Genomic DNA, 50,623 nt, shown 5'->3' with positions numbered 1-50,623 from the left:
CTTTTATCTTTTATCTTTTATCTTTTATCTTTTATCTTTTATCTTTTATCTTTTAATAATTACACTGATAAAGCACAGGTATTATGGCAAAAAAAAGCCAGCGGAAGCGGTCATTTTACAGAAGTTACACTACATCTTGCGGTAATAATTCATAAAAGAAAAAACAGAACAGCTTCATTATAAAATCAACAATTTTTTTTTCATTGCCAATTCTGTTAATTTTCCGGTAAAACATATCCCCACCACGTTATTTATATAGTACCACGTTTCAAAATAAACTCCCAAAACAATCATTAATATTAGGTTTTAACAATAATAACTCCAAAAAACTCTATAAAAAGAGAATTATTTAATGAAAAATCAATAAAAATAACATTTTACTAATAATAAAAACATAATAATTTTAAAATATTTATCAATTTTATTTAAAATGTAAAGTTTTTTTCCTATTTTTATATAAACAAAACAGACCATGATGAAACCAAGATTGACCATTTTTGATGAACCCATGCTATATACAGAGGGATTATCAAGACTACTTTCACAAAGTAATATTTTTAGCACTATAGACATTTGTAATTCTTTAGAAAACCTCTCCAAAAATTTAAAAGAAACGCCCCCGGAAATGCTTGTTATGAGTTCCAATATGCTTATGCTTTCGGAAATCTGCAAGTTGGTGGAAAGTATTATTTCAGAGCATAAAAATACCAGGATCACTATCATTGGAAGTTCATATGATGTAATTGACATCCGAAAACTCTTCAACAAAGGGATTAAAGCTTATCTCGATAAAAATTGTACCTACGATGAATTTCTTAAATCCATCAATGTTTTGCTTCTTAATGAGATCTACATCTGTGATCATGCAAAGGAAAGAATGATCAATTTTATCAGTAATGAACAGGGCAAACACAACCCACACATCAAAGAACCTCTCACCCGTCGCGAAATGGAAATTCTTAAACTCATCTGTGACGGATGCAGCAGTAAAGATATATCAGAAAAATTATTTATCAGTATCAATACGGTAGAAACACACCGAAAAAGAATTCTTTTGAAACTCAATGCGAAAAACTCAGTCGGAATTGTAAAATATGCAATAGAAAATCATATCATCGACTGAAAGACTTCCATGAATTACTCGAAAAATTCCAGGCTTTACAAAGTCTGGAATTTTTTTTACTCCTGATTTTAATTTCAATAATTCTTCAGGGAAATTTTTATTGTTACATGCAATCAAAGTCTATAAAGTAAAAAGTGAGGCAGAGAAATAAGAGACTTAACAATGAAAAAAGTATTTTATTCATTCTAAATTTATCTCTAATGGGTACAGATCATCTCTCTCACCTCACTTTACAACTAAAACCTTGGACTTTAAACGTTATATATTATTCATAATCCGGCATTTCTCCATTACTGAACAGTGTTGCCCTTGTAAGATCAGTCATCGTACTATTGAGGTCAATTACCATTATATTTCTTTGCGAAATATTATCGTTGGAGGTATTCATAAAGATAATCTGAGCATTGTTCGGGGAGAATCTTGGATCGAGATCATTAGTTCCCATTACTTTTTCGCTTTCTGCAGAAATATCACTCACAACATCTGTAACAAGGTTATAGATAAAGATATGTGAATCCAGCTGACGGTAATTTCCGCTTCCATCCAAATATCCGGAAACATCACGGGTAAAGAGAAGAAGCTGTCCGTCAACCGAGAAGTTCAAACCTCCGCTGGCCCCTGCTGTACCAGACAATACGGTTTTAAGAACGGCACCATTGACATCGATCACATAAATTGTAGTGTTATACCCGTTATAATCATTGGTTTTCAATGCTATTTTACTACCGTCGTAGCTCCAGTCGCATTCCGAGATCATACTTCCATCCGGAGTTGTATACACTAAGCTCAGACCGCTTCCATCTTTATTAATCCTGTAAAGCTTATTAAAGTTGGAATAAATAAGTTCCTTACCATTTGTACTCCACGCAAAGTCCATTTCATAATTATTGAAACCTGCAACAGCAACAGTTGTTACTTTAAAAGGATTGGAACCATCCGGATTGGCAGTATAAAGATGGGTACTTCCCCCTTCTGTACGAAGGAATGCAATGAGGCCGGCATTATTATTTTTGCGTGGCCGCCAGCTGTTGTAGGAAGAATTGGTAAACTGGAACTTATTTCCCTGGTCATCACTGGAAATGATCACAAAGTTTCCATTTTGTTTCTGAACATAATGATACCGGTTGGCAGGAACCGTATTGGTGGTGAATTTACTGATAGAGCTTAAAACTGGCTGGTGAATGCCGTCCGAAACAGACACCTGCCAGAAGTAACTTACACCAAACTTCAGATTTGATAGCGTATAATGGTTTGCTGTCAAATCATTAACCTGAATCACATTAGTGTCAAGATTATTTTTAATTGTCAAACTGTATTTTAAGACATCCGCTGTATCGGGATCTGTTGCGCTCCAGGTTAATTCGACACTCAAGGGTTGATTTACTGCGTTATCTATCGGACTTAGCATTTGTGGTGTAGCGGGAGGAGAATTCAATGATGTATCATCATCCATCTCAAAAACTACCGTTACTACCTGATTTTGAGTTTGTATATTGACTGACTGAAAGCTTGTAATATATCCTGAAAGTTCTGCTTTTACAGAATAATTCCCCACTGGCATGGCAGGGATTTCAAATGAACCGTCTGTACCACTGAAAACAGTTTGTGTCGTAGGATTGGTGAAAATTTTCACGTTAGGAATCGGCACATTACTGCCTCTTTTCACGACTTTTCCTTTTAACATTCCTGTTTGAGCCTGTTCCACAAGGTCTTCATTGCATGAAAACAGACAAAAAGCAAAGATGAATATGCTGAATATTTTAATTATAGTTTTCATAGTTCGTGTTTTTATTTGTTTCCGAAGTAAAAGTTGATTCCTATTCCAAAGCGCAAAGCCTGATCTTTTCTTTTCCCATTAACAAGGCCTTCCCAGTCGTCTTTGAAGCCAAGATCATATTGGGCAGAGGCTCTCAGCGAAAAATTCTTACTGATCATATATTCCAGCCCGCCACCGAACTGTGCTTTATATTGAGATTTATATTTTGAATACATCGCTCCTGCTCCACCGTATACAAATGGGCTGAATCTGTATTTCGGAAAAAGGATATATTCCAGATTCACTTCAGGACCAAAGTAGTTTCTTTTTACAATATTTGAATTTTCAAGCGTAAAATAGCTTGCATTCAATTCCATATTCAGATAAGGAGTCAGGAAATATTTAAATCCTATTTTTCCACCAACATTCATCTTAGGACCTACATAGTCATCTTTAACTTTCTGTCCTTCCACATTCGCAAATACAGATACTTTCTGTCTGTAATCCTGTGGAAATCTGCCTCCAACAACTCTGTCATTATTTTGCTCCTGCTCTCTGTTATATTCGTTGATTAAACTTTGATATCCTCCATTGTCATCTATTGCTTTCCCCCATATTTTATCTCTGATCCCTTCAACAATCAGAGCTTTTACAGCCTTTTCTATGGCTTCTGTCACGGCGAGCTGAACAGGTTCATTTTGAGTAAGACCCACCTCAGCTTCCAATAGTCTTTCCGTATCAATATATCTGAAAAAGCTTCCGTTAACACTGGTTGAAAGGATGGTTTTAGAAGTATAAACCGTTTTAAGAATTTCTCCGTTAAGGGTAGAGACAGCGCGGAGATAGATAGTAATTCTGTCCTGGCGGTACTGTGTGGAAGCTCCGATTCCGAAATACCTTGCTCCAAGTCCTCCGGTCAGAATATTGCTGTCGTATGAGATAACACCACCTTCTAGAAGAATCCCGGCGTATAAAAGAGGAGGAAGTGATTGATTGTTTTTGTCTGCATCCTTAATATATTCCTGTCTTGTGGAACGGATGATCTGTCTTTCATTGAGAAGATTAGCGATGTTTTCTCTTTCAATAGGAATAAACCAGCGGCTGTCTTCTAATGCTTTGATGAGAATGGTAGTCGTTCCCTGAGGGACTGCCGTACTCCAGTTGTTTCCATTTTCGGAAGGTTTATACTGGCCGGTCTGGTCTCTGAATTTGTAGACTCCTATTACAATCTTCTCTTTGGGAAGTGGAAGATTTTTTAATTCTGCGGTGGAAGATGTAACTTCTCCCATCGTTGGCTTTTCGGGATCCGAAGGTAAACCAAATATTGAACTACAGGCCTGCAAAATGCATAGCAGGAAGGTGCAGAAAAAGATTCTGGTATAAGTGTAGGTTGTCATGGTAAGTTTATTTTTAGTGATTTCCTATTTCGGAATTACGATCTCGGACTGATCGCCATTGCTGGTATCCAAAATATTGATTAAAAGTCCCTGATTAGTATTGGTAATTTGCAGATAGAGAGATCCGAAAAGGTAATTTCCGGGTTGTATGTTTCCATCACCAAACTGTTCATCAAACAGTTTTCTTGAAAGCTCACTGAGGATTTGTCTGTTAAGACTCTGGGTAAAACCATCAAGGGAATTCACACGATCCAGCAAATTGCTGTAATCATTTTTTTCATCAAACGGGTTCTGTGCATTAGCAGAGCTTAAAAGCCACTGGTAATTAAATGTATCTCCTCCGAAAGCAGGATTTACCGGCTTATAGACGAGCTGCTGAGCTTTTCCGTAGAAAACACCCGCAATACATGTCAAAATAATGATAAAGGTTTTCATGGCGGACATTTTTAATAGATAAATTCATTTTTTATAAGATTTTTTTTGGCATTAAATTCTTTGATATATTTTAAGCTATAACCTAGCTGTTCTTTTAAATAATCCTCTGCCGGATTGGTCATAAAACTGTAAATAATTTTATCTTCCATCTGAATCGTAATCTGACCGCTTGTTCCACGGAGAGGAAGTTCTGAAATAGTAATTACGCTACTGCTTTTATCGGGAAGCTGACTGTACTGCATGTAAAACATATCATAAAAGTCTTTTCCTACTTTGGTTTTCGTCTCATCAATAGTAAGTCCTCTGAGTTCATAAGCAGCGTCTTCTTCTATCTTAGCTGTTTTTTTCTTAAAAAGATCACTGTTCAGTTCCAGACTGTCTTTGGCAATCAGCTTTTGCGTTTCTTCATCCCTGATGTAAAGGAAAGCTTTGAGAGCATCTTTTGATTCGAGATTCACATTGATTTCCGATAATACCTTTACTTCATTGGGGTTGACAGAAAATTTACCATTCTGCTGATTATTGGAGAGATTTCCGCCATTCCCTTTTTTAATAGAAACCAAAAGGTAATTCAGTTCTTTGTACACCGCGGTGTTATTGATTACTACAGCTTTCAACCTGACCTGGTTTTCAAGGAGACTACTCTCTATCCTGGCGTTTACTTTCTTATCTTCCTGCCCATAAACCCATACAGACAGGAAGGTAAAAAATGTACCCAGGCTGAGGGAATATAAAGTTTTCATCATTTGTGTTTTAATAATTTCTCATGAAAACTGTTTTATTATCTCCTTTTACATTAATCTGAATTCCATCCGAAATACTGTTGCTTCCTGTAACATCAATAATATTATTATTTCCTTGTGCAGTAATGGCAGCTTTTGCTTCTTTATCTGTGAATGAATTGATAAAATATAAGGTATTAAAATCTCCAAGCTGTTTTACTACAATATTTGTTCGGGCGTTAAGGGAAAGTTCAGCATTGTTATAGTCTCCTATCTGAATAATATCGGATCCATACGAACTCTGATCTGTCTGCTGTCTGGCTATAAGATTAAAGATTGTATTACTGTTTACCTTATCCCAGTCTATTTCCTGTGCATGTAGTGGCAACAATGTAAAAAGAGCCAAAACACTCCATCTCAAGTTAAACATAGCCTGTTTATTAAAGTTTCATGAATAACAAATCTGTAAAAACTGAAGGTAAAAAAGGAGAAACACTGTAGTTTCTCCTTTACAATTTCTAAGATTTACAGTATTTTGTTATAGGACTTAATTCGACTGATTCACAATCATTGAGTTTCCATTACCCATCTGAGTTCCTATATGAACCTGGCCAACACCACTCTGAGCTACCCAGGTAAAGTTACCATTACCCATCTGAAGATCAATAGCTGTGTTGGAATCTCCTATCTGGAACTGATAAAGCTGGTTGGCATTACCTACCTGAAATCCTGAAGAACTGTTATCATCTCCTACCTGAACTGAGGCTGCAATATTACCTGTACCAACTTGTACATGAGTAGCACTGTTATCATTACCATCCTGATACTGAACAAGAACGTTATTAGCACCTAGCTGAAGAGCGCCAGCATCATTTCTTCTTCCCAACTGAATTTGATAGGCATCATTACCAACACCTACCTGAATAGCAGAAGCATCATTTCTTCTTCCATCCTGATATTGAAAAACAGAGTTACCTAATCCAATCTGTACTGAAGAAGCATCATTTCTTCTTCCGGTCTGAGTTTGTTCTGTAGAGTTAAGTACTCCTAACTGCCATGTTGAAGCAGAGTTTCTGTTTCCCGTCTGCATCACTTCATTTGAGTTCCCAATACCCACTTGATCCACATCTATAGAGTTTCTGTTTCCGATACTTTGTGCATTATTGACATTTAAAATTCCTATCTGGTCGATATCTGCAGTATTACGATTCCCTGTTTGTGTTAGAGAATTCATGTTCAAAAGACCAGTTTGGTCTACTGTAGCAACATTTAAGTTTCCTGTCTGAGTAGTCACATCAATATTGAATTGTGCGAATCCGAAACTCATTGCGAATAGTGTAAGTACACCTGTAAGTAAATTTTTCATCTTAGTAAAAATTAATTGGTTAATAGTAAGGCAAAGGTAGCTTCCCCATCAAAATGAAAAACCACCATCAAGGTGTAAATTTTGAAAATCACGGTTTCCAGTTGGACATGTCATTATTTACCGTTACAGAAAAACAACATCACAAAACGTTGATTTACAGCAAAATCCATTAATAGTGAATATTAAATTTTCGTTCATTATGATCTTTTCTAAGTAAACCGAATCTTTTTATCTATTCAAAACATCACAAATCAGGGTTTTAAGCTTTTTCTTATAAACTTCAGTCAAATTTATTTTATTAACCTAAAATCAATTTTGAATTAAAAATTAAAAGTTACAATTCTTTGTATTTCATCATCAATGATATCGCATTGGGATTAAGAGGCAAAAATTTTCGGTTACAGTACAGTGTTTCTCATAGGTTAATTAATGTTAAGGCATTTAATTCTTCAAGATATATTGCTAAATTTGAGCTATGGAAAATTTTGGAAAAGATTTATTGAGACAAATAAAAAGCGTGGAACTTCCCGGTGAACACGCCCATGGAGTATTCTCACCTCCCTACCGTCCCGTTTTTACTTATGATGAAGTATTGTCAAAGAATCCCAAATTTGCAGCTGTTAATATTGTTTTATATCTGAAGGATAACGAATGGTATTTTCCATTGATTCAAAGAACGATTAATGAACACGACAGACACAGCGGGCAGATATCCCTGCCTGGAGGAAAGCGTGAGGAATTGGACAGAGATTTTGCTGAAACAGCCGTTCGGGAAACCTCTGAAGAAATCGGAATAGATAAACATTATGTAAGGATCATCAGAGAAATGTCTCCTATCTATATTCCGCCGAGCAATTTTTATGTATATCCCTATATCTCTTATACTAAAAAAAATCCGGCCTTTGTTCTTCAGCAGACGGAAGCTGTGGAAACCATTGAATTTCCTATCACTTCCTTTTTAAACCTGTCAGACACCCCGGAAATTATGGCTCTGCCAAGTGCTGGCGGACATGAAGTTCCGGTTATTAATTTCAACGGATACATCATCTGGGGTGCTACAGCGATGATATTAAGTGAATTCAGTCAGTTGCTGAAAAAAATGTAACTTTGCACTACCGTGTTTAATTGAGAGATGGCGAAGAAAAATATTTTCACCGATGCATTCGGAACACCTTATTTTTTGAAAAGGTTTATTATTTTTATTTTAGGAGTTGTATCATACAGAAGATTCAACGGCTTTAATAAGTTAAAAATAACCGGTACAGAACACCTTGTGGATCTTCCGGACTCTAACGTACTTTTTGTATCCAACCATCAGACCTATTTTGCAGATGTAGCGGCCATGTATCATGCCTTCTGTGCTGTAAATAACGGATATTTAAATACGATAAAAAACCCGATCTATCTACTGAATCCAAAGATTGATTTTTACTATGTAGCAGCTGAGGAAACCATGAACAAAGGTATTCTTCCTAAAATTTTCAAAATTGCAGGTGCTGTAACGGTAAAAAGAACCTGGAGAGCTGAAGGGAAAAATGTCAACAGAATGGTTGACATGAGTGAGGTAGATAATATTATGAAAGCATTGGACAATGGCTGGGTAGCTACTTTCCCTCAAGGAACTACATCAGCTTTTGCACAGGGACGAAGAGGAACTGCCAAATTGGTGAAAAACCAGCGTCCTATTGTAATTCCAATCAAAATAAACGGATTCAGAAGAGCTTTTGATAAAAAAGGACTCCGCGTAAAGGTAACCGGTGTAAAACCTACGATGGAATTCAAAGCTCCTTTGGATATTGATTATGATAATGAAAAAGCACCGGAAATTTTATTGAAAATTATGACAGCCATTGAGCAGACAGAAGATTTCAATCTATTACACAGTTATGATGAAGAACTTAAAGCTAAAAAATTAGAAAAGGACTCAAATAATTAAAGTAAATTGAAAATTATGAACAGAATACTTGGAATTTTATTTGCAATCATAGTATTAGTTTCATGCAACAGCCAAAAAGTATATTCGGATTTCGATATCAGCTATTCGAAAAGTGGAGGCTTTGCTCCGGTATATGAAAATCTGCTTATAAAAGGGAATAATGTACACTATTCTTTTGAAGGACAGGGAAAGAAATATAAGCAGGATTTTAAAATTTCCGATGAAGATTTAAAGAAAATCGATCAGGTTCTTTCTCAGAATAATTTCAGAAAAATACAGGAAGACCGTAAAAAATTGTACGACAATATTTCAACGTCCATCAATGTAAAGAAAGGTCCTAATGAAGGCAGTAAATCGGATGCGAGTATGATTATTCCGAATTACCAGACCAACTGGAACAATATTGTTGAAGCTTTCCAGCAAATCATTAATACTAATGTTAAAAAACAGTAAATACAATTGAAAACCCACTTCATTGCCATTGGCGGAAGCGCCATGCATAATCTTGCAATCGCATTAAAAGACAAAGGATATCAGGTGACAGGTTCTGATGACGCTATTTTTGAGCCTTCAAAGTCCCGATTGGAAAAGAAAGGAATTCTGCCAAAGGAAATGGGCTGGTTCCCGGAAAAGATTACTCCGGATATTGATGCTGTCATCCTTGGGATGCATGCACATCAGGATAATCCTGAGCTGGCAAGAGCTAAAGAACTGGGTCTGAAAATATATTCTTATCCTGAATTCCTGTACGAACAGTCTAAAAACAAGACAAGAGTTGTTATTGCAGGATCACATGGTAAAACAACCATTACTTCAATGATTCTTCACGTACTGAATTTCCATCAGAAAGAGGTGGACTTCATGGTAGGCGCACAGCTTGAAGGTTTCGACTGTATGGTAAAACTGACTCAGGATAATGATTTTATGGTATTGGAAGGTGATGAATACCTTTCTTCTCCTATTGATCTTCGTTCGAAATTCTTACTGTATCAGCCTAATATCGCTTTAATGAGCGGTATTGCATGGGATCATATCAATGTATTCAAAACATTTGATGATTATATTGATCAGTTCAGGAAGTTTGTGGCAAGCATTACACCTGGCGGAGTTCTCGTATACAACGAGGAGGATGCTGAAGTAGTGAAAGTAGTGGAAAATGCAGAGAACTATTTCAGAAAGATTCCTTATAAAACTCCTGAGTACGAAATTAATAATGGTAAGGTTTATTTAAAAACAGAAATGGGTGATGTTCCTCTTTCTGTTTTTGGAGCACACAACCTGCTGAACCTTGAAGGTGCAAGACATATCTGCCAGCAGCTTGGTATTATGGATGAAGATTTCTATGAGGCGATCATGAGCTTCAAAGGAGCATCCAAGCGTCTTGAAAAAGTAGAAAGAGAAGATAAAGGAACGCTTTACAAAGATTTTGCCCACGCACCAAGTAAGGTAAAGGCAGCTGTAAAAGCCTTTGCAGAACAGTTTAAAAATGATAAAAAATACGGATTCCTGGAACTTCACACCTATTCCAGCTTAAATCCTGCTTTCCTTGAACAATATGATCACGCCATGGATGGTTTGGAAGAAGCCATTGTTTTCTACTCTGAAGATGCGTTGAAGATCAAGAGAATGGAACCTATATCTCCTGAGTTTATCAAAGAAAAATTCAGAAATGAAAATCTAAGGGTTTTCACGAATGCTGAAGATCTTCATGCCTACTGGAATACATTAGATAAAACGGATGGTGTTTATTTAATGATGAGTTCCGGGAATTTCGGCGGCCTTGATTTAACAAAATAAATAAAAAGCTTCAGATTGTATTTCTGAAGCTTTTTTACTAAGTTTTGTAATTTCCGCCCCATTAAAAACATCAGAATTTATCTTTCAGATTCTTTGATCAGGTTTTTCAGAATTTCTTCTGTGGAAAGTTCACTGTATTGATGGATAGACTGTCCTATCCAGATTCCTACGAATTCCGGATTTTGCAAAGATTTTGCTACTTTACGCAAGGCATTGGTCAGTTTATTCTGATAAGGATAGGGTAAAATATATTCTGAATTTTCAACCGTTTCTATAAACTGATTTTTCACTCCTCTGGCATACCTTCCTGAGAAACTCTTCGTTAAAACAATTTCATCTTCTCTTACCTTTTTTAATCTTTCTTTTTCAAAAGGCAAAAGAGCACTTTCCTGAGAAGTTAATAGAAGATTTCCAACCTGAAAACCTTGCGCACCTAAATCTTTCACAGCCTTTAATGTTCTTGCTCCGTAAATTCCTCCTGCATAGATCAAAGGAACATTTACCTGATCATAAATCTGTGACAGTAAAGATAAACCTCCGATCTGCGGAATAGGGTCTGCTTCAAAACTTCCTCTGTGTCCGCCAGCCTCTATTCCCTGAACACAGATCATATCAATACCGGATTTTTCAAGCAGTAAAGCCTCCTTCACAGAAGTACAGGTACCAATAAGAGTAACTCCGCTTTCTTTTAACTTCCGGATACTCTTATCATCCAGATTTCCGAATGTAAAGCTTAGAATTTTACAATGTTCTTCAATGACAGCATCTACCTGTTCATGGTAGCCGTTGAAACTGAGTGTTTCAAGATCCGGAAGATCCACTTCTATAGCATTTTCTCTTGCCAGTTTTTCTATAAACTGCTTGGTTTTACTATATTTTTCTTTTAAATCATCTGTGACTTCAGGGATGTGATGAACAAATATATTGGCAGCAAAAGGTTTATCCGTAAGCTTTTTCATTTCCCTGATCAATTCAACTGACTGATCTGCAGAAAGGTCAGCCAGTGCCAGTGATCCGAGACAGCCTGCTTTTGCAGCTGCAACAGCCATCCGGGCAGTACTCACTCCAAACATCGGAGCCTGAATGACAGGATATTCTATACCTAGTTTTCTACTGATTGTATCTGGCCAGAACATAAAAAATCATTTTAATTAAAAAGGTACAAAAAATAGGAATACTTCATTTTCAACAGGATATGATATTCCTCATCTGAATGAAAATACAATTCCCACAGTTCTCACCGAAAGCACAGATTTTATTCCATGAAATTGTGAGAGCTGCGGGAATATGCTTATCTTATATTCTTTATTAAATATCCGCTACTGAATTTAACATTTTTTGCTCCCATTCCGGATCTTTAGGATCAAAGAACAGTCTTTTTCCTGTATCTAAAGAACGGACAGTATTCATTTCATCTTCTGTCAGTTCAAAATCAAATACATTAAAATTTTCTTCAATTCTTGAAGGTGTTACAGATTTTGGAATTACAACAAATCCTTCCTGCAAATGCCATCTCAGAATAACCTGTGCTACTGTTTTTTCATATTTTTCTGCAATAGCTTTCAGATCAGGATTGCTTAAAAGATTCGCGTTCCCTTTCCCTAGCGGACTCCAGGGTTGTGTCACAATATTATTTTCTCTGTCATATACCTGCAGTTTTTTCTGCTGGAATACAGGATGCAGTTCAATCTGATTAATCACCGGTAAAACAGCTGAATTGGCTTTTAGTTCTTCCAGTTTCTCAACAGTAAAATTACATACCCCAATAGCTTTGATCTTTCCTTCATGATATAGCTCTTCCAAAGCTTTCCATGTTCCCAGAAAATCGCCATAGGGCCAGTGGATAAGATATAGATCAAGATAATCCATCTGCAATCTTTCCAATGTTCTCTGAAAAGCACTTTTCGCCTTTTCGTATCCATGATCCTGAACCCATACTTTGGATGTAATGAACAGTTCATCTCTGTTAATGCCACTATTTCTCACAGCTGTACCTACTGCAGTTTCATTTTGATAAATAGCAGCAGTATCAATCATTCTATATCCTGTCTGAATAGCTTTGATGACTGCATTTTCACATTCCTTCAGATCTTCCATCTGCCATACTCCAAATCCTAAAGCCGGAATATCCACTCCGTTATTTAATGTTACCACAGGCTGTCCTGTATAGGTTTTCTTTTGCATAAATCTTTATTTTAATTATTAATATAAAGTGATAAACAAATTTGCGATAAAAAATTGAAAATTTTGCTTACCAATTTTACTGTTCCTGTTAAAAAATTGTTGTTCATAAGGTTTTTAAGATGATGTTTAAACTACCCCATCTTTTTGCTTCACAAAAATCCACCCCTTTAGAGAAGAAATGAGTGGTCAATAAAACCTACCATTCACAGTTCCAACTTCTAACTTCTAACTTCTAACTTCTAACTTCCAGCACCCATCTTCCATCTTCCATCTTCCATCTTCCATCTTCCATCTTCCATCCTCAAATCTTCACTCCTGCTAGCATCCCATCGCTATTTTCTCTATTTTTGCTCAAAATTAAAAAATCATGTCACAACATATCAGATTGGCTGCAGCAGAGGATTATCCAAGAATTATGGAAATATGGGAGTCAGCAGTAAAGGCAACACACGATTTCCTTGCTGAAGAAGATTTCAATTATTTTAAAGAAGTTATCCCGAGAGACTATCTTCCTCATCTGGAAGTGTATGTAATTACTGAAAACAGTGAATCGAAAGGTTTTGCATCGGTATCGGAAGGCAACCTGGAAATGCTTTTTATTCATAATGACATGCGTGGAAAAGGTTATGGAAAAACGCTTTATCAGTTTATGAAAGAGAAAACCGGCCTGACCAAAGTAGACGTGAACGAACAAAATCCACAGGCCATCGGGTTTTATGAAAAAATGGGTTTCAAAAAAATCGGAAGATCAGAGAAAGATGGTTCAGGAAAGGATTATCCACTTATTCATATGAGTCTGTAATGGAAGATTTTACTTTCAATCTATTCAATTCCGATTCGGAAATTCCTTATCATCTCTTGCTGCTGGCGGATGAAACCAAAGAGGCTATTGATCGGTATATTTTCAATTCTGATATCTATCTTTTGCATGACGGCACTGAAGACATTGCGGTAATGGCATTGTACAAGAACAATGATACAGAGCTTGAAATTAAAAATATCGCAGTCATTGAAAGCTATAGAAGCAAAGGGATAGGAAGCATCCTGATGGATAAGGCAAAAGAAATTGCCAAAGAAAATCATTATAAAACCCTGACTGTCGGAACATCGGATACCGGATTCCAACAGATCAGATTTTATGAGAAAAACGGATTCATCCAACGTGGAATCCTTAAAGATTTTTTTATTGAAAATTATCCGGATCCAATCTATGAAAACGGTTTACAGATGAAAGACATGGTGATACTAACCCATCACCTTACGGAATAAGCCTTTAATATGTTCTATTTCCGTTTGGTAATTGGTTTTCTTACGGCATCCGAAATACAGGGTGTTTTCCAGCTTCTTTTTCCCTTCCCAGATCAGTTGAACTTCACCGCTTTCGATATCTTTCCTGCACAGAAAATCAGGAACAACGGCTAATCCTGTTCCCCCTTTCAGACAACGGATGATTGAGTTCATGTTGGGAACAATATAATTAGGACGGAAATTAGGCTTATGACCAAAATTCAATATCCAGAACTGGAAAAGATGTTCCATATCTCCGGTAGTTCCATACCATTTTTCGTTTTTCAGCCATTCTTCAATCTGCTCAGCATCTTTTATTTTTAAAACTTTACTGAAAGCCGCTTTATCCACTTCTTTTCCTCCTACCAGAATGATCTGCTCTGAAGAGAATGCTTCATGTTCAATATTGGGCGAAGACCCTTTTTTCGGTGTAATGATAAGATCCAGAATTCCTTTATCCAGCTGATCCAGCATTTCAGGATATTCTCCAAAACTGATAATGAGATTAAAAGGCAGGGAAGAAACGTATTGCTCCAAAGTAGTCTGAAAAGTTTCAAAACACATCCCCACACTGATGGTTGGAGTGTGTTTCTCTGTAGATTTCTGGAAATTCTTCTCTACATCTTCCAGTTTGTTAATAGGCTCTGCAACAGCGTTAAACAAAACTTTTCCGCGCTCTGTAGGAATCATTTTTCTACCGGTTCTGTCGAAAAGTTTGTAACCTACATAAGCTTCCAGTGAGCTTAAATGCAGGCTTACTCCCGGCTGTGATATGAATAAAGCATCCGCAGCACCTGTCAATGTCCCGGTTTTATAGATCGCTTTAAAAGTACGATACCATTCTAAATTAACCATGACTTCATTATTAATATTATAATACAAAATTATAAAATAATTATAATATTAATACATTTTCATTCTTCAGAAATAATGCATAATAATCCGGAATACCGCTTTCCCTTATCTGGAGGGCTGTTTCATCAATCGGATAAGGTAACTGTACAATTTCCGGGGTTATTTTTTTTTCATCCAACGTCAGTATTAAATAGGAAGCCAGTCTGTTTTCTTCTTTAGAACGTCCTACAGAGCCACAATTGACAGCCCAGGTATTGTTTTCAAACTGTTTTTTAAATGATAAATGAGTGTGTCCCATCACCATAAGATCAGCATCTGCCCTTTCCAGCATAGAGGTAAAAACCTCATCATTCTCAGATTCGTACAAATAGGTATCATTACTTTCAAGACTGGAATGGACCAATTGAATATTCCAATGTTTTTTACCTGTTTTGTAATTTAATTTTAAATGAAAAGGAAGTTCGGAAAGAAACTTTTTATTCTCTTCTGTAATATATTGTTTAGAATGCTCTATCGCAATGAATCTGGCATTGGTTTCTTCTTCTGAATGCTTGTTCAAAGGGACAACAGGGATGTCAAAGGCAATTCTTTCATCATGGTTTCCCATCAGACAGGGAATATTCATACCTCTGATTTTTTCTATCACTTCATTTCCCCAGGGTGCAAAATCTACCAGATCCCCCAGGCAGAATTTCTGATTGATTCCCCTCTGTTCAATATCCTTTAACACAACCTCCAAAGCAGGAAGATTTCCATGCACATCACTAAAAACGGCTATCTGCATCATTGTCCTTCAATTTGTCAGACAAATTTACCTGTCAGAAAATAGTTCCGGTTCAGGGATGATATGATTTTTTACCATGAAAAGGGAAAAAGTTAAAAGCCAATCGTCAATTTTTGCTTCGCAAAGTCAATTCTCAATGATTACCCCACAGATTACGAAACTTTCTATAAATGGATTGTTCGAAACATCAAATCGTACCCTAAACCCGCAACAAATTCACAAGCAAGGCGCATTAAACATTGACCATCCATTACCATCTTTCAACTTTAACCTTCAAATCCAAAACATTTAATTTCATAAACTATAATTTAAATAATACTTTACTATAATTTATATTATTTTTATTATACCCATATCCATTATAACTTTGCAGAGTAAAATTTAAACAATCATAAAAAAATGAAAAAAGTACTAATCATCAACGGAGGACAGAATTTCGGACATTCCGGAGGAAAATATAATCAAACTATTACAGACAATACATTAGCCGTTCTTAAAGAATTTGATAACGTAGAAGTAAAGATAACCAATGTAAGTGAAAACTACGACAAAAATGAAGAAGTGGAAAAATTTGTATGGGCAGATTACATTATTTACCACACTCCTATCTGGTGGTTTCAGCTTCCTAACGGATTGAAAAAATATATAGACGAAGTTTTCACAGCAGGCCATGCGAAAGGAATTTATATGAGCGACGGAAGAAATGCTGAGAATCCTGAAATCAACTACGGGACAGGAGGAATGCTTGGCGGAAGAAAATATATGCTGACTACCAGCTGGAACGCTCCTGCAACAGCCTTTACTCTTCCCGGAGAATTTTTCAATGAAAAAAGTGTGGACGAAGGCCCGTTATTTGGTTTTCACAGAATGAATGCCTTTGTATCATTAGAAAAAATGGAAAGCTTTCACTTTCATGATGTAGAGAAAAACGCTAATATAGAGCGTGATATGAAATTATACAGAGACCATGTAAGAAATGTATTTGAAAAAGAATTAAAAACCGAGTTAGTATCATGAAAATTCACCTTACCGCAATAGTTAAATCCAAAGAAGAGCATCAGGCTGAAGTATTGGAAGTTCTTCAGAATATGGTAAAAGAGACAAGAAAAGAAGAAGCATGTGAACTTTACAGCCTGCATCAGGGAATTGAAGACAAAAACCAGTTTGTTTTCTACGAAATCTGGAAAAGCGAAGAAGGATTGGCTCAGCATAATCAGCAGCACTACATCCAGGTTTTCGGAGCTTTGGTGGATGAAAAGCTTCAGGAAAAACCACAGATTTATATCACCAATCTTATTTAATAATGAAAAAGTTAGCATTTTTAATGCTTGCGGTCTTTACACTAGGATTCGCTCAGGCACAAACCAAAAAATCAAAGAATATGAAAAAGAAAATATTATTCGTTGTTACCAGCCATGATAAAAAAGGCAGTACCGGTGAAGACACAGGATATTATCTGGGGGAAGTTTCTCATCCCTGGGAAGTTCTTCACAAAGCAGGATACGAAATTGATTTTGTAAGCCCGAAAGGCGGAACTCCTCCGGTAGACGGCTTTGATCTGAAAGATCCCGTAAATAAGGAATTCTGGGAAAATAAAGAATACAAAAACAAGATTGATCATTCTATGAACCCATCTCAGATTAATCCAAAAGAATATTCAACGATATTTTATGCAGGAGGACACGGTGCGATGTGGGATTTTGCAGACAATAAGGAACTGGCAGATATAGCTTCCAGGATTTATGAAAACGGAGGAATTGTAGCCGGTGTATGCCATGGCCCTGCAGGTTTGGTGAATATCAAACTGAATAACGGGAAATATCTTGTAGATGGAAAGAAAATCAATGCTTTTACCAATGAAGAGGAATCTGAAGTAAAACTAACCAATGTTGTTCCTTTCTTACTGGAAGATAAGCTGAAAGAAAGAGGAGCAAAGTTTGAAAAATCAGGACTTTGGCAGAATCATGTGGTAACAGATCAAAGAGTGATTACAGGACAGAATCCACAGTCTGCAAAAAGCGTTGGAGAAGCTATTCTGAAAGAATTAAAGAAATAACAGATACTTTTTAACCACAAAAAGCACAAAAGTTTTAAATACTTAAGTTTTTTCAGAACCAGGCCTTATGCGTAATAAGTACACCTAAGTTTTGTGAAAATCTTTGATTTTCATCTTGTGAACTTTTCTGCGGTATCATTTTAAACTTACTTAAGTGAACTCAAGTGTTTTAAAATGAAACCTTTTGTAACTTTTGTGGTTTGGTAAAGTTTAAACAACTTTTATATCTGAGAAACGAAGAGACAATGTAATTCCGGTTTAAAAAATAAAAATCAACCTTAGAATTTATTTTAGAATTAATACCCGAATTGTGTTACACTGTCACTTTGCATTTTGCATCAAAAACGGCCTTTCAAAAAATTTGAAAGGCCGTTTTTGAAAATAAAGTAAACATCCGTAGATGATGCAGTCTTCATCAACTTCCATCACCCATCTTCACTGCTTTCCAATTACTTTGCAATCGGAAGATGTGTACTTACTGCAATTCTGTTCCAGGCATTGATGGTAATGATCGCCATGATGATCTGAGCAATTTGGTTATCATCAAAGAATGACTTTGCTTTCTGATACGTTTCTTCAGTTAATCCTTTATCACTGATCAGCGTAATTTCTTCTGTCATCGCTAATAGTACCTGCTCTTCTTCAGTGAAAAATTCTTTAGCTTCTGTCCATCCGTTCAGAATAAAGATTCTTTGAGGATTTTCTCCGTATTTGATGGCATCTTTAGTGTGCATATCAAGGCAGAACGCACATTTATTGATCTGTGAAGCTCTGATTTTAATCAGCTCCTTCTGAATGTGTGTTAAAGAAATCGTTTGTAAATACCCTTCCAATCCCAGCATGGCTTTATAGGCTGCTGAATCTACTGTTGCAATATTTAATCTTGCGCTCATAATATTATATTTTTTTGGTTAATTGATCTATACTTAAAGAATAATGTTGCTGTACCGCCAGTAAAAGTGCGGCAGCACTTCCTACCCATACGGAATAGTTCAGTGGGGCTTTGGGTCCTGATGCAATGGTCATAGATATGGCAAAAATCAACAGCAGGATACTGCTTCCATAGGCCGCAATTTTTGTTTTAAATCCAAAAATCAGCATCAAAGGAAAAAGGATTTCTAAGAAAGTAGCTGCATACGCTGAAACCGTACTTAAGGCTTCTGGAAGGAAAAAAGTAAGCTGTCTTGTATATTCTTTAAAACGCTCCATGTTTCCCCATGATGAATTTTCTTTGCTCCACCAGCCGAATCGGTCTGCCACTGCAGAAAGCATGGTAACGGCAAGAGCCAGTCTTAAAAAAAGTTGTGGAAATTTATTTTTTTGATCTGTCATTGCATTAGCTTTTAATCACATGACAAATTTCCGGCTTCTGATCCGTAAAAAACTTAAACTGGTTTAAGATCGTAGCTTCGCTTTAATTTCACTTAAATATTCCGGTGTAAATCCAAGAAAAGAAGCAACCAGATACTGAGGAATTCTTTGAATAAACCAGGGATACAACGTACTGAAATGTATGTAAAGCTCTTCTCTTGAAAATTCCGAAAGATAGCGGAGTTTTCTTTCGGAAGCAGCATAAGCTCTCTGATAAATAATTCTGAAATAACGTTCCATCACAGGATGCTTTTCAAACAATAAATCCTGATTCTTAAAGTCAATCACCAAAATAGTAGAATGCTCCACCGACTGAATATTAAAATCCGTCTTGAGCTGTCTTTCATAAGCAAATGTATCTGTGATCCACCAGTTTTCGATAGCAAACTGGGTAGTATTTTCTACTCCTTTTTCATTGATAAAAAACTTTCTCAGGCATCCTTTCAATACAAAATACATTGTCCGGCAGATCTCTCCTTCCAGCACCAGATTTTGTTTCTTTTTCACATCCATTACCTCAAAAAATGATACAATAGAAGTATATTCCTCGTCCGTTACCGTAATAAATTTGTTTAAATGTGCCTTGAAATTTTCCATTGTAATATTTAGTAATCAAACTTAACTTTATTTTTTTAGTTTTACAATGAGAAAAATATTGAATCATGGAAATCGTTGCTAAAATTCTGATCGCTATTGTTGCACTGGAACATCTTTATATTCTTTGGATGGAAATGTTTGCATGGGAAACTAAAGGAAAGGAAGTTTTTAAAGCAGCCCTGCCTGCAGAAATGTTTAAACCTACCAAAGGACTTGCTGCCAATCAGGGACTTTACAATGGCTTTTTGGCAGCCGGATTAATCTGGTCATTTTTGATTAAAGATCCGCAATGGCAGACCAATGTGGCTTTATTCTTTTTAGGATGTGTTACGGTTGCAGGAATTTACGGTGCTCTATCAGCTACTAAAAAAATATTTTTCGTTCAGGCTTTACCTGCTATCCTTGCAATTATTGCTGTTTTACTGAAATAAATTACCGGATCATTCCGGCAATATCAATCTTCTCTTACCTTTAATGATAAGAGAAAAATTGCCGTGAATTCCAATCTGAAAATACCATTGAAAATCAATATGTTACATCAGCGAAAATCCATTTAATATAAAATTCGTAAATTTGCATCGCCATAAAAAATTGATATACAGTTTTTTGATGCTGGCCTGCATTTTGATGAAATGTAGAAATTCAAGTTGTTCAGTACACATATCTGTAATTACCTCATCTGTAATTTAATTGTAGAATCTATGTAAAAGATAAGCTTCTTTTTACATAATGCACTCTTTTTCTAGAGTATAATCTATTGACATATTTAAAATAAACATAAGTCCATCAGGTCTTTATGGTATTATTTTTTTGTTAAAGCTTTTTATCACTAAAAGCTCAGCAAATTATTTTATCCTATTGTCATCAACAGAACAACGAAAGCTAAAAGTATATAATGAATTGATGTACAATTTTTTATATCAAATTATTAATTGAAAAATTCTGAATATGGAAAAAAATGAAAACACTAGAAAAGTAAAACTTAAAGTGGAAGACCTGACTATTATTTTTGGTAAAAACAAAGAAAAAGCACAGGAACTTCTGGATAAAGGTTTTTCCAAAAAGGAAATTCTTGAAAAAACGGGCTGCACCATAGGAATCAACAAAGCCAGCTTTGAAATTTATGAAGGAGAATTCTTTGTCATTATGGGGTTGTCAGGAAGTGGGAAATCTACTTTATTACGATGTCTTAACAGGCTGAATGAACCCACTTCAGGAAAGGTATTCATCAATGACGATGACATTACCAGTAAAAACAACAAGGAACTGCTGGAAGTAAGAAGAACGGAAATGAGTATGGTATTTCAGAAATTTGGATTACTTCCTCATCATACTATTTTAGATAATGCGGGCTTCGGGCTGGAAATAAGAGGGGAAGACAAAGCTTCCCGTGATCAAAAAGCTCAGAAAGCGCTGGACATTGTAGGATTAAGTGGTTTTGAAAATCAGTATCCTTCCCAGCTTTCCGGAGGAATGCAGCAAAGAGTAGGATTGGCAAGAGCGTTGGCTAACGATCCTGAAGTCTTGCTGATGGACGAAGCTTTCTCCGCGCTGGATCCCTTGATAAAATCTGAAATGCAGGATCAAATGCTTGAACTGCAGAATACATTACAAAAAACCATTGTTTTTATTACCCACGATTTGGACGAAGCCATTAAAATCGGAGACCGTATCGTCATCATGAAAGATGGAGTCATAGAGCAAATAGGAACGGCCGAAGATATTTTAACCAATCCTGCCAGCGACTATGTAAAAGCATTCGTGGAGAAAGTAGACCGTAAAACGATTATCACCGCAAGATCTTTAATGTTCGACAAAGCTACGGTAGTTCGTTTCAGAAAAGATGGTCCTGAAGGTGCTTTAAGAAAGATGAGAGCTACAGGCCTGGAAAATTTGCCTGTCGTAGATTTTCAGAATAAATTTCTCGGTTTTGTAACCCTTAATGATGTGGTCCGCATTGCCAAAAAGAAAGAACCTACGGTAGAATCAATTATCAACAGTAATGTTCCTTCAGTGTATCCCGAAGTGACGGTAGAAGAAATGTTACCACTGATCTCTGAAAACAAATCTTCCATAGCCGTGGTAGATGAAAACAACAAATTCTTAGGCCTTATCACCCAATTATCGCTCATCATAGAAGCCACCAAGTTTAACGAAGAAGAGATCATAGAATTAAAAGAAATCGCAAACAATCAATAAGATGAATAAAACTATAGATATAGGCCAATATGTAGAAACTGCAATCAATTGGCTCACAGAAAACGGAAAGCCTGTATTTGATGTCATAAAACATCTGGGAAATTCCTCCATTATGGGGATTGAATGGGTTTTAACAAACACACCTTTTTATGTAATCATTCTCTTTTTTACCCTTTTGGCATTATGGAAAGCCGGAAAAGGCATCGCTGTGGTAACGGCTGCCGGACTGAGTTTAATATTTCTCATGGGACTATGGAAAGAAACTATGGAAACGCTGGCACTTATTTTTGTTTCCACCATTACTGCTCTTATTCTTTCTATCCCTTTGGGAATTTTAGCTGCGAAAAGCAAAATAGCCGACAAAATCATTCGCCCTTTATTGGACCTGATGCAGACCATGCCCGCATTTGTCTACCTGATTCCGGCTGTACTGTTTTTCAGTATCGGTAAAGTACCGGGAGCTTTTGCAACGATTATTTTCGCCATGCCGCCCGCGGTTCGGTTAACGACTTTGGGAATTGAAGCCGTTCCGAAAGATATTGTAGAAGCGGCCAGAGCTTTTGGAGCAACCAACCGTCAGATTCTGTTTAAAGTTGAACTTCCTTTAGCGATGAAAACGATTTTAACGGGAATCAATCAAACCATATTGTTATCCTTATCCATGGTGGTTATTGCAGGAATGATTGCTGCAGGCGGTTTGGGAGAGAAAGTACTGGAAGGAATTAATAATCTGGATATCGGATTAGGATTTGAAAGTGGTTTATCCGTAGTGATTTTAGCCATTATCCTGGACCGTATTACCCAGGGATTTGTAAAGAAAAAACAATAAGATGAAACAATTAAAATATCTGCTTTTACCCGTTTTAATGTTATTTTTTACAGCATTAAATTCGTGTGAAAACATAAAAAACTCTAAATATATCACCATCGGAATGGTAGATGGCTGGGCAGAAGATGTTGCCATGACGCATGTTGCTAAAGCCATTCTTGACAAACAAGGTTATCATGTTATTATTCAAAAAGCTTCTACGGATATGATCCTGGCTTCGATGAATAATGAAGATACAGACCTTTTCATGGGAGTCTGGCTTCCTTACACCCACGCTAAAAAACTGGCTAAATTTCCGGGATTGACTCACCTTGGAACCAATTATGACAACGGCCGCATAGGATTGGTTGTGCCGGAATATGTTACTATTAAATCCATTGAAGAACTCAATCAGCATAAGGATCAGTTCAGTCACAGAATTATTGGAATTGAAAAAGGAGCCGGATTAACCACCGGAACGGATAAAGCCATTATTGATTATAAACTGGATTATCAACAGATCAACTCCTCTACCATTGCCATGATCACTGAATTACAGAATGCCATACAGCGCAAACAATGGATTGTGGTAACAGGATGGCAGCCCCACTGGATGTTTGGCAAAATGAAGCTTAAGTTTCTTGACGATCCCAAAAAGATATTTGGTGAAGCAGAGCAGATTAAAACCTATTCCAGAAAAAGCTTTGCTAAAGATCATCCGGAGCTGGCAAAATTCTTTTCCAAAGTTCATTTTGATGATGAAAACATGTCTGATCTTTTAATGAAAATGGAACAGAGTAAAAATAAAGAAACCACTGCCAAAGAATGGGTAGAAGATCACTCTGAATTGATACAGTCATGGTTAGATAAAAATTAATAAACAATTTGGTAGTATTTAAAATCCTCAACTCTAAACGGGTCTGAGGATTTTTTATCCAAAATTTCCGTTACAGGTAATATAGATCTTTCATATTCTGTGAGAAGATATGTTATATTGACAAGTTGGTACCTTCGTACTTTCCAACAAAAATCTCTCACCTCACAAAGCCGAAATTTCCAACAGCTTCTGCTTCATTTTCTCAGGCGTCATCTGCCCTTCCTGATAATACACCAGATTCTGATGCTTATCCAGAAATACCCATAAAGGATAAACAGGCTGATTTTTATTCTTAGACAAAGCCAGCGCCAACTCATGAATTCCGGAATTTCCGTTCTGCAGATATTCAAACTCCTGATTCTGAAAATGAATTTTCTCCTTCGTCTTTTCTGCCTCGAAATTGACAAAATAAAAACGATCATTGATCATATCAACCACCTCTTTATCTTTACTCAAACGATAGGACTCAATCTTGCAGACCGCACACCAATCGGTATACAGATGGATCACAACCGGCTTCGGATTTTCTTTCTGCTGAATCTCAAGATCAGAAAAAGTGCCTGTCTTCATCTGAGACAGATAAAAACAGGGCACTAACATTAAAAATAAAGCTATTTTTTTCATTTCAAAGTATATTTTACACCCAGAAAGCCTCTGATCCCCTGCATTGGTGCATAGCCGTATGCTGTATCAAAAGTATAATGATTAGGATTGTTGACAGGATCATCAACATGTTTATCAAATGGGTCAAACGGTCTCATCAAAGGATCTTCAGGTCTGAAATTGAATAGGTTTTTTATTCCGCAATACACTTCAAATCCGGATTTGAAACTCTTGGATACCTGAATATTAGCCAGAGAATAAAAGGGTGAATATTCAGGGCGATAGTCATTCACAAGAACAGGAAGTCGCATTGGTCCGTAAAACTGTCCTGTAAAGTCGATGGTCAGGTTATTCGCAAACTTATACGTCAGGTTGTACGTACCGCTCCATTTTGGGGCATGCAGCTGCTGTGTTTTTTGATTTTCGTTATCAAATTTCTGATAAACATCAAGATATGTTACTCCCAGATTAACACTCAAAGGAAACTGAAAACTAAAATCCACATTCAATGAAGCTCCTCTTGAAATTCCATATCCGTGGAGATTATCATAAATAATTTTATTAGGATCAGAATCAAAATCCCCTACAATTTTATTACTGAAATAAGTATAAAATGCGGAAGCATCAAGATTTACCATTCGGCTGCCTACAGGAATTTTCCAGATATAATTCAGGTTTCCATTGACAGATCTTTCCGGTTTCAAATCTGATTTTACCACAACTTCCCTTGACCCCGTCAAAGCTGCATGATCTTCCGTAAATAAATTAACTACTCTAAAACCTGTTCCAAAGTTGAAACGTAAAGTGTGATACGGATTGGGATTAAATTTCCATGCAAACCTAGGTGAATGTACAGAATGATGTACTTTATCATAATCATATCTGTACCCAAGTAACAACGTATTTTTATCATTGATTTCCCACTGATCCTGGATAAAAGCTCCCCAAATTGGAGATTTCATCGGTGCATTCGTGATACCGTCTGCTGCTAAAGTTCCTGGTGTATTGTCATCGTAAAAAGTTCTTTTAAAAGTAAGTCCGGCAGTGATATCATGTTTCCCGAAACTTCTGTCCCAATACGTCTGTACAAAAGCTACCTTTTGTGTAGCATTGAATGGGTTTGATCCATAAAATGAATTCTGATCGTGATAGTTGTAAGAAAACTGAGTCACAATATGCTCCTTCATAGGCCATTCATACAAACCGAAAACCTCTGCCCTGTTGGTATAAATACTTTCTCCATATACTTCATCGCTTCCACGGAAAGATTTATTCCATTGCATTTCTCCCCCAAAACGGTCTTCATACAGATACCTCATCGCAAAACTTGCCTGTCTGTTTTCCTTTCTTTTAAAATTCCATTTGTTGAAAACCGAAATTCTGCTTTGTAAAGTAGCATCGGTGAAATTATCTTTATTCTGATCTATTCTTTCCTGAAAACTGAAATAATTCAAACTTAATAATGAAGCCGCTTTTTTTCCAACATTGAATTTAGTGGAAAGATCCAGATTATTTTCACTCCACGTACTCGTCATCATATCAACACTCAATTGAGGAGCGGTTAATGCATTTTTAGTGATAATATTAATCACTCCTCCCATTGCTTCAGAACCATAGATAGAAGATGCAGGACCTTTTACCACCTCTATTCTATCCACCAGGCTATTGGGGATTCCGCTCAAACCATATACAGTGGAAAGTGAGCTTACAATCGGCATTCCGTCAATCAAAATCATCGTGTAAGGCCCTTCCAGTCCATTGATATGGATATCTCCCGTATTACAAACAGAACAGTTCAGCTGAGGCTTTACCCCATTCACCATCGCGATGGCTTCAAAAATACTGGGAGTAGGGTTTTTCTGGAAAAACTTCTGACTGTAAATCTCAACTGCCACAGGACTTTTCGATCTGCTCATAGGTTTGATGGTACCGGTAACCACCACATCTTCGATGGTACTGGTCTTAAATTCCCTCTTCATAACTTTTGCAGAATCCACACTTTTAGTCTGCTGTACACTCAAACTGTCAGTCTCCTGCGCAAAACAGTAGGTTGATAAAAAAGTCACAGAAAATAATATTCGCTTCATGAAATTAAAATTGTTAGGCAAATCTAACAATTATTTTTCAAATACAAAACTTCATTTAAAAATATAGATGGATTGAATTCATGAAAAATGATTAAATTTGAGAAACTACATATGAAAGTAAAATGAGATATCATCTAGCGGGAAATATCCCACCAAAAAGACATACAATCTTTAAGTCTCCTGAAGATCAATTTTACTATGAACAGCTTTTCGGTACAGAAGGCTTCCATGGTATTTCTTCTCTGTTATATCATATCCACCGCCCTACACAGATTAAATCTATCGGTGAGCCGAAAGATGTCACTCCAAAAATTGCTGTGGAAAAAAATGTGGCTCCAAGAATGTTTAAAGGAATGAATGTAACTCCTGAAGACGATTTTATGGACAGCCGAAAAATCCTTTTGATGAACAACGACCTGAAAATGGGATTGGCAAAGCCCAAAAAATCGATGGATTATTTCTACAAAAATGCCGAATGTGATGAACTTTTGTATGTTCACCAGGGAACCGGAATATTGAAAACATTTGTTGGAGATCTTGAATTCGTGACCGGAGATTATCTTATTATTCCAAGAGGAACCATCTATCAGGTAGAGCTGAAGTCTGATGATACCGTCTTTTTTATATTGGAAAGCCACTCACCTATTTATACTCCGAAAAGATACAGAAACGAATTCGGACAGCTTTTAGAACATTCTCCATTCTGTGAGAGAGATATGATTGCCCCTACTTTCAAAGAACCTGTAGATGAAAAAGGAGAATTCCTGATTAAAGTAAAAAAAGAAAACCAGATTACAGACTTTATCTACGCAACGCATCCGTTTGATGTGGTGGGCTGGGACGGATATTTTTATCCTTATAAATTCAATATTAAAAACTTCGAACCGATTACCGGAAGAATTCACCAACCGCCACCGGTTCACCAGAATTTTGAGGGACACAATTTCGTAGTATGCTCATTCTGCGCAAGAATGTACGATTATCATCCACAGGCAATTCCTGCTCCTTACAATCACTCCAATATTGATTCTGATGAGGTATTATTCTACACAGAAGGTGATTTCATGAGCCGTAACCACATTGATTTGATGGACTTTACCCTTCACCCGGGAGGAATTGTGCACGGACCTCATCCTGGCGCTATGGAAAGAAGTATCGGAAAAAAATTCACAGAAGAATATGCGGTAATGGTAGATCCATTCCGTCCTTTAAAAATTACTGAAGAAGCTTTAAAAGTAGAAGATCCTTCCTATAAAACTTCATGGTTAGAATAAAACAGTAAAAATTATCAAAAAGTATTACTGAATACATACAAAAGACGCTTTAAAACCTTTATTTAAAGCGTCTTTTTTTGTAAATTTGTGAGGTATGGTTACCATATTAACCATCATTATTTTTCATGACGTATCCTAAGTAATGGTGGTTTAAAACAAAATCAATATTACATGTTAGAAAGAATCAGATTAGAAAGCTTACGCGAAAAAGTTACTACAGCTGAAAACGCTGTAAAAATCATTAAAGATGGTATGACCATCGGGTCCAGCGGATTTACAAAAGCCGGTGACAGCAAAGCCATTTTGCCGGCACTGGCAGAAAGAGGAAAAACTGAAGACCTAAAAGTCACTTTAATGACAGGAGCTTCACTAGGCCACGGTACCGACGGAAAACTGGCAGAAGCCAACGTCCTGAAAAAAAGAATGCCTTTCCAGGTAGATCCTGTTTTAAGAAATAAAATCAACAATGGTGAAATTCTCTTCATCGACCAGCATTTAAGCGAAAGTGCCGAGCTTCTTCACACTAAAAATCTTCAGAGCATTGACGTAGCCATTATTGAAGCTGCTTATATTGAAAGAGACGGAAGTATTGTTCCTACCACTTCTGTGGGAAACTCCGTGACTTTTGCGGCGTTGGCTAAAAAAGTGATCATTGAAATCAATACCGAAGTTCCTGAAGAAGTCTACGGAATCCACGATATTTACCAGGCAGAGGATTATCCTTACAGAAATGTGATCCCAATTGTTGCTCCCTGGAACAAAATCGGGAGAAAAAGCATTCCTGTAGATCCTGAAAAAATTGAAGCCATTGTATTTACCAACCGTAAAGACAGCCCGGCAGATATTGCAGAACCGGACGAAAAAACAACAGCCATCGCCAAACATCTTCTTGCTTTTTTTGAAAATGAAGTTCTTTTGGGACGCCTTACAGACCGGTTACTTCCTCTTCAGGCAGGGATCGGTAAAGTAGCCAACGCTGTTCTGACAGGATTTAAAGACAGTAATTTTTATGATCTCACCATGTTTTCAGAAGTGCTGCAGGACAGTACATTTGATCTGATAGATTCCGGTAAGCTAAGCTTTGCATCAGCATCTTCCATTACCGTTTCCCAGGAATGCTACGAAAGAGTGTTGGGGAATCTTTCAAAGTATAAAGACAAGTTTGTTTTAAGACCTCAGAATATTTCCAATACTCCGGGATTGATCAGAAGATTGGGTGTGATAGCCATCAATACAGCCATTGAATTTGATATCTATGGAAACGTAAACTCTACTCATATCGGTGGAACAAAAATCATGAACGGAATCGGAGGTTCCGGAGACTTTGCAAGAAATGCTTATTTAAGTATTTTCGTTACCCAAGCTGCTTCAAAAGGCAACAATATCTCCCACGTTCTTCCCATGGTTTCTCATACTGACCATACAGAACACGATGTAGATATTCTGGTAACGGATGTAGGATTGGCAGATTTAAGAGGATTGGCGCCAAGAGAAAGAGCACAGAAAATCATAGACAATTGTGTTCACCCGGATTATAAAGAAGAATTACAATCTTACTTCGACAGAGCCTGTGAAAAAGGAGGTCATACTCCTCATTTATTACAGGAAGCTTTCAGCTGGCATCTTCGATTTGCAGAAACCGGAAGCATGAAGCAGAAAAAAGCTGTTGAAATTACCAATTAATCTGGTTTAAGCAAAGTTTAAAAATAATTGACCGTCATTTACTTTATTCAAGTTTAATGGCGGTTTTATGGAGAAAGTAACAATTAATTTTTAAATGTATTATATATCAGAATTATTTTTTAAATTTAAAATATTTTAAAAGCGTAATCCGAAAAGCTATACGAGTAGGAAAATTAAATAAACTAAATTACTATGAAAAATCTTAAAAAAATGAAGAGAAACGAGCTAAAAAATGTAAAAGGAGGAGATAATCCGACACGTATCGCTTGCGTTCAACTTATGAATCAATTTGTAGAAGCGTTTCCTGAAGATTTTTGCTATAATCCGGAAAATTCAACTCACACCGTATGCGTATGTAAAAGACTTTATGGCCTATAAAATATGATGATAAAAGTAAAATCATCGAGATAAGAAATTACTTCATCAAAACTCCGGAAAGCGATAAACGTTATTTGTATAAATAAAAAATTTCGCAGGAATTTCACAATAATACAATAAACAAAAAGGACTGAATGCGATGGCATTCAGTCCTTTTTCCTGTTAGATCATCAGGTTAATTCATATGACAAAAGTCTTTACAATATCCTTAAAAAATTTATATGAATATAAAATTATAAAGATTATCTTTGAAAGAAGAGAGGTATTTTTATGAGCTATAAAAATATTCTTAGTACCCTTTAAAAAGACAATATATGAATAATTACATCAGCGCAGAAGAAGCAATATATACGGTAAAAAGCGGAAACCGTGTCTTTTTTCACGGCAGTGCGTGTACCCCGAATTATCTGATTGATGAGTTGGCAAGACAGTCCGGCCGGTTGCAAAATGTGGAAATGGTTTCCATTACCCAGCAGGGAAATGTGGAAATTGCAAAACCACAATACAAAGACAGCTTTTTCATCAATTCTTTATTTGTTTCTACTCCTGTGCGTGATGCTGTGAATTCTGACCGCGGAGACTTTGTTCCCGTTTTCCTAAGTGAGATTCCTATTTTATTCAGAAAGAATATCCTTCCTCTGGATGTAGCAATTGTCACTGTTTCTCCACCAGACAAACATGGTTTCTGTACTTTGGGAACTTCTGTAGATATTGCAAGGGCCGCAGTAGATACAGCCAAAATCATTGTTGCCATCGTTAATCCGAGAATGCCGAGAACCCACGGAGATGGAATGATCCACATCAGCAGAATTCATAAACTGGTTTGGCATGAAGAAGAACTTCCAACCATAGATTATGGTTCCAAAGTAGGTCCTGAAGAAATGCTTGTAGGAAAAAATGTAGCTGAACTTATTGAAGACAGATCAACCCTTCAGATGGGTATAGGAACCATTCCTGATGCAGTTTTGAAATGCCTTACCAACCATAAAGATCTGGGAATTCATACAGAAATGCTGAGTGACGGTGTTATTGACCTGATTCAGGATGATGTGATCAACAATAAATACAAAGGCTACAACGATAACAAAACCATTACAAGTTTCTGTTTCGGAACCCGAAAACTCTATGATTATGTGGATGATAATACCGTATTTGCTTTCCGTGATGTAAGTGAAGTTAATTTCCCCATCAACATTATGAGAAACAAAAAAATGGTAGCCATTAACTCTGCCATTGAAATTGACCTTACAGGACAGGTATGTGCAGATTCTATCGGAACGATGCAGTACAGCGGAATTGGAGGCCAAATGGACTTTATGCGTGGTGCTGCTTTAAGTGATGACGGAAAACCTATCATAGCCATTACCGCAAGAACAAAAAAAGGAATTTCCAGAATTGTTCCTTTCCTTAAACAAGGCGCAGGTGTAGTCACTACAAGAGGTCATATTCACTATGTTGTTACTGAGTATGGAACGGCTTATCTCTATGGGAAAAACCTTCGCCAGAGAGCACAGGAACTTATCAGCATCGCCCATCCTGATGATAGAGAAATGTTGGAAAGAGCTGCTTTTGAAAGATTTAAACACTGATAATCAAACCATAAAATTTTAAAAACTGTTTTGGATCTGAAAATCTAAAACAAATTTTGAATTTAATATCATCAAATCATACGAAAATATTAATATCTTGGCAGTATATTTGATAAAACTCATCCAAAAACAAGGAAATTGAAAACTATATATAATTCGATACGAGAAGAAATTGTGAAACATTCCAAGGTCAGGAATTCTGTTTTAGGGAATGTGAATGAGTGGAAGAGAAGCCATTATATTATTCTTTCCGAAATTATCAAAGACGAACTCTCCGAAGCTGAAGAACTGAAAGGAGGAAAAAAATTTGAAATCGGAAATACCATTTCCCATGTTACCCTTCAGCGATTTTTTGAAAACGATTACAAGGATAAAACTCACAGTGATCTGAGGTTTTTGAAAACACTTGATAAAATCTGTATCTTCTTAGGATATAAGGATCTGAACGACTATATCCTTAGTGTAAGATACAAGAAACGAGATAATGAGGAAAGCGACGACCAATCTTATCTTACACAGATGGTGTATGATTATTGTGCCGCCGCTTTTGAATTTTATAAGCTGTTTCCAACTCACAATACCGAACTTTTAAAAGGTCTGGTATTTGATGATTCTCCTTTTCTAGAAAGAGCGTCACAATTCAGTAAAGAACTGTGTGACAAGGACTTCCATCTGGTAACAAAAAACAACAGATCCAACTATGAGGTATTTGATATCCATGTGGTTACTGATGAACCTGACAAAAAAATTCTGGAATCTCAGGAGTTCTGGAATCTACTGTTTAAAGTGGGAGAAACCGGAGAAGAACATTTCGTGAATCAACTGAGTACCCAGATCTATTTTATCCGAAAAGTAAATGGTATCTGGAAAATATGGGATAATTATAATCCCGATGCAGGAATGTTGAATAAAAGAATTGAAACAATCTAACATAAGAAAGCCGTAGAGAGTATCTACGGCTTTCATGTTTCGAAATATTTTTTTTCACTTGTCTTTTGTATAACAAATGTAGGTAGAGGATTTTAAACTTAAGAAACTTAACTATACTTAAGTAAACTCTTCTTTAACTTTATGTTAAATATATTCAATGAATCCACGGGAATATTTTCGCAATGTCTAAGTTTTTTGTAATTTGCATACCAATAAAATAAAAGTAAAAGAGAAAATATGTCAACACTTACATTTGCCGAGAAAATAGCTCAAGCAGAAAATTTCTTACCGATTAACGGTACAGATTATATTGAGTTTTATGTAGGAAATGCAAAACAGGCTGCCCATTATTACAAAACCGCTTTCGGTTTTCAGTCTGTAGCTTATGCGGGTCCTGAAACAGGAGTAAGAGACCGTGCATCTTATGTGCTTCAACAGGGAAAAATCAGATTGGTATTAACAACAGGACTTAAATCTGACTCTCCTATCAGCGAGCATGTAAAAAAACATGGTGACGGAGTAAAAATTTTGGCACTTTGGGTAGATGACGCTTATGCAGCTTTCGAAGAAACAACTAAAAGAGGGGGAAAACCCTATTTAGAGCCTGTTACGTTAACTGATGAGCATGGTGAGGTAAGAATGTCCGGTATCTACACGTACGGAGAAACCGTTCATATGTTTGTTGAAAGAAAAAATTATAACGGAGCTTTCATGCCTGGGTATGAAAATTGGGAAAGTGATTATAAGCCTGAAGAAGCAGGTTTATTATACGTAGACCACTGTGTAGGAAATGTTGACTGGAACAGAATGATCCCAACCGTAGAATGGTATGAAAAAGTAATGGGATTTGTAAATATCCTTTCTTTTGACGATAAGCAGATCAATACAGAATATTCTGCATTGATGTCTAAAGTAATGTCAAACGGAAACGGATACGCAAAATTCCCGATCAACGAACCTGCGGAGGGTAAAAAGAAATCTCAGGTAGAAGAATACCTTGATTTCTATGAAGGAGAAGGTGTACAGCACATCGCTGTAGCTACAAAAGACATTATCCACACCGTAACTGAACTGAAAAAGCGTGGTGTAGAGTTCCTTTCTGCTCCACCGGAAGCATATTACGACATGGTTCCTGAAAGAGTAGGTCATATTGATGAAGATCTTAAAAAACTTCAGGAGTTAGGTATACTTATTGATCATGATGAAGAAGGGTATTTATTACAGATCTTTACGAAGCCTGTAGAAGACCGTCCTACTCTATTCTTTGAAATTATTGAAAGACACGGTGCACAGAGTTTTGGTGCCGGAAACTTCAAAGCATTGTTCGAAGCATTAGAAAGAGAGCAGGAAAGAAGAGGTAATCTTTAATTTTACATTAAAAATATAAGTTTTGTCAGGATACCGTATTCTGGCAAAACTTTTTTATAAAACACAGTATATGAGAAAACTTTTAATCGGGATTTTCCTCCTGGGAACCTTAGGGCTTAAAGCTCAATATGGAACTTTGAATGAAATCCTCAACCGGCTTGAACAAAGAAAAGGCATCAATCAGCATCTTGAAAATGTAAATATTGATAACAAAAAGTTTGTTTTCATTAAGGATGAAGCCGATCATACGGAACGGGACTTTATTATTATCAAAGGGAATAATGCCACTTATGTAGAAGTTTTCGATGATAAAGCAACAGGAGAAAGCAGTTCTAACGTTTTCAGCGGTGATGTCATCAGAAAAAAAAATATTATTTCTTTAAGAGCAGATATGCTTGAAAATAAAAAAATCCCAATGCCTGTCACGAAAACTTTATTGCTGACACAACAGGACAATATTCTGTACCTTATCGATGTCAATACCAGAGACAGGTGGATCGATGAAGCATCTTACTCAAAAAAGGCAAAATAAATGTTCCGGGGAATTCTCCGGATGATACTTAATCTAACTAAAATTTAAACTTATGAAATCATTTGTAGACTATTCCTCAAATTCGGATTTTTCTATACACAATATTCCTTTCGGAGTCGCAGTTTTTAACAAAGAATATATCGGATGCTGTACAAGAATCGGAGATCAGGTCATTGATCTTGCTACCTTGTACGATCTTGGTTATTTTGAAGATATTGAAGGATTAGACGACAATGTTTTTGAAGCGTATACCATTAATGAATTTATTGAACTGGGTAAACCGGTTACCAATGCGGTCCGTACCAGAATCCAAACCTTATTACAGGAAGGTTCTATTTTATCAAAAGATCAGAAAACGATTGAAGAAGCTTTCTATGATCTGGATAAGGTAAAAATGATGATGCCTGTTCACATCCCGAATTACACCGATTTCTACAGCAGCATCGAACATGCTACCAACGTAGGCAAAATGTTTCGTGATCCGGCCAATGCTTTATTGCCCAACTGGAAACACTTACCGGTAGGTTACCATGGAAGAGCATCCTCTATCGTAGTTTCCGGAACGGAGATCAACCGCCCGAAAGGTCAGACGAAACCCGCAGATGCAGAAAAACCAGTTTTCGGACCATGTAAACAACTGGATTTCGAACTGGAAATGGCTTTCATCATCAATAAAAATACAGAGATGGGAGAAAGCATCTCTACCAAAGATGCAGAAGATGCTATCTTCGGAATGGTGGTTTTCAATGACTGGTCTGCAAGAGATATCCAGGCATGGGAATATGTTCCGCTAGGCCCATTCCTTGCGAAAAATTTCGGTTCTTCTATTTCTCCATGGGTGGTTACGCTTGAAGCTTTGGAACCATTCAGAACCGCTTCTCCAAATCAGGATCCTGAAGTTTTAGAGTATTTAAAATTTGAAGGTGATAAAAACTACGATATCAACCTTGAAGTATATATCCAGCCTGAAAACGGAGATCAAAACCTGATCTGCGAAAGCAACTACAAACATATGTACTGGAATATGGCCCAGCAACTGGCACACCACACCGTAAACGGATGTAATGTGGAAGTTGGTGACCTATATGCCAGCGGAACCATTTCCGGAAGTGATCCAAAGTCTTTCGGTTCTATGCTTGAGCTGACTTGGAGAGGACAAAATCCTTTATCATTAAGCAACGGTGAAGAGAGAAAATTCATTGAAGACAATGATACGGTTACCATGAAGGCATGGGCTGAAAAAGATGGGATAAGAGTAGGTTTCGGGGAAGTTTCCGGTAAAATTATTCCGACTCTTTAATATAAAATTAATCATTAAATGCTTCGGCTTCACTCAGCATGGCATCGCTAGAAATATACTGCTAAACAGTTAATATTAGAAGTGTCATGCTGAGCGGAGTCGAAGCATCTTTTAATATCATTTGAATACTTAAGTTGAATTAAGTGTTAAAAAGAAAAACATGAAAACAGTAATCCCCTCCGAGATAACCTCCGTACAATTACAGACCATTATGCAGACAGCCGTTTCACCACGACCGATTGCACTTGCTTCTACTGTAGATAAAGACGGTAATAATAACTTGTCTCCGTTCAGTTTTTTTAATATGTTCAGTACGGTTCCTCCGATTCTGATCTTCTCACCATCAAGAAGAGTTCGTGACAATACCACCAAACATACGCTGGAAAATGTTCTTGAAGTACCTGAAGTAGTCATTGGAACAGTGAATTTTCCAATTGTACAACAGATTTCTTTAGCGTCTACAGAATATGAAGACGGAGTGAATGAGTTTATCAAATCCGGTCTTACCATGAAAGAGGCAGATCTTGTACAGCCTAAGCTGATTGAAGAATGCCCTGTTAACTTCGAATGTAAAGTTTTAGAGGTAAAATCATTGGGTGATCAGGGTGGCGCAGGAAATCTTGTGATCTGTGAAGTTCAGAAAATTCATATCCGAGAAGAATATCTGAATGAAGACGGAAATCTGGATCAGAAAAAACTGGATATGGTAGCCCGTCTGGGCAGCAACTGGTATTCCAGAAGCAACGAAAACAGTCTTTTTGAAGTACCAAAACCCTTGGTAACAAAAGGAATCGGTTTCGATCTGCTGCCAGATTCTATCAAATACAGCAAAGTATTTACAGGAAATGACCTTGGAATGCTTGCCAATACAGAACTGTTGCCTGAAGGTGACTTTCATGCCGATGAAAACATTCATCTTGACGCACAGAAATTACTTCTGGAAAGCAAAGTGGAAGAAGCGTGGGCTTTGCTCACGATACAATAAAAAACCGGCCTGAAATTTCAGGCCGGTTTTTTATTGCAGGCTAGAAAAAGCAGGAAGTATATAAAGTATTATGAATAACTTTTATCCAAATTAATAACCTTTGGCAGATAGCTCCATTTTGATTTCAATAGATACTGAACACTCATATGATCTTCCAGCCTCAAGCTTCTAACTTCCTTTCTTACTTTGCTTTCAATGATTCTGAGACCGTAATTTTCCCTTTTTCAGCAAATTCTGTTACCTTGCCGTTTTTATCTATAGAAACGTTCAGATCATCATTTTTAGCATCGTAATAAATGCTTGTCGTATATCCGGGACAGTCATGCTGCTTACATCCTGTCAGCTTATAAATTCCATTCTCTGAAGAGACAGGGCTTTCCACATTGAAATTCTTTACCATCTCATCATACTGAGCACCTGTAAGTTTTTTAAGTCTTTCTGAAATACCCTTATCTTCAAAGAATTTAATATCATGAGGATATTTACCTACATTTTTGGTGATAATATTTTCCGTAGCTGGAGCAGAAGGAGATGCCGCAATTGCTGTTGAATCTGTTTTGGGGGGTGTTACGGAATCCTTAGGCATTACTGTAGCCAAAGTATCACTGTTTACAGAAGATTCTGTTTTTGTTTCTTTTTTACATGAAACAACACATAGTGAAAGCGCAAATGCGCCTGCAATAATTTTTTTCATAATTATACTGTATGGTGGTTAATTCTAATAACGCAGTTTTAAGCGTTTTATTTCAATTTTTCTTTTATAAAATCAATACATTTTTCAGTGACAGTATGCAGGTCTTTAGGTAGATCATTTTCTGTCCACGGTTCTTTTGCCCCAAAAGTATGGTTGGCATTTTCAATCAGAAACAGCTCAGAATTGGGATGGAGAATATGAAGATGCTCAGCCTGTTTTACTTCTACCGCTTCATCTTCTGTTCCATGAATAATCAACATATGAGCTTTAGCCATTTCTGCAGCCCGCTCCACATCAAAACGGTGAATATCTTTTTCATAGTCCTCATAGAACTGATAATAATAAGGCATTTCCTGTTTTGTACGGCCGTTCAGCGCATAATACACTCCATTATTCTTCCAGTTATCAAAAGCTTCTCCTTTGGGAAAACGATCTAATGTATCCACACTGGCCAAAGTAATCAATCCGTTGATCCTTTCGTCTTCGAATGTTTTAATGATAGAAATTCCTCCTCCCCTGCTGTGGCCGATCAAAATAATTTTTCCATCATCCACATGAGGGTCTTTACTGAAATGATCAATCACTACGCCAAGATCAGAAAGTTCTCTAGAATAATTATTATTTCCAAAAGCTTCAAGGTCTCCAAAGTTAAATGGATCATCTGTAGTTGTTCCGTTATGTGAAAAATTAAACTTGACAAAGAAAAAACCTGCTTCAGCAAACTTTTCTGCCATCAGGTTCCACGAACCCCAGTCTTTATACCCTTTATAGCCGTGAACAAATATGACCAGGGGAAGTTTTTTTTGACTGTCTTTATAAAAAGCATCAGCAAGAAAACCTTTTGTTTCTTTATTTTCTAAGTATATATTCTTTTCTATAATCAAATTCATAAAATAAATGGGTTTTATTTAATATTATTTATATTTATGGAATTAATTCAAACTGAAATTTATGAAAAAAACTCTACTTTCTTTATTTTTAATTACTTTTTCTTTGATCCTGAGCCAGACAACCAAAAGGGTCTTTTTTATTGGAAACAGTTATACGTACGTCAATAATTTACCCGGGCTCATTCAAAGCATTGCCGCATCTGATGGCGATGTATTCGAGCATCATAGTCAGACTCCGGGAGGTGCTACACTACAGGATCACTCCAATAACCCGAATGTCATTTCAGACATCAATCAGGGAAACTGGGATTATGTGGTATTGCAGGAACAAAGCCAGCTTCCTTCGTTTCCAGATTCACAGGTTCAAAACCAGGTGTATCCTTATGCCCTTCAGCTTTCTAATGTAATTAAAACAGCCAATCCTTGTGGAAATGTTATTTTCTATATGACCTGGGGCCGTAAAAACGGTGATGCAGCCAATTGTCCGGGGCTTCCTACTGTTTGTACCTATCAGGGAATGGATACTCAAATTTATAACCGCTATATGGAAATGGCACTGAGTAATGAAGGAATTGTCTCTCCGGTAGGCAAAGTCTGGAGAACAATCAGAGAGCAAAACCCAGCCATTGAATTGTATGATCAGGATGAATCTCATCCCAGTTATATAGGTTCTATGGCGGCAGCCTATACATTCTATACGATTATATTCAAAAAAGATCCTACCCAGATTCCTTTTAACGGAAATCTTACTTCTGCACAGGCTCAATTCATTAAAGATATTGTGAAAACAGAGGTCTATAACCAGCCTGGTAAATGGTATGTAACCAACAATGATGTTCACAGCAGATTTACTTATCAGCTTACCGGAGCAGGCACCGTTCAGTTTACGAATGCAACCCAGAATGCAGCTGCTTATTTGTGGGATTTTGGTGATGGAACGACTTCTACGCTGGAAAATCCAACACATACCTATAATGCGGGTGGAAGTTATCATGTTAAACTGACGACCAATGCCTGTGGAGTAACTACTACCAAAACAAAAATGGTGGTTGTAAACACGTTACATACAGCAGAAACAACTATAGAAAACGGACTTCAAATGTATCCAAATCCTGTTCAAAACCTTGTTAACATTGTTCCTAAAAAGCAATTTGAAGTAATTTCACTTGCAGAAGCTTCAGGAAAAATCATTCCTTATCATTTGAATAAGACAGAAAATGGCTACAGTATTTCATTTCAGCATTTGGCCAGCGGTATTTATTTCCTGCAATATAAAACAGGCGAAAAGGAATTCACTAAAAAAATTATTAAAAAATAAGCTTATTTTTGCTGTATGCAGAATTTAAGAACTGTAACCGTGATGCGTTACATTCTGCCACTGAGAGAAGGAGGATCTCTTCCGGCTCTGGCAGAAGCTGATGATGATTTCAAATATGTATTAAAATTCCGTGGTGCAGGCCATGGGGTAAAAATGCTGATCTCTGAACTTTTAGGCGGTAAAATTACCGAAGCTTTGGGACTTAAAATTCCTGAACTTGTTTTCGTTAATCTTGATGCCGATTTCGGAAGAACGGAAGCCGATGAGGAAATACAGGATCTTCTGAAGTTTTCTGAAGGGCTGAATCTTGGGCTGCATTATCTTTCCGGATCTATCACCTATGACCCGGGAGTAAGTGTGGATCCGCTTCTGGCTTCTAAAATTGTATGGCTGGATGCATTCATTACCAACATCGACCGTACTTTTAAAAATACCAATATGCTGATGTGGCATAAAGAACTCTGGATCATCGATAATGGTGCTTCGTTCTACTTCCACCACTCATGGCAGAATTTTGATACAGCGGCCAAAACACCTTTCAAATATGTGAAAGACCACGTGCTTCTTCCTAAGGCAAAAATGCTTGATGAAGCTGATCAATTTGCCCATGAAATTTTGAATGACACGCTTTTCAGAGACATTGTCAATATGATTCCTGAAGACTGGTTACACTGGAATGATGCGGATGAAACCCCGGAAGAAATCCGTGAGATCTATTTTCAGTTTATGAAAACCCGATTAGAAAATTCTCAAATCTTTGTAAACGAAGCGAAAAATGCAAGAGGATAAAATATATGAATATGCGGTAATACGCCTGGTACCTAAAGTTGAAAGAGAAGAATTTTTCAATATCGGGCTGGTGATGTTTTCCAAGAAGGAGAAATTCATCAGAGTGGAATTCTATTTGTGTCCGGATAAATTTAAGCTGATGCACAGCAAACTGGATTACGATGATATTATCCACAATCTGGAAAGCTTTAAAAAAATTGCTAATGGTGAGAAAGATGGCGGCCCTATTGCTTTTATGGATATTCCGGAACGTTTCCGATGGCTGACAGCAGTAAGAAGTTCCGTGGTGCAGACCTCCAGACCTCATCCGGGAAAATCAAAAGATCTTAATGCTACTTTTGGTAAGCTTTTTGAGGAGTTAGTAAAATAACACTCCTTAAAAATTTATTATGAAATTACACATCAACAACATATCAACACACAGGTTTTTCACAAACCTGTTTTTTATTTTATTTTTAAGCTTTACAAATTTATTTTTTTCACAAGACCTACCATTAAGACCAAACAAAGCTGCTGCTGTAAAAAGTACATTACTTCCTGAAATTGCAGCAGTTTCCGAAAATATCGTCTACAAAACAAACAGAAAGGGGAAACCTCTCGCTCTTGATCTCTATACTCCCAAGAATGCCACCACTGAAAAACTTCCGGTATTGATCTACGTTCATGGAGGCGGATGGGTAGAAGGCGACAAAGTGGTTAATGCAGATAATTATCTTGAAACAACTGTAAAAAAACTGATAGACAAAAAATATGCAGTCATTAGTATCAATTATACGCTTTTAAGTGATAGCATCCACTTTCCTTTGCCTTTGGAAGATACCAAAGATGCCATAAGATGGGTAAGAAAGAATGCTGAAAAATATAACCTTGACACCAACAATATCGGGCTTTTCGGGGCTTCAGCCGGAGCCCATCTTTCTCTGATGGCAGCCTATACACCAGACAATACTTATCTGGGTAATCCTGAACTTTCCTCTTATTCGGCTAAAGTGAATTATGTGATTGATCATTATGGCCCTGCAGACCTCAACAAACTTTTCCATACAAGATTAGGAACAATTCCGGTGGGAATGATCGGATTAATGTCTAAAAAAATTGTCGGTTTACAGGAAAATCTGGTGAAAGGGATTTCCGGATATGATATCAGAAAAGACCAGGACAGAGCTATTGATTACCTTAAAACAATATCTCCCGTTTATTTTGTTTCCGGAGGAGTTCCAACTTTAATTGTCCAGGGGAATAATGACAAAATAGTTCCTTTAAGCCAGTCTAAAAAGCTCCACCGAAAATTAAACAGAGCCAAAATACAGAACTCTCTGATCATCGTTGATGGCGGAGTACACGGCTTTGGCACTACTGATAAAGCTTATCTTGATGAGCTTACCGATCAGATGGTAGATTTTATTCTTTCACAAAAGAAATAAGATATACATAAATCTATCAAAATACAAAGCATCATCAATAAAAAACAGTTCAGGATCTCTGAACTGTTTTTTTATAAGCATTATCTTTTGTAAGTATTTAAAAATTGAAATTAAGTCTTGCAAAAACATATCTTCCGTTCTGTCCAAACTGAGAAGTGGAACGTGAATAGATGAACTGGTCGTTATTGGTAGAAGCGGTAAGGTTTTTTGTTGGATAGATATCAAACAAATTGTTTACCCCTAAAGTCAGTCCTACATTTTTGGTAAACTGATAGGCCGCAGATAGATCGGTAATAATCTTATCTCCGATTTGCTGATGTTCATTAAAATCAATAATTCCGTCTCCGTTCACATCAATAATATCAGCACCTGTCACTTTTCCGAAGTAGGTATTTCTCAGATACAAGCTTGCATTCTTCCATGAAAGTGTGTGCGAAAGACTGGCTTTCACTCTTGGTACAGCTTCTTCAAGATATACTCTCGATTTTTCAGAAAAATAAACTTTTTCCAATTGTGGCGACTGTAAAAGCCCGGCAGAATGGATATCACCAACCTGTTTTGTTTTATTAAGGTTAATGGCAAAGTTATTATCCAGTTTAAATCCTGAGAATCTTGCATTATGTGAAATCACTACATCTACTCCTTTTGTTTCTGTATCAATGGCATTGGTAAAGAACTGGGCAGCATTGATTCCCAACTGATCATAAGCCTCCTGAGCTTTCTGAGGAACGCTTGCTCTCAGGAACTGATCGGTAAGAATAATACGGTTATCAATTCTCGTAAAATATCCGTCTGCTGTAAAACTAAGACCTACCGAAGGAATTCTGTAAGTAAATCCTACACTTGCTGATTTGGAAGTTTCCTGTTTCAGTTTTGGCATATCCAGCAATCCTGCCAGCTGAGAATCATTGCTGAAAGTTCCTACTTCCAAAAGTTGATTATTGGTGAACAATGTAGAGGTTACATTATAATAAATCTGGTGGATAGATGGCGCTCTGAATCCTGTAGAACCTGCAAATCTCACATTGAAATCAGGTGCTACCTTGATTCTTGAAGCCAACTTATAATTGAATGTAGAACCAAAATCTGAATAGTTTTCATATCTCGCTGCAGCATCTACCAATAACCAGTTGGTAAAGTTAAATTCAATATCTGCATAGGCAGCTACCGACTGTCTGTTTTTATCCACAGCATTTCCTGGTTTAAATCCGTTGAATACCTGCGATCCTCCCGGAAGCGATGCTCCGAAGAAATCTGTAGGTCTTACAGAATTTCCGTTCCAAACATTTCCAGAAACATCATAGGTTGCATAAGAAGCTTCTTCTCCCTGGGTAATTTTAAAGTTTTCATAACGGTGTTCTGCTCCAAACGCTACGTTGATTCCTTCCCACACATCATATTTTTTAGAGAAATCTAAATTGATCGTATTTTGAGAAAATCTTAGTCCTCCTGCATTAAACTCTCTTGGTGAAGCAAAACGCATTGAAGTATTTCCTGTATTCTGAATATTATAGGTAAATGAATTCTGTCCGTACGTATTACTGAAATCAATATTCCATCCTTCCCAGTTTCCTTTGATTCCCGCTGCTAATGAAATATCCTGAATATCTGTTCCGATCTGTGGAAGATAACCATTTGGATATAATCCTGTAAAGGTTCTGCTTTCTCTCGGTCTTCTGTAAAATCCTCCGGAAGTTCCATGTCTTAAACTGTATCCTCCAAAAGTATACACTTTCCAGTTGTCACTTACAGGGATTTCAGCATTCACAAAAAGCTGGTGATTATTTAGTTTAGACTGTCCTACCTGCATATTAAAATCCTTCCTGCCCTGTCCTCTGTAAGCCAGTTCCTGATCTGTCACATCAGCACTCAGTAAAGACCAAAGTCCTTTCTGAAGAACATTCCCCGAGGCATCTGTAATGTCTTTGAATGTACTTGCATTTTGTATATCAGAGAGCTGAGTTGCACTAAAATAGTTTACTCCCTGAGCATACTGATGTACATAATCAATAATCTGCTGTGAATTGGGAGTATTATTTATATTGGTAAAAAGAGAAGAAAGATTGACTCCGTCATTCAAGGCACGTTGTTCAATCGCATTATAAGCGTTGTAGATTTTTCCACTTTCAGTACCTGCTCTGTACGTTGGATTTCTGAATTGTGAAGACCAGGTAATATTAAAGAACCCTCCTTTGGTTCCGATTTTATTCCCATAGTTTAAATCCAGCTGAATATTCTGTCCGTCAAAATCTCCGGTGTGGTCATTAGCTGTTGGTGTAAGATTTCCACCATAGCTGATCTGCCCTGCCAGTTTTCCTGTATCTTTTTTCAGATCAAGATTGATCACGCCGGCAATGGCATCGGAACCGTATTGTGCAGCAGCTCCGTCTCTTAATACTTCAATTCTGTTTAAAGCAAAAGAAGGAATAGCATTCAAATCTGTACCAACAGTTCCTCTTCCTGGTGTTCCGTTTACATTCACCAATGCTGAAGTATGCCTTCTTTTTCCATTTACCAAAACCAAAACCTGATCTGGTCCCAAACCTCTTAACTGTGCAGGATCCAGGTGATCTGTTCCATCTGAATTCGTTTGAATTGTAGAAGTAAATGAAGGAGCAACCGCATTCAGAATTTGTCCGATATTGGTTTGTGGAAGGATAATTGAAGATTCTTTTACATTGAATACATCTACGGGAACCGGACTGTCTGTTTTAGATCTTGCGCCGGCTCTTGAACCCAGTACTACCACTTCTTCTACAGTATTGGTCTTTATGGTGTCTTTATGTGCTTTTATGCTGTCTTTTTCCTGTCCGTAAGTAAACACGCCGAGAAAAAATAAAACAGAGGCCGAAAGAATAGTTTTCTTATTTATCATAGGTTAGAATTTGATTAACATTTATGTTTTTTACAAGGTGCAAATGTAAAATATATTTATTAGTCTACAAAATCAATAGACTTTGTTTTTGTAAAAAACAGTTATCGTTTCTTTCTATCCCTTATTTAAAGTTATGATAATTTAAGAACATTTCAATAAAAAAACATTGTTTTATAGAAGGTTAACAGTAAAATAAATTTTGAAAAAACGCTATGTGCGCTAAGAAATTCTTACTTAGTGATTATTTTTACGATCGCAAGGGTACTTCGTTCAGCAAGGAAAATTATCTCTGCTAAGTAAACGCCTTTGCGATCGAAAAGATCTAAACACCGTAATAGCTACATTGTGAACTTAGCGCTTAAACAATAAAAAACGGACTCAAACTTTGAATCCGTTTCTTTGTATCTTTATTTTTAAATTTAAATCTTAGTCAGTTTAGCATATTTCAGGATCAGGTTTTTCTCTCCTTCATGCATGAAAACTACTTTTGCTTTGATATTCTGAGGATCTGTTCCATCCAGGAAAGTAACCTCTCCTATTCCGAAACGGTCGTGTCTCACTTTATCACCAACTTCAATATCCTGAGAAGAAGCTCCGCTTGGATTGATAATTTTAGCCGTGCTTACCGGTTTCAGTTTTCTTACTTCAGGAGCAGGTTTGGAAGCATCACCTCTGTCAATGGTCTTTTTTTCAACCTTTTTGAAAGATTTTATTTCAGAAGGATGTTCATCAAAAATATTGGATTTCACTCCTGAATTATTGATAAATCTTTTTTCCAAAGCAGGATTAAGGAATTCAATATATTCATCATCTATTTCACTTAAGAATCTTGAAGGTTCCGCATCCGTAATTTTTCCCCATTGGAAACGTGAAACAGCATAGGAGAAGAAAGCCTGTTTTTCAGCTCTTGTCAATGCTACATAGAATAATCTTCTCTCTTCTTCCAGATCTTCTTTGGTGGCTGAACTCATAAAGCTTGGGAACAGGTTTTCTTCAAGCCCTACCAGGTGAACCACAGGAAATTCCAATCCTTTTGAAAGGTGAATGGTCATCAAAGAAACCATATCATCTTCCAGCTCTTTATCCTGAGTATCTGCAGAAAGTGCAATGTTTTCCAGAAAGTTGGAAAGGCTCGGATCTCCGTCTTCAAGCTGCATCTGCTCTTCAATGAACCCCTGCATGGAGTTCATCAATTCCTGTACGTTTTCTACTCTGGAAATCCCTTCAGGAGTCTGATCATCTTTTAAAAACTTGATTAAACCACTTCGTTTTGCCACTTCCATAGCTACGCTGTAAGCTGTTTCTGTTTTCAGCAATACCTGAAAAGCTTTGATCATGGACCAGAAATCGTTCAGTTTGTTTAAAACTCCATTGTTCAGACCTAGCTGCGGTGCATACATCGGAAGATTTTCCAATACTTTTGAAACCGCAATATTGTGGGCATCCGCAAAAACGATCAGTTTATTCTGTGTCGTTTCTCCAATTCCTCTTGCCGGATAATTGATAATCCTCATTAATGCTTCAGAGTCATTTTCATTGATCAGAAGACGAAGATAACCAATAAGGTCTTTTACTTCTTTTCTTTGATAGAAAGAAAGTCCTCCATACACTTTGTACGGAATATTTTTACGTCTCAGCGCATCTTCAAAAGCACGGGTCTGAGAGTTGGTTCTGTATAAAATGGCAAAATCGCTGTATTTCCTCTGATCGCGGTTACGAAGTTCCCAGATATTTCCTGCCACAAAGTTCGCTTCATCAGCATCAGAAAGAGAACGGTAAATTTTGATCTTGTCCCCTTCTTCATTATCACTGAATACATTTTTCTTAAACTGCTGCAGGTTTTTAGCAATAACAACATTCGCCGCATTTACAATATTTTGTGTGGAACGGTAATTCTGCTCCAGAGATACCGTTACAGCATCAGGATAATCTTTTTTAAAGTTTAAGATATTGTAGATATTTGCCCCACGGAAAGAATAGATAGACTGTGCATCATCTCCTACAACGCAGATATTCTCAAATTTTGAAGCCAAAGCTTTTACGATAAGATACTGAGAGTGATTCGTATCCTGGTACTCATCTACCATGATGTATCGGAATCTGTCCTGATATTTTGCCAGTACCTCCGGGAAGCGGGTCAGCAATTCATTGGTTTTCAACAACAGGTCATCAAAATCCATAGATCCGTTTCTGAAACACTGATCCACATATTTCTGATAAATCTGCCCGATGAATTTCATATTCGCTTTTTCATCCGCTTCCATCAGTTCAGGATTGTTGAAATATGCTTTTACGGTAATCAGATTATTCTTATAGGTTGAGATTCTTGCCTGAACTTTTTTAGGTTTATAAAGATCGGCATCGATATTCATATCCTTCAGAACTTTTTTAATCACATTCAGGGCATCCTGCTGATCATAGATGGTAAAATTGGAAGGATATCCGAGATAATGAGCCTCAATTCTCAGAATTCTTGCAAAAACGGAGTGAAATGTTCCCATCCAAAGGCTTCTAGCATTGCTGTCTCCTACTACCTTCGCAATACGTTCTTTCATTTCACGTGCCGCTTTATTCGTAAAGGTAAGCGCCAGGATATTGAAAGGATCTATTCCGTTGTGTATTAAATGGGCAATACGCATAGTCAATACACGCGTTTTCCCGGAACCTGCTCCGGCAAGCACCATCAAAGGCCCTTGTAAAGAGGTAACGGCTTCATATTGTGATTCATTGAGTCCTTTCAAATAGTCCATACAGCAAAAAAATTTTGGGAACACAAAATTAAGGTATTCGGAGCAGAATTCAAACTTTCATAGAGAAGTTAGGGATTTGAAGTAGTAAGATTGTACTAATAGTATTTGTCAATGGTCAATTTTGCTTCGCAAATGAATAGTGAATGGATAAATTCTTCCGCAGATGGAAGGTGAATAAATTGATTTTACATGCAAAACCTGTTCATAGAGAAATTTTATATTTATCATCCCGAAACACGTAACCTGAAACCTGTAAAAATTCACAAGCGAAGCGAATTGACCATTCACCATTCACTTCTAACCCTCTAAAAATTACACCCCTTCAATTAAGATATTTCTATAAACTTTGTAACATTTAATTCACTTTTCATACTAATTGGTAAACAATTTCTAAATTTTATGAAAAAGCGACTTATTTCTGCTGCTGCCGTAGCTTTCTTCGGGCTAATGCTGAATGCACAGCAAATCAAATTCGAAGAGTACGACCTTCCCAATGGTCTTCACGTAATTCTTCATCAGGATAACTCGGCACCGGTTGTAACAACGGGTGTAATGTACCACGTAGGTGCAAAAGATGAAGTAAAAGGCAGAACTGGTTTTGCTCACTTCTTTGAACACCTTTTATTCGAAGGAACTCCTAACATCAAAAGAGGAGACTGGTTTAAAATCGTTTCTTCCAACGGAGGTCAGAACAACGCCAACACTACTAATGACAGAACTTATTATTATGAGACTTTCCCTTCCAATAATGAACAGCTTGGACTTTGGATGGAAGCTGAAAGAATGCGCCACGCTGTCATCAACCAGATTGGTGTCGATACTCAGAGAGAGGTTGTAAAAGAAGAGAAAAGATTAAGAATGGATAACCGACCTTATGGAAATCTTTTCACAACCATTCAGAAAAATTTATTTACCAATCACCCATACAATTGGCCAACAATCGGCTCTATGGAAGATCTGAACTCTGCTAAATTAGAAGAGTTCCAGGCATTCTACAAGAAATATTACGTTCCTAATAATGCTACTTTAGTGGTGGCAGGAGACATCAAACCTGAACAGACTAAGAAATGGATCGAAACGTATTATGGAGGCATTCCAAAAGGAACGCTTTATCCAAAAGACTTCCCGAAAGAAACCCCTATCAATCAGGAAAAAGAAGTTACGGCTACAGATCCTAACATTCAGCTTCCGGCATATATTTTCGCATACAGAACTCCTGCTAATAAAGAGAAAGATGCTTATGTTCTGGATATGCTTTCTTCTTACTTAAGCAATGGTAAATCTTCTGTTCTATATAAAAAATTAGTTGACCAGGATAAAAAAGCTTTTCAGGTAGGAGCTTTCAATCAGGGGCTTGAAGACTACAGTATTTTTGCATTCTATGCGATTCCAATGGGACAGACCACAAAACAGACATTACAGGGTGACATTGATGCTGAAATCAAAAAACTTCAGACGACTTTAATTTCTGAAGAAGATTATCAAAAACTTCAAAACCAGTACGAAAACCAGTTTGTAAATGCCAACTCAAGCATTGAGGGAATTGCTGCTTCACTGGCAACCAACCATGTATTGATGGGGGACACGAATTTGATTAACAAAGAAATTGACATTTACAGATCTATCACCAGACAGGATCTTCAGAATGCAGCTAAAAAGTATCTTAATTCCAACCAAAGAATAGTCATCAATTACGTACCTGAGAAAAAGTAATCATTTCAACTTCTTAGGTGATAATATGATTATTAAAAATTAAATTTTTACAAATGAAAAAGCAATTAACATATATAGCTGCAGCATTTTTCTTTACAGGAATGGTTTCAGCACAAAAAATAGATCTTAATGCAATGCCAAAACCAGGACCTACCCCTGCAATTAACATTGCGAAGCCAAAAACTTTCCAGCTAAGCAACGGTCTTACAGTAATGGTGGTTGAGAACAACAAATTACCAAGAGTAAGTGCCAGCCTTTCTATGGACAGACCTCCGTACAATGAAGGAGCAGTAACCGGAGTAAGCGAAATTATGGCTGAACAGTTCGAAAACGGAACAAACAACATCAGCAAAGATGATTTCAACAAAAAAGTAGACTACCTTGGAGCGAACCTTGATTTCTCTTCAGGAGGTGCTTCTGCCAATTCACTTTCAAAATATTTCCCTGAAGTATTAGGACTGATGGCTGACGCCATTATTAATCCTAAATTCTCTGCTGAAGAAATTCAAAACTCTAAAGAAAGAGCTATCGAGGGATTAAAGTCTGAAGAAAAAAATGCATCTTCTATTGCTTCAAAAGTTTCCAACGCTTTGATGTATGGAAAAAACACATCAAGAGGTGAATTTGAAACGGTTGAGTCTATCAATAAAATCCAGCTTGCTGACGTTCAGAACACTTATAAAAAATACTACGCTCCGGACAATGCTTACTTAGTAATTGTAGGAGACGTGAAGTTTGACCAGGTAAAACCTTTGATTGAAAAAGCTTTCAGTAGCTGGAAAAAAGCAAACACACCTATTGCCCAGTTAGAACCTGCTTCTAATGTTGCTAAAACGGAGATCAACGTAGTAGATGTTCCTTCTGCGGTACAGTCTGTTGTTTCTTTAAACAACCTGAACACTTTGAAAATGAAAGATGTGAACTACTTCCCTGCAACAATCGCCAACTATATTCTTGGTGGCGGTGGTGAAGCCAGACTTTTCATGAATCTTCGTGAGAAAAACGGATTTACCTATGGGGCTTATTCAAGTATGGTTGCCAGCAAATACTCTCCACAATTCTCTGCAAGTGCAAGCGTAAGAAACGAGGTTACAGACAAAGCTGTTAAAGAATTCATGAATGAACTTAATGCTATTTCTACTGTAAAACCTGAGGAATTAGCCAATGCTAAAGCTAAACTGAAAGGATCTTTCATCATGTCTTTAGAACAGCCGGCTACCATTGCAAGATTTGCTTTAAACCAAAAAGTTCAGGATTTACCTGCTGATTTCTATACCAATTACTTAAAATCTATTGATAAAGTAACGGCTGCAGATGTTTCCAATGCTGTAAAAGCTACCATATTACCTAACCAAAGCAGAATTTTCATCGCCGGTAAAGCATCTGATATTTCTGAAGGATTGGAAAAACTGGGCTATCCTGTAAAATATTTCGATAAGGAAGCTAACCCTGTTGCGAAACCAACTGTACAAAAAGTGGATGCCAATGTAACGGTTGCCTCTGTTGTTGACAAGTATATCAATGCTATCGGAGGAAAGGCTAATCTGGCAAAGATCACTTCTTATACAACCAATGCTTCCATGTCTATGCAGGGACAAAACATCGATTTTAAAATCGTTAAAGCACAAGGCGGAAAGGAGCTTACCACTGTAACAGCAATGGGACAGGTTGTTCAGAAGCAGGTTTTCGATGGAAAAACCGGTTATTCTATGCAAATGGGACAAAGAGTTGATATCACACCGGAAGAAATTGCTGAAAAACAAAAAAATTCTGAAATTTTCGAAGAATTAGGATTTACAAAATCTGCTGATTATAAATTAGGCGGAATTGAAAAAATCGGAGGTGAAGATTCTTACGCCATTAAAGGTGGAAATACTACGTATTACTACAG

The 50,623-nt window shown here is 36.9% G+C and carries 48 protein-coding genes and 1 pseudogene (1 of these 49 running past the window's edge); 30 read left to right on the top strand and 19 right to left on the bottom strand.

Annotation, left to right across the window (positions count from 1 at the left end; genetic code table 11):
• Positions 1-183, top strand: a pseudogene (locus ACODR7_RS13615) (hypothetical protein); the annotation flags it as partial.
• 289 nt (positions 184-472) lie between these two features.
• On the top strand, positions 473-1,123 hold the full coding sequence (locus ACODR7_RS13610; RefSeq protein ID WP_228408040.1) for a response regulator transcription factor: 651 nt from the start codon (positions 473-475) through the stop codon (positions 1,121-1,123).
• Positions 1,124-1,388: 265 nt separating this feature from the next.
• On the opposite strand, the gene ACODR7_RS13605 is transcribed toward ACODR7_RS13610, so the two are convergent.
• From ACODR7_RS13605 to ACODR7_RS13580, 6 genes are all read right to left on the bottom strand, one after another.
• Positions 1,389-2,900 carry a carboxypeptidase-like regulatory domain-containing protein gene (locus tag ACODR7_RS13605; RefSeq protein ID WP_488839800.1) on the bottom strand — a complete coding sequence of 504 codons (1,512 nt, stop codon included), beginning with the start codon at positions 2,898-2,900 and terminating at the stop codon, positions 1,389-1,391.
• 11 nt (positions 2,901-2,911) lie between these two features.
• On the bottom strand, positions 2,912-4,276 hold the full coding sequence (locus ACODR7_RS13600; protein WP_488839798.1) for a CsgG/HfaB family protein: 1,365 nt from the start codon (positions 4,274-4,276) through the stop codon (positions 2,912-2,914).
• 24 nt (positions 4,277-4,300) lie between these two features.
• On the bottom strand, positions 4,301-4,711 hold the full coding sequence (locus ACODR7_RS13595; protein WP_488839796.1) for a curli production assembly/transport component CsgF: 411 nt from the start codon (positions 4,709-4,711) through the stop codon (positions 4,301-4,303).
• Positions 4,712-4,722: 11 nt separating this feature from the next.
• Positions 4,723-5,457 (bottom strand): CsgE family curli-type amyloid fiber assembly protein, encoded by a 735-nt coding sequence (locus ACODR7_RS13590; protein ID WP_488839794.1) that lies wholly within the window; start codon positions 5,455-5,457, stop codon positions 4,723-4,725.
• 7 nt (positions 5,458-5,464) lie between these two features.
• The gene (locus ACODR7_RS13585) at positions 5,465-5,863 is read right to left on the bottom strand and encodes a hypothetical protein (protein WP_488839792.1); all 399 of its coding nucleotides are present in this window, start codon (positions 5,861-5,863) and stop codon (positions 5,465-5,467) included.
• 117 nt (positions 5,864-5,980) lie between these two features.
• Positions 5,981-6,799, bottom strand: a complete 819-nt coding sequence (locus ACODR7_RS13580; protein WP_488839790.1) for a hypothetical protein — start codon at positions 6,797-6,799, stop codon at positions 5,981-5,983.
• A 475-nt stretch (positions 6,800-7,274) separates the two neighbouring features.
• Between ACODR7_RS13580 and ACODR7_RS13575 the strand changes: the two genes are divergently transcribed.
• Genes ACODR7_RS13575 through ACODR7_RS13560 form a run of 4 tightly spaced genes read left to right on the top strand, consistent with a single transcriptional unit; the run spans position 7,275 to position 10,532 of the window.
• Complete coding sequence (locus ACODR7_RS13575; protein WP_488839788.1) at positions 7,275-7,904, top strand: NUDIX hydrolase; 630 nt, start codon at positions 7,275-7,277, stop codon at positions 7,902-7,904.
• Positions 7,905-7,931: 27 nt separating this feature from the next.
• The gene (locus tag ACODR7_RS13570) at positions 7,932-8,735 is read left to right on the top strand and encodes a lysophospholipid acyltransferase family protein (RefSeq protein WP_076596254.1); all 804 of its coding nucleotides are present in this window, start codon (positions 7,932-7,934) and stop codon (positions 8,733-8,735) included.
• A 15-nt stretch (positions 8,736-8,750) separates the two neighbouring features.
• Entirely contained in the window at positions 8,751-9,188 is a 438-nt protein-coding gene (locus ACODR7_RS13565) for a hypothetical protein (RefSeq protein ID WP_488839785.1), read from the top strand.
• A gap of 6 nt (positions 9,189-9,194) precedes the next feature.
• Positions 9,195-10,532, top strand: coding sequence for a UDP-N-acetylmuramate--L-alanine ligase (locus ACODR7_RS13560; protein ID WP_488839783.1), 1,338 nt, complete (start codon positions 9,195-9,197; stop codon positions 10,530-10,532).
• Between the two features lie 77 nt (positions 10,533-10,609).
• On the opposite strand, the gene ACODR7_RS13555 is transcribed toward ACODR7_RS13560, so the two are convergent.
• Positions 10,610-11,668 (bottom strand): NAD(P)H-dependent flavin oxidoreductase, encoded by a 1,059-nt coding sequence (locus ACODR7_RS13555; RefSeq protein ID WP_488839781.1) that lies wholly within the window; start codon positions 11,666-11,668, stop codon positions 10,610-10,612.
• Positions 11,669-11,840: 172 nt separating this feature from the next.
• On the bottom strand, positions 11,841-12,716 hold the full coding sequence (locus tag ACODR7_RS13550) for an aldo/keto reductase (RefSeq protein ID WP_488839779.1): 876 nt from the start codon (positions 12,714-12,716) through the stop codon (positions 11,841-11,843).
• A 367-nt stretch (positions 12,717-13,083) separates the two neighbouring features.
• Between ACODR7_RS13550 and ACODR7_RS13545 the strand changes: the two genes are divergently transcribed.
• Both ACODR7_RS13545 and ACODR7_RS13540 read left to right on the top strand, forming a co-directional pair.
• Positions 13,084-13,518, top strand: a complete 435-nt coding sequence (locus tag ACODR7_RS13545; protein WP_488839777.1) for a GNAT family N-acetyltransferase — start codon at positions 13,084-13,086, stop codon at positions 13,516-13,518.
• Positions 13,518-13,985, top strand: coding sequence for a GNAT family N-acetyltransferase (locus ACODR7_RS13540; protein WP_488839775.1), 468 nt, complete (start codon positions 13,518-13,520; stop codon positions 13,983-13,985). The genes ACODR7_RS13545 and ACODR7_RS13540 overlap by 1 nt, the downstream gene beginning before the upstream one ends.
• Here ACODR7_RS13540 and ACODR7_RS13535 read toward each other — a convergent pair.
• Positions 13,962-14,858 (bottom strand): LysR family transcriptional regulator, encoded by an 897-nt coding sequence (locus ACODR7_RS13535; RefSeq protein WP_488839773.1) that lies wholly within the window; start codon positions 14,856-14,858, stop codon positions 13,962-13,964. The two genes, ACODR7_RS13540 and ACODR7_RS13535, sit on opposite strands and share 24 nt — an antisense overlap.
• Before the next feature lie 40 nt (positions 14,859-14,898).
• A complete protein-coding gene (locus ACODR7_RS13530; RefSeq protein ID WP_488839771.1) occupies positions 14,899-15,645 on the bottom strand; it encodes a metallophosphoesterase family protein in 747 nt (248 codons plus the stop codon).
• Positions 15,646-16,041: 396 nt separating this feature from the next.
• On the opposite strand from ACODR7_RS13530, the gene ACODR7_RS13525 reads away from it, so the two are divergent.
• The 3 genes from ACODR7_RS13525 to ACODR7_RS13515 are packed head-to-tail and all read left to right on the top strand — an operon-like array spanning position 16,042 to position 17,698.
• Positions 16,042-16,659: an NAD(P)H-dependent oxidoreductase gene (locus ACODR7_RS13525; protein ID WP_076596241.1), complete on the top strand. Its 618-nt coding sequence runs from the start codon at positions 16,042-16,044 to the stop codon at positions 16,657-16,659.
• Positions 16,656-16,943, top strand: a complete 288-nt coding sequence (locus tag ACODR7_RS13520; protein ID WP_488839769.1) for a putative quinol monooxygenase — start codon at positions 16,656-16,658, stop codon at positions 16,941-16,943. The genes ACODR7_RS13525 and ACODR7_RS13520 overlap by 4 nt, the downstream gene beginning before the upstream one ends.
• Positions 16,944-16,945: 2 nt before the next feature.
• Positions 16,946-17,698: a type 1 glutamine amidotransferase domain-containing protein gene (locus tag ACODR7_RS13515; protein ID WP_228457901.1), complete on the top strand. Its 753-nt coding sequence runs from the start codon at positions 16,946-16,948 to the stop codon at positions 17,696-17,698.
• Between the two features lie 449 nt (positions 17,699-18,147).
• On the opposite strand, the gene ACODR7_RS13510 is transcribed toward ACODR7_RS13515, so the two are convergent.
• From ACODR7_RS13510 to ACODR7_RS13500, 3 genes are all read right to left on the bottom strand, one after another.
• A complete protein-coding gene (locus ACODR7_RS13510) occupies positions 18,148-18,591 on the bottom strand; it encodes a carboxymuconolactone decarboxylase family protein (protein WP_062675364.1) in 444 nt (147 codons plus the stop codon).
• Between the two features lie 4 nt (positions 18,592-18,595).
• Positions 18,596-19,030 (bottom strand): DoxX family membrane protein, encoded by a 435-nt coding sequence (locus tag ACODR7_RS13505; RefSeq protein ID WP_488839767.1) that lies wholly within the window; start codon positions 19,028-19,030, stop codon positions 18,596-18,598.
• A 63-nt stretch (positions 19,031-19,093) separates the two neighbouring features.
• Positions 19,094-19,666: a Crp/Fnr family transcriptional regulator gene (locus ACODR7_RS13500; protein WP_488839765.1), complete on the bottom strand. Its 573-nt coding sequence runs from the start codon at positions 19,664-19,666 to the stop codon at positions 19,094-19,096.
• 65 nt (positions 19,667-19,731) lie between these two features.
• Between ACODR7_RS13500 and ACODR7_RS13495 the strand changes: the two genes are divergently transcribed.
• From ACODR7_RS13495 to ACODR7_RS13480, 4 genes are all read left to right on the top strand, one after another.
• Positions 19,732-20,097 carry a DUF1304 domain-containing protein gene (locus ACODR7_RS13495; RefSeq protein WP_488839763.1) on the top strand — a complete coding sequence of 122 codons (366 nt, stop codon included), beginning with the start codon at positions 19,732-19,734 and terminating at the stop codon, positions 20,095-20,097.
• Positions 20,098-20,614: 517 nt separating this feature from the next.
• Positions 20,615-21,865 carry a quaternary amine ABC transporter ATP-binding protein gene (locus tag ACODR7_RS13490; protein WP_488839761.1) on the top strand — a complete coding sequence of 417 codons (1,251 nt, stop codon included), beginning with the start codon at positions 20,615-20,617 and terminating at the stop codon, positions 21,863-21,865.
• 1 nt (position 21,866) lies between these two features.
• The gene (locus tag ACODR7_RS13485) at positions 21,867-22,694 is read left to right on the top strand and encodes an ABC transporter permease (RefSeq protein ID WP_110367868.1); all 828 of its coding nucleotides are present in this window, start codon (positions 21,867-21,869) and stop codon (positions 22,692-22,694) included.
• A gap of 1 nt (position 22,695) precedes the next feature.
• Positions 22,696-23,550, top strand: coding sequence for a glycine betaine ABC transporter substrate-binding protein (locus ACODR7_RS13480; RefSeq protein ID WP_488839759.1), 855 nt, complete (start codon positions 22,696-22,698; stop codon positions 23,548-23,550).
• A gap of 162 nt (positions 23,551-23,712) precedes the next feature.
• Here the strand turns inward: ACODR7_RS13480 and ACODR7_RS13475 are convergent, their stop codons facing one another.
• On the bottom strand, positions 23,713-24,174 hold the full coding sequence (locus ACODR7_RS13475; protein WP_488839757.1) for a thioredoxin family protein: 462 nt from the start codon (positions 24,172-24,174) through the stop codon (positions 23,713-23,715).
• Positions 24,171-26,240 carry a TonB-dependent receptor plug domain-containing protein gene (locus ACODR7_RS13470; protein WP_488839755.1) on the bottom strand — a complete coding sequence of 690 codons (2,070 nt, stop codon included), beginning with the start codon at positions 26,238-26,240 and terminating at the stop codon, positions 24,171-24,173. The genes ACODR7_RS13475 and ACODR7_RS13470 overlap by 4 nt, the downstream gene beginning before the upstream one ends.
• Before the next feature lie 122 nt (positions 26,241-26,362).
• Between ACODR7_RS13470 and ACODR7_RS13465 the strand changes: the two genes are divergently transcribed.
• The 9 genes from ACODR7_RS13465 (at position 26,363) to ACODR7_RS13425 (ending at position 36,279) form a co-directional block, all read left to right on the top strand.
• Positions 26,363-27,514: a homogentisate 1,2-dioxygenase gene (locus tag ACODR7_RS13465; protein WP_488839753.1), complete on the top strand. Its 1,152-nt coding sequence runs from the start codon at positions 26,363-26,365 to the stop codon at positions 27,512-27,514.
• Positions 27,515-27,685: 171 nt separating this feature from the next.
• A complete protein-coding gene (gene scpC / locus ACODR7_RS13460) occupies positions 27,686-29,197 on the top strand; it encodes a succinyl-CoA:acetate CoA-transferase ScpC (protein ID WP_488839752.1) in 1,512 nt (503 codons plus the stop codon).
• Between the two features lie 192 nt (positions 29,198-29,389).
• Entirely contained in the window at positions 29,390-29,575 is a 186-nt protein-coding gene (locus ACODR7_RS13455) for a bacteriocin-like protein (protein WP_488839750.1), read from the top strand.
• A 314-nt stretch (positions 29,576-29,889) separates the two neighbouring features.
• Positions 29,890-31,164 (top strand): acetyl-CoA hydrolase/transferase family protein, encoded by a 1,275-nt coding sequence (locus ACODR7_RS13450; RefSeq protein ID WP_488839748.1) that lies wholly within the window; start codon positions 29,890-29,892, stop codon positions 31,162-31,164.
• A 138-nt stretch (positions 31,165-31,302) separates the two neighbouring features.
• Positions 31,303-32,094: a hypothetical protein gene (locus tag ACODR7_RS13445; RefSeq protein ID WP_488839746.1), complete on the top strand. Its 792-nt coding sequence runs from the start codon at positions 31,303-31,305 to the stop codon at positions 32,092-32,094.
• A 237-nt stretch (positions 32,095-32,331) separates the two neighbouring features.
• A complete protein-coding gene (gene hppD, locus ACODR7_RS13440) occupies positions 32,332-33,462 on the top strand; it encodes a 4-hydroxyphenylpyruvate dioxygenase (protein ID WP_110367856.1) in 1,131 nt (376 codons plus the stop codon).
• Between the two features lie 70 nt (positions 33,463-33,532).
• The gene (locus tag ACODR7_RS13435) at positions 33,533-33,994 is read left to right on the top strand and encodes a hypothetical protein (protein WP_488839744.1); all 462 of its coding nucleotides are present in this window, start codon (positions 33,533-33,535) and stop codon (positions 33,992-33,994) included.
• A gap of 52 nt (positions 33,995-34,046) precedes the next feature.
• Positions 34,047-35,294, top strand: a complete 1,248-nt coding sequence (fahA, locus tag ACODR7_RS13430; RefSeq protein ID WP_488839742.1) for a fumarylacetoacetase — start codon at positions 34,047-34,049, stop codon at positions 35,292-35,294.
• A gap of 160 nt (positions 35,295-35,454) precedes the next feature.
• Positions 35,455-36,279 (top strand): flavin reductase family protein, encoded by an 825-nt coding sequence (locus ACODR7_RS13425; RefSeq protein ID WP_488839741.1) that lies wholly within the window; start codon positions 35,455-35,457, stop codon positions 36,277-36,279.
• Positions 36,280-36,460: 181 nt separating this feature from the next.
• On the opposite strand, the gene ACODR7_RS13420 is transcribed toward ACODR7_RS13425, so the two are convergent.
• Together ACODR7_RS13420 and ACODR7_RS13415 are read right to left on the bottom strand one after the other, a co-directional pair.
• A complete protein-coding gene (locus ACODR7_RS13420) occupies positions 36,461-36,973 on the bottom strand; it encodes an Ivy family c-type lysozyme inhibitor (protein WP_488839739.1) in 513 nt (170 codons plus the stop codon).
• Positions 36,974-37,020: 47 nt separating this feature from the next.
• Positions 37,021-37,863 (bottom strand): alpha/beta hydrolase family protein, encoded by an 843-nt coding sequence (locus tag ACODR7_RS13415; protein ID WP_488839737.1) that lies wholly within the window; start codon positions 37,861-37,863, stop codon positions 37,021-37,023.
• A gap of 61 nt (positions 37,864-37,924) precedes the next feature.
• Here ACODR7_RS13415 and ACODR7_RS13410 point away from each other — a divergent pair, with 61 nt between their 5' ends.
• Genes ACODR7_RS13410 through ACODR7_RS13395 form a run of 4 tightly spaced genes read left to right on the top strand, consistent with a single transcriptional unit; the run spans position 37,925 to position 41,394 of the window.
• The gene (locus ACODR7_RS13410; RefSeq protein ID WP_488839735.1) at positions 37,925-39,181 is read left to right on the top strand and encodes a PKD domain-containing protein; all 1,257 of its coding nucleotides are present in this window, start codon (positions 37,925-37,927) and stop codon (positions 39,179-39,181) included.
• 15 nt (positions 39,182-39,196) lie between these two features.
• A complete protein-coding gene (locus ACODR7_RS13405) occupies positions 39,197-39,970 on the top strand; it encodes a HipA family kinase (protein WP_488839733.1) in 774 nt (257 codons plus the stop codon).
• Positions 39,957-40,340: a DUF3037 domain-containing protein gene (locus ACODR7_RS13400; RefSeq protein WP_076596222.1), complete on the top strand. Its 384-nt coding sequence runs from the start codon at positions 39,957-39,959 to the stop codon at positions 40,338-40,340. Before ACODR7_RS13405 ends, ACODR7_RS13400 begins: the two co-directional genes overlap by 14 nt.
• Positions 40,341-40,359: 19 nt before the next feature.
• The gene (locus ACODR7_RS13395; protein ID WP_488839731.1) at positions 40,360-41,394 is read left to right on the top strand and encodes an alpha/beta hydrolase fold domain-containing protein; all 1,035 of its coding nucleotides are present in this window, start codon (positions 40,360-40,362) and stop codon (positions 41,392-41,394) included.
• Between the two features lie 97 nt (positions 41,395-41,491).
• Here the strand turns inward: ACODR7_RS13395 and ACODR7_RS13390 are convergent, their stop codons facing one another.
• Positions 41,492-44,269, bottom strand: a complete 2,778-nt coding sequence (locus ACODR7_RS13390; RefSeq protein ID WP_488839729.1) for a TonB-dependent receptor plug domain-containing protein — start codon at positions 44,267-44,269, stop codon at positions 41,492-41,494.
• 419 nt (positions 44,270-44,688) lie between these two features.
• Complete coding sequence (locus ACODR7_RS13385) at positions 44,689-47,019, bottom strand: ATP-dependent helicase (protein WP_488839727.1); 2,331 nt, start codon at positions 47,017-47,019, stop codon at positions 44,689-44,691.
• 399 nt (positions 47,020-47,418) lie between these two features.
• On the opposite strand from ACODR7_RS13385, the gene ACODR7_RS13380 reads away from it, so the two are divergent.
• Together ACODR7_RS13380 and ACODR7_RS13375 are read left to right on the top strand one after the other, a co-directional pair.
• Entirely contained in the window at positions 47,419-48,732 is a 1,314-nt protein-coding gene (locus ACODR7_RS13380) for a M16 family metallopeptidase (RefSeq protein WP_488839725.1), read from the top strand.
• Positions 48,733-48,785: 53 nt separating this feature from the next.
• Positions 48,786-50,623, top strand: the 5' portion of a protein-coding gene (locus tag ACODR7_RS13375; RefSeq protein ID WP_488839723.1) for a M16 family metallopeptidase. Its footprint extends 208 nt past the window's final position; 1,838 of the gene's 2,046 nt are visible here — the first part of the coding sequence; it begins with the start codon at positions 48,786-48,788; its stop codon lies off the right edge, out of view.

The sequence above is a fragment of the Chryseobacterium sp. FG46 genome (genome assembly GCF_057809135.1).
This window is presented reverse-complemented; position numbering and strand designations above follow the sequence as displayed.

Coding starts and splice junctions, on each gene's coding strand:
- ACODR7_RS13475 (WP_488839757.1), bottom strand. CDS start 24,174: ATGAAAAAAATAGCTTTATTTTTAATGTTAGTGCCCTGTTTTTATCTG.
- ACODR7_RS13455 (WP_488839750.1), top strand. CDS start 29,390: ATGAAAAATCTTAAAAAAATGAAGAGAAACGAGCTAAAAAATGTAAAA.
- ACODR7_RS13380 (WP_488839725.1), top strand. CDS start 47,419: ATGAAAAAGCGACTTATTTCTGCTGCTGCCGTAGCTTTCTTCGGGCTA.
- ACODR7_RS13600 (WP_488839798.1), bottom strand. CDS start 4,276: ATGACAACCTACACTTATACCAGAATCTTTTTCTGCACCTTCCTGCTA.
- ACODR7_RS13415 (WP_488839737.1), bottom strand. CDS start 37,863: ATGAATTTGATTATAGAAAAGAATATATACTTAGAAAATAAAGAAACA.
- ACODR7_RS13525 (WP_076596241.1), top strand. CDS start 16,042: ATGAAAAAAGTACTAATCATCAACGGAGGACAGAATTTCGGACATTCC.
- ACODR7_RS13425 (WP_488839741.1), top strand. CDS start 35,455: ATGAAAACAGTAATCCCCTCCGAGATAACCTCCGTACAATTACAGACC.
- ACODR7_RS13490 (WP_488839761.1), top strand. CDS start 20,615: ATGGAAAAAAATGAAAACACTAGAAAAGTAAAACTTAAAGTGGAAGAC.
- ACODR7_RS13495 (WP_488839763.1), top strand. CDS start 19,732: ATGGAAATCGTTGCTAAAATTCTGATCGCTATTGTTGCACTGGAACAT.
- ACODR7_RS13570 (WP_076596254.1), top strand. CDS start 7,932: ATGGCGAAGAAAAATATTTTCACCGATGCATTCGGAACACCTTATTTT.
- ACODR7_RS13595 (WP_488839796.1), bottom strand. CDS start 4,711: ATGAAAACCTTTATCATTATTTTGACATGTATTGCGGGTGTTTTCTAC.
- ACODR7_RS13610 (WP_228408040.1), top strand. CDS start 473: ATGATGAAACCAAGATTGACCATTTTTGATGAACCCATGCTATATACA.
- ACODR7_RS13480 (WP_488839759.1), top strand. CDS start 22,696: ATGAAACAATTAAAATATCTGCTTTTACCCGTTTTAATGTTATTTTTT.
- ACODR7_RS13530 (WP_488839771.1), bottom strand. CDS start 15,645: ATGATGCAGATAGCCGTTTTTAGTGATGTGCATGGAAATCTTCCTGCT.
- ACODR7_RS13555 (WP_488839781.1), bottom strand. CDS start 11,668: ATGTTCTGGCCAGATACAATCAGTAGAAAACTAGGTATAGAATATCCT.
- ACODR7_RS13520 (WP_488839769.1), top strand. CDS start 16,656: ATGAAAATTCACCTTACCGCAATAGTTAAATCCAAAGAAGAGCATCAG.
- ACODR7_RS13510 (WP_062675364.1), bottom strand. CDS start 18,591: ATGAGCGCAAGATTAAATATTGCAACAGTAGATTCAGCAGCCTATAAA.
- ACODR7_RS13550 (WP_488839779.1), bottom strand. CDS start 12,716: ATGCAAAAGAAAACCTATACAGGACAGCCTGTGGTAACATTAAATAAC.
- ACODR7_RS13400 (WP_076596222.1), top strand. CDS start 39,957: ATGCAAGAGGATAAAATATATGAATATGCGGTAATACGCCTGGTACCT.
- ACODR7_RS13515 (WP_228457901.1), top strand. CDS start 16,946: ATGAAAAAGTTAGCATTTTTAATGCTTGCGGTCTTTACACTAGGATTC.
- ACODR7_RS13575 (WP_488839788.1), top strand. CDS start 7,275: ATGGAAAATTTTGGAAAAGATTTATTGAGACAAATAAAAAGCGTGGAA.
- ACODR7_RS13470 (WP_488839755.1), bottom strand. CDS start 26,240: ATGAAGCGAATATTATTTTCTGTGACTTTTTTATCAACCTACTGTTTT.
- ACODR7_RS13405 (WP_488839733.1), top strand. CDS start 39,197: ATGCAGAATTTAAGAACTGTAACCGTGATGCGTTACATTCTGCCACTG.
- ACODR7_RS13605 (WP_488839800.1), bottom strand. CDS start 2,900: ATGAAAACTATAATTAAAATATTCAGCATATTCATCTTTGCTTTTTGT.
- ACODR7_RS13540 (WP_488839775.1), top strand. CDS start 13,518: ATGGAAGATTTTACTTTCAATCTATTCAATTCCGATTCGGAAATTCCT.
- ACODR7_RS13390 (WP_488839729.1), bottom strand. CDS start 44,269: ATGATAAATAAGAAAACTATTCTTTCGGCCTCTGTTTTATTTTTTCTC.
- ACODR7_RS13585 (WP_488839792.1), bottom strand. CDS start 5,863: ATGTTTAACTTGAGATGGAGTGTTTTGGCTCTTTTTACATTGTTGCCA.
- ACODR7_RS13565 (WP_488839785.1), top strand. CDS start 8,751: ATGAACAGAATACTTGGAATTTTATTTGCAATCATAGTATTAGTTTCA.
- ACODR7_RS13435 (WP_488839744.1), top strand. CDS start 33,533: ATGAGAAAACTTTTAATCGGGATTTTCCTCCTGGGAACCTTAGGGCTT.
- fahA (WP_488839742.1), top strand. CDS start 34,047: ATGAAATCATTTGTAGACTATTCCTCAAATTCGGATTTTTCTATACAC.
- ACODR7_RS13395 (WP_488839731.1), top strand. CDS start 40,360: ATGAAATTACACATCAACAACATATCAACACACAGGTTTTTCACAAAC.
- ACODR7_RS13580 (WP_488839790.1), bottom strand. CDS start 6,799: ATGAAAAATTTACTTACAGGTGTACTTACACTATTCGCAATGAGTTTC.
- ACODR7_RS13410 (WP_488839735.1), top strand. CDS start 37,925: ATGAAAAAAACTCTACTTTCTTTATTTTTAATTACTTTTTCTTTGATC.
- ACODR7_RS13385 (WP_488839727.1), bottom strand. CDS start 47,019: ATGGACTATTTGAAAGGACTCAATGAATCACAATATGAAGCCGTTACC.
- ACODR7_RS13545 (WP_488839777.1), top strand. CDS start 13,084: ATGTCACAACATATCAGATTGGCTGCAGCAGAGGATTATCCAAGAATT.
- ACODR7_RS13465 (WP_488839753.1), top strand. CDS start 26,363: ATGAGATATCATCTAGCGGGAAATATCCCACCAAAAAGACATACAATC.
- scpC (WP_488839752.1), top strand. CDS start 27,686: ATGTTAGAAAGAATCAGATTAGAAAGCTTACGCGAAAAAGTTACTACA.
- ACODR7_RS13420 (WP_488839739.1), bottom strand. CDS start 36,973: ATGAAAAAAATTATTGCAGGCGCATTTGCGCTTTCACTATGTGTTGTT.
- hppD (WP_110367856.1), top strand. CDS start 32,332: ATGTCAACACTTACATTTGCCGAGAAAATAGCTCAAGCAGAAAATTTC.
- ACODR7_RS13505 (WP_488839767.1), bottom strand. CDS start 19,030: ATGACAGATCAAAAAAATAAATTTCCACAACTTTTTTTAAGACTGGCT.
- ACODR7_RS13535 (WP_488839773.1), bottom strand. CDS start 14,858: ATGGTTAATTTAGAATGGTATCGTACTTTTAAAGCGATCTATAAAACC.
- ACODR7_RS13590 (WP_488839794.1), bottom strand. CDS start 5,457: ATGATGAAAACTTTATATTCCCTCAGCCTGGGTACATTTTTTACCTTC.
- ACODR7_RS13450 (WP_488839748.1), top strand. CDS start 29,890: ATGAATAATTACATCAGCGCAGAAGAAGCAATATATACGGTAAAAAGC.
- ACODR7_RS13500 (WP_488839765.1), bottom strand. CDS start 19,666: ATGGAAAATTTCAAGGCACATTTAAACAAATTTATTACGGTAACGGAC.
- ACODR7_RS13485 (WP_110367868.1), top strand. CDS start 21,867: ATGAATAAAACTATAGATATAGGCCAATATGTAGAAACTGCAATCAAT.